This window comes from Kitasatospora sp. NPDC059795 (assembly GCF_042732175.1).
GTDB lineage: Bacteria > Actinomycetota > Actinomycetes > Streptomycetales > Streptomycetaceae > Kitasatospora.
The window spans coordinates 57,528-113,927 of record NZ_JBHWID010000006.1; the positions used below are offsets into that span (position 1 = coordinate 57,528).

Genomic DNA, 56,400 nt, shown 5'->3' on the forward strand with positions numbered 1-56,400 from the left:
TCCCAGTACGCGCGGAAGCGTCGGGCCTCGTCCTCGCTGGAGCCGATGTGGAGTGCCAGGACGGGCTGCTGAAGCGAGGCGGCGTAGGCGAGGGCGCGCATGCCGGCCTGGTCCAGGGTGGCGATCGGCACGATCGACAGCGGGTGGACCTCCTCCGGGGTCTCCTCGCTCTCCGCTTCCGCCCGGGCCTCGGACGGCGCCCCGGGCCCGGTGGCTCGTGGCGGGCCGACCCCCGCGCCCGGCGGTGTGACGGTGCGGCTGGGGACTTCGACGGCGTGGGGGTGCAGGGCGACCGCTGCGCGGACCGTGTCGTAGTGGTGCCGGATCCGGGTCGTCACCAGGATGAACAGTCCCACCGTGAGCACGGCGAACCAGGCGCCCTCGGTGAACTTCGTGACGCCCGCGGTGACGAAGACGATCGCGGCGAGCAGGGCGCCGGTGGCGTTGAAGGCCAGGCTCTTGCGCCAGTGGCGGTCGCGCAGACGCCACCAGTGCACGACCATGCCGGTCTGCGACAGGGTGAAGGCGAGGAAGACACCGACGGCGTAGAGCGGGATCAGGGGGCCGGTCTTCCCGCCGAACGCCGCGTAGATCGCCGCCGCCGCGACGGAGAGCAGGATGATCCCGTTGCTGAAGGCCAGGCGGTCGCCCAGCCTCAGGAAGATCCGCGGCGCCTGGTGGTCGCGGGCCAGCAGGTACAGGACGCGGGGGAAGTCGTTGTACGCGGTGTTGGCGGCGAGGAGCAGGATCGCGGCGGTGGCTGCCTGGGTGAAGACGTAGAGGAAACCCGAGCCGAAGGTGCGGTGGGCGAGCTGCGACAGGACCGTCTCGTTCGCGCTGGGCACGATGCCGTCGAGCCGGACCAGAGCGACCGTGCCCGCGAACAGCACGACGAGCAGGCCGACCATCCAGGTCAACGTGGTGCGGGCGTTGCGCCACTCGGTCGGCTTGAAGGCCGGCACCGCATTGGAGATCGCCTCGATGCCGGTCATCGCCGTCGAGCCGGAGGCGAAGGCCCGCAGGACCAGCAGCAGGCCGGCGCTCTCGGTAGCACTCAACTGCGGTGTCGCCGTCGGGTGGAAGTCGCGGCCGGCCGCGTCGGACAGGCCCACGGCGACGAGGACCAGGACCGCGAGGACGAAGGCGTAGGTCGGCGCGGCGAACAGCGCACCCGCCTGGCGCACCCCGCGCAGGTTCCCGGCGAGCAGCACGGCGATCACGGCGACGCCGATCGGCACGACGTCGGGTCGGAGCGAGGGGATCGCCGAGGTCACCGCCGCCATCCCGGAGGCGATCGAGACGGCGACCGTGAGGATGTAGTCGGTCATCAGACCGGCAGCGGCCGCCAGCCCGGGAACGCGGCCCAGATTGGCGGTGGCGACGATGTACGAGCCGCCACCGTGCGGATAGGCGCGGATCGTCTGACGGTACGACACTCCGACCGCGAGCATCAGGAACACGATCGTCACGGCGATCGGCACCGAGAACCGCAACCCGGCGCCACCGGCGAGAACGAGGACGGCCAGCATCGCCTCCGGCCCGTACGCCACCGAGGAGAGCGCGTCGGCGGAGAGCACCGGCAACGCCACCAGCTTGCGCATCCGCTCGTGCGCGATCGCGGTGCTCCGCAGCGGAGCCCCGAGCACCGCGTGCCGCACCCTGGAACCGACCCGGCCGGGCCGCGAAGTCCACGCGTCCTCGCCGGCCGTATCGGCCGCCGGCGGTCGTCCGTCGACGGTGGCGACCCGCACGAAACGACCGAAGCGGTCCGGCAGGATCTCCGAAGGAGCTGGATAGCGGCCGAGATCCGGATCCACCGGCAGCGCACGCCGCCACGCCTGCGAATCCCCGGCCGCCCGACCCCACTCGAGCCCCACCCGGCGCAACACCCCGAGCTGCTCCGCGTCGAGCGCCGGCAGCAGCGCGTCCGGGCTCGGCGCACCGCCCTCCTGCCCGCCGCCGCCGTTCCGACCTGTACTCGACACGGCACACAGTGTGACGCACGGCGCCCCGCCGCCGACGGAACAGGCCGATGTCGAACGTGTCGTCATCGGCCGTGCGGGGCGCGGCACGCCACGGCCGCGACCACGTGGGGGCGTGGGCGCGGCCGTGGGGTGGGTGTGCGGGTCAGTGGGTGCGGCGGCTCCGGCGCAGGAGGAGGACGCCTGCGGCGAGGGCGGCGAGGGCGGCGAGGGCGGCGACGGGCAGGACCCGGGCGGCGTTGCTACCGGTCTCGGGGAGGTGGCCGTTGTGGTCGTGGTCCTCGCCGGGCGGGGGCGCCTGGGTCGGGCTCGGGGAGGAGGTCGGGCTCGGGCTCGGCGAGGGGCTGGGGACGGTGACCGGGACCTCGGTGCGGCAGCGCGCGTCGGGCGAGCCCTGCGCGCAGTTGTTCGCGTAGGTGGTGGAGGTGACGGCGTTGCGAAGGACCGTGGAGGCGGTCAGCGAGGAGTGCACGGTGACGGAGTACCCGATGGTCGCGGTCGCGCCGACGGGCAGGTCCCCGCTCCAGACCAGGGCGGTGCCGGAGACCTGGACCTGGCCGCGGTCGGCGGTGGCGTCGTTGTTATAGTCGGCGGAGTCCAGGACGCCGGCCAGCTCGTCGGTGAGGGTGACGCCGGGAGCGTCGACCTCGCTGGTGTTGGTGACCTGGATCCGGTAGCGGACGGTGTCGCCGGGATCGGCGCTGGTGGGCTCGGCGGTCTTGGTGATGGTGTAGCCGGGCACCATGGCGACGGTGTTGCGCACGGTGTTGCTGGTGCGCTCCTGGGCGCGGTCGGTCTGGCTGCCCTGGAAGTGGACGGTGGCGGTGTCGTCGAGGTGGGTGCCGACGGCGGTGCCGGCGTCGACGGTGACCTGGAAGGCGACGTTGGCCTCGGCGCCGGGGGGCAGGTCGTCGACGGTGCAGGTGACGGTCTGTCCGGAGGCCCGGCAGTCGGGGTTGGAGGCGGGGACGAAGGTGGTGCCGGCCGGGATCGTGTCGGTCACGGTGACGTCGGTGGCGGTGTCGAGGTCGCTGGAGCTGCCGTCCTGGTGGCGGTTGGCGACGGCGAAGGTGTAGGTGATGGTCTCGCCGGGGCCGACCAGGCCGGGCGGGTTGTCGTCGGGGTTGCCGGGCGGGGTGTTGGCCTTGGTGATCCGCAGGTCGGGTTCGAGGGCGTCCAGCGCCAGCCAGACGGCCTGCGGTTCCAGGGCGTCGCCGGCGCCGCTGATGCGGACCAGGGCCTGCTCGGCGCCGGCCGGGATCTTTCCGGTGACGTCGATCATCCGGGCGTCGTAGCCGTAGTTGTTGATCGGGTCGGGGTCGCGGGTGGTGATGTTGGTGCCGGTGCCGTCCGCCGCGACGTGGTCGATCCGGCTGGTGAACGCGTTGTCGGTGCCCACGCCGGTGGGGCCGGGCATCGGCAGCAGGATCAGGTTCTCCGGGGTGGAGCCGACGGCCAGGGTGTCTCCGGCGATCGGTGCGTCGCCGTCGCCGACGGTGATGCCCAGGGTGGCCCGGGGCGCCGTGGTGGCGGGGGTGCGGATGCCGCCCAGGGTGAGGGTGGTCTGGTTGTCGGGGTCGCGCAGCAGCTGGTAGCCGTCCCAGACCTGGAGGTAGCGCAGCGGCTCGGCCGGGTCCTCGTACGCGACGACCAGCGACCAGCCGCCCCAGCAGCCCACGTTGTTGCCGCCGAAGTTCTGGGCCGAGGAGCGGCCGGCGCACGCCTGGATGTCGGCGACGGTGTAGCTGCCCGCGCCGGCGGCCTTGACCTCGGCCGTCACGTCCTTGACCGCCCCGCCGGCCAGCAGCGGCTCGGGCGGGTTCCCGCCGACCTTCTGGTCGAACCAGTCGAAGGTGTCCGCGGTCACCAGCTGGTAGTCGCTCGCGCCCGGGACCTTCCAGTAGACCTGGTTGCCCTTGTTGATGTCGCCGGAAGTGCCGCCCGCGGTACTGGTGTTGGTCGGGTTGAACTGCCAGTACAGGCGGGCCGACAGGACGTTCGCGCCGGCCGGGAGCAGCAGCTGCGCGGAGGCCGCGTTCGGGCCCGGCGCGTTCGGGTCGACCTTGATGAACTTGGTCCGCCCGTTGTTCGAGCCCTCGGTGTCCGAACAGACCGTGCCGTCGCTGTCGTCGCAGGTCAGCACGGAGTTGGAGGCCATCGTCAGGTTGCCGTGCGCCAGCAGGTCGACCACCGGGTTCGGGCCGATCGGACGCTGCGTCCCGGCCCCGCGGGTCGCCTCGACGGCCCTGGCCGCGGGCTTCGTCGGCAGCAGGGCGGCCCGGGCGGCGGCCCGGGCGTGCCCGGATCCGGTGGGGGCGGCGGTGGCGGCGGGGGCCGCGCCGGTCAGGGCGGCGGCGCCCGCACCGAGCACCACCGCCAGCAACGTGGACAGGGCGCGCGGCGGACGCCGGCGCGGTCGTCGGACAGAAGACACGGGGACCTCGCTGTCGGGAGGGACACGAACAGCGAACCTCGTACCTGTCCGGACGGCCGCCGAAGCCCGACGGCCCGGCTCTTCACTCCGCCGGAGCATTCCCGCTGGCCGAACAGCCCAAGGTGTGACCGTCTCTCCCGTGGCCGAAGGCGGGTGCGCGGTGTCACTGCCACGTACCCGCCGGCGTCAGGAGGGCGGTCGTCGCCGTCCTGACGGGCTGTCGGAGCGGAGTGGGCGTCAGGCCCGGTAGGCCGCCCAGGAGGAGGACATCCGGGCGACCTGGCCTGCGGTGAACTGCGTCATGCAGGAGTCGTAGGTGTAGTCCATGAAGTTGTGGATCGGGTCCACGCCGGTGGCGGTGCAGGTGTCGCGGCCGGTCGGGCACTGGTAGGCGGCGGTCTTCTCGGCCGGGGTGTCGGAGACGTAGTCGCCCTGGCCGCCGCAGCCGCCCTGGAAGGTGTGGTAGAGGCCGAGCCAGTGGCCGATCTCGTGGGTGGCGGTGTCGCCCTCGTTGTAGTTGGTGGCCGAGCCGCCGGGGAACGAGGTGTCGAGGATGACCACGCCGTCGTCGGTCGGGTTGGACTTGTAGCTGCTCGGGAACGTCGCCCAGCCGAGCAGCGACTGCCCGAGGCTGGCGCTGTAGATGTTGAGGGCGCCAGCGCCGCCCTTGCGCAGCGCGCTCTTCATCGAGCTCTCGGCGGAGGAGCCCGGCGCGACGCCGTTGTACCAGCTCGCGTTGTCCGTGTAGTCGGTGGAGACCAGCTGGAACTGGAACTGGCTGGGCGTGTTGCCCGCGCCCTGGCCGCTGTAGGCCGCGTTGAGGACGTCGATCTGCTTGGCGACGGTGGTGGCCGACAGCTTGCCGGTGGTCCCGGAGTGGACGACGTGCATGTACACCGGGACGGTGGTGGACGCCGTCGCGCCGGGGGCGAGCAGGGTGCTGCCCTGGGCGGAGGCCGCCAGTTGGGTGACGCGGGCCTTGAGATCCGCCTCCATCGCCTGGGCCTGCGCGTCGGTGACGGCGTTGGGGTCGCGGCCGACGACGGAGCTGCCGGCGGGCTTGCGGGCCGCGGCGTCGTCGTGGGCCGCCTCCCCGGCGCACGCGGTGGAGGCCGCGGCCTGCGCGGTGGTGGCCGTGGAAGGGGCGGCGAACTGGGCGAGCCCGACGCCTGCGACCAGGGCCGCGGCGCCGAGGAGCCTGCCGGCGGCACGCGAGGGGACGCGAACGGAACGACGCATCTGCGCTCCTGAGGAGTGGGGGGACGGCGGTCGAGGGGGGCCGCCGGGTCAAGGCTACGCAAAGCAACATGTCCGCGTCAGATGTGTTCCGGCCTGGCGGTGCTGACGACCAATCGGACAAATGTCGAACGTTTGAGCGGCTCGGCCCGGTCGCACGTGGCGGGTTTCCCGCCGCGCGCACGGACACAACACCGCCCCCAGGCTGTCCGAAAGCCGACGGTCCGCCGGTCCGCCGCCGGGGGAGCGGTCAGCCCCCGGTGCGGGGGAGCCAGTGCGCGGCGGCGGCGAGGAGGGCGGTGACGCCGCAGCGGATGGCGGGGTCGGGGAGAGGGGCGTAGTGGGGCGAGTGGTTGGTGGGGACGGAGTCGGGCAGGCCGTTGGCCACCAGGTCCTCGGGGCCGATGCCCCGGAAGAGGGCGTGGTCGGTGCCGCCGAAGTGCCACAGCACGGACGGGACGCCGAGGGCGGTGCCGAAGGCGCCGAAGTCCTCGCTGCCGGTGATGGGTTGGGGCAGAACGACGACACTGTCCCGGCCCAGGACGCCGCCGAGGGCGGTGACCACGCCGGCGGTGGCACGCGCGTCGTTGAGGGTCACGGGGAAGGAGGGCAGGGCGGTGATCTCCGGGTCCTTCGGGGCGTTGGACGCCGCCGCCTCGGCGCGGACGATGCGCTCGACGGCCGTGACGACCCGCTCGCGCACCGCGGGGGTGGTGCTGCGGACGTTGATCAGCAGTTCCGCGGTGTCGGGGATGATGTTCTCCTTCGCGCCGGCGTGGATCGCGCCGACCGTCACCACCGCGGTCTCGGTGCCCGCGACCTCGCGTGCGACGACCGTCTGAAGGCGCATCACGATCGCGGCGGCCATGACGACCGGGTCCACGGTCAGCTGCGGGGCGGCGCCGTGGCCGCCCCGTCCGTGGAGGAGGACCCGGAAGCTGTCGGAGGCGGACATGATCGGCCCCGGGCGGGTGGCGACCATGCCGACGGGGGCCGGCAGGACGTGCTGGGCGAGGCAGACGTCGGCTCGGGGGAAGCGGTCGAGGAAGCCGTCCGCGATCATGGCCGCGGCACCGCCGCCGACCTCCTCGGCGGGCTGGAAGACCGCGACGACGGTGCCGCTCCACTGCTCCGGGCGGGCCGCGAGCTGTGCGGTGGCGCCGAGCAGGCAGGTGACGTGCATGTCGTGGCCGCAGGCGTGCATGACCGGGACCTCGTTGCCGTCGCGGTCGACGCCCTTCGCGGTCGAGGCGTACGGCAGGCCGGTCTTCTCCTCGACGGGAAGGGCGTCCATGTCGGCGCGCAGCAGGACGACCGGGCCCTCGCCGTTGGCGAGGACGCCGACGACGCCGGTGCCGCCGACCTGCTCGGTCACCTGCCAGCCCTGGGCGCGCAGCCACTTGGCGACGATGCCCGCGGTGCGGACCTCCTGGAAGGACAGTTCGGGGTGGGCGTGCAGGTCCTCGTACAGGGCCCGCAGGCCGGGGACGAGGTCGGCGACGCCGGTGAACAGGTCGGTGGCGGTGGTCATGACTGCTCCGGGTCGGTGGTCGGGCGGATACGGGCGGACGCGCCGAACGCGGCGCGGAAGGCGGCGGGGTCCTGCGGGGTGAGGACGGCCATCAGCGCGGCGATGACCGCGCCGACGACGAGGGAGGCGAAGGCGACCTCGAACGAGAAGGCGTCGGCGATCACGCCCATGACCGGCGGGACGACCATGCTGGCCAGCTGCCCGCCGAGGACGATGACGGCGCTTCCCACCCCGACGTACGCGGGCGGCAGGCCGCTCAGCGGCGCCGCGAGGATCGGCATGTAGGTCAGGGAGGCGGCGATGACGACGACGGTGGCGAAGACCACGAAGCCGACGGGCGAGGAGGAGAAGGCCATCGCGGGCAGCGCGAGCGCGGCGACGGCCATGCTCGGCACGATCAGCTTGCGGTGGTGGCCGCCCAGCCGGTCGGAGATCCGCCCGCCGAGGATCGTCGCGGCGGCGCTCGCGAGGGCCGGCAGGATCATGAGCGCGCCGACCGTGGTGAGCGGGACGCCGAGTTCCGTCCGGAGGTACGACGGGGCCCAGGTGAGGAGTCCGCCCAGGACGAGGTTGAGGCCGAACAGCATGGCCGCGAACCGCCAGAGCACGCCGACCCGCAGGACGTTCCGCATGCGGTGCCGTTCCTCCGGCGCTCCGGGGCCGCCGCGGTGCAGGGGAGCCGGCAGCCAGGCCCGGATCGCCAGGACGACGAACACGCCGAGCGCGGCGGCCGAGAAGAACGCCGAGCGCCAGCCGAACACGGCGGCGAGCGGAGCGACGGCGAGGGGCGCGGCGATGGCGGCGACGGCGTTGGAGCTCATGATCAGACCGTTGGCGCTCATCCGCTGCTCGGGAGCGGTCCGTTCGACCAGCACCTTCATCGACGCCGGCGGGAAGATGCCCTCGGCCGCGCCGAACGCGAAACGTACGGCCAGCAGGGCGGCGAAGGACCAGGCGAAGCCGGTCAGTGCGGTGAACAGCGACCAGGCGAGCAGGGCCCAGGTGATGACCCGGCGGGCGCCGAAGCGGTCGGTGAGCACGCCGCCCGGGATCTGCGCCAGGGCGTAGGCGAGGAAGAACGCCGAGACGATCAGTCCCTGCTGACCGTGCGTCAGGCGGAACTCCTCGCCGATGGAGGGCAGGACGAAGTTGATGACCAGTCGGTCCGCGTAGTCGATCAGCCAGGCGGCGAAGAGCAGGACGACCGTGGTTCTGACGGCGCGTTCGGCCGGGGCGGACCGGCCGGCCGGGGCGGTCCGGTCGACGGCGGCGGGATCCGTGTGCGGGGGCGGCACAGCGGGAGCGGACATGGCACTCCTCTCAGCAGTGGCCGCAGCGGGGTTTCGGCCGGGAAGTGCCCCTAAGATCCGGCTCGCGGGGGCAGATCCCGCCGAATTGCAGGAAAACTACGGGGGAGAGTCATTGATGCAGGATTCCGGCGCTCCGGCCCACGGCCTCGGGGCCGACGTGCAGTTCACCGAGCAGGACCTCGCGCTCGTCGATGCCCTGCAGTCGGCGCCGCGTGCCCCGTGGTCGGCCGTCGGACGGGCCCTGGGCGTCGACGCGACGACGGCCGCCCGCCGCTGGGAGCGGCTGACGGCCGGCGGGCTGGCCTGGGTGACCGCCTACGACTCGGCCAGGAACGGCGCCGTGGGCTTCGTCGAGGTGAGCAGCGAACCCGGCGCCCACCGGGCGGTGAGCGCGCAGGCGTGCGCGCTGCCCTGGGTGTTCAGCGTCGACGAGACGTCGGGCGAGTTCGATCTCCTGCTGTCGGTGGGAGCCTTGTGCCCGTCCGAGCTCGGCCGGGCCGTGCACCGCGCCGTCGGCGGCCTGCGGGGCGTGCGTGCGCTGCGGATGCAGATGGGTGTCGCCCTGTTCGGCGAGGGCGGCGACTGGCGCATCCGGGCCATGGAACCGGCCCGGCGCGCCGGACTCGGCACCTCCGGCGTGCCGAGCCGCACGCCGTACGCCGTCCGCACCGGCGGCCGGGGGCCGGCGCAGGACAAGGCGCTGCTGACGGCCCTGAGCGGCGACGGCCGCCTCGGCTACGCGGCGCTCGCCGCCGCGACCGGGCTGAGCGAGCACGTGGCCCGCCGCGGGGTGCAGCGGATGCTCCGCGACGGCGACCTGCGGCTGCGCTGCGACTTCGCCCACCCGCTCGCCGGTCTGCGGACGACGGCCGTGTACCGCATGGCGTCCCCGCACCGCCTCCTCGCGCAGGCCGGGCAGGGACTGGCCCGGCTGAGTCAGGTCCGGCTGTGCGCCTCGGTCACCGGCCCGCACAACCTGCTCGTCCAGGTGCTGCTGCACAGCCTGTCGGACATCGACCGGTTCGAGGCGCAACTCGCCGCCTCGTTCCCGGAGTTGGAGATCAAGGACCGCACGCTCGTGATGCACACGCCGAAGCGGATGGGCTGGCTCCTCGACGACCGCGGCCGCGCCGTCGGCCGGGTTCCGCTGACTCCGCCCGAGGGCTGAGCCGCGTTCGGGGGCCGAGCCGCGTCCGCCTCACCGGGGTGCGGGCGGGAGCACCGTGTACGGCAGCGGGTCGAAGCCGTTGAAGCCCCGGGTGAGGTAACTGACCGCGTACGCGCCGCTGGAGAGGATCCACACCGGGTCGCCGGAGGCCACCGCGCGGGGGACGGGGACGCGGCCGGTCGCGTACCCGTGCGGGAACGCGTCGTCGCTGTCGCAGGTCGGGCCGGCGACCACGGCGGGGACGTACTCCGGGTCCGGGTGGGTCGGGAAGACCAGCCGGTACTGCACCTGGTCCATCTCGTACAGGCCGTTGTACTTGCCGCAGCTCAGGTACAGCCAGTGCTCCCGTTCGCCGTCCGGCTGCTGACGGGACGTCAGCCGGTAGACGTGGGCCCGGATCGCGCCCTGGTCGGCGACCAGGTGGCGGCCGGGTTCCAGGACGAAGTCCAGCTCGCCGCCGTGCAGCCGGCGCAGCTGGTCGAGGCCCTGCCGGACGACCTGGAAGATCTCGTCGAGCGGCGGGTCGAGGACGGTGCCGTGCCGGTCGACGTACCCGAGGGCGGGCAGGCCGCCGCCGAGGTTGATGTGGTCGAGCCCGATCCCGTGCCGTTCGAGCTCGACCAGCACGTCGCCGAGCAGTTCGAAGGCCGCCGTCCAGGCCTTGGACGTCAGCTGCTGGGAGCCGACGTGCACCGAGAGTCCGGCGGGGGTCAGTCCGGCGTCCCGGGCGGCCGTCAGCACCTGGACGGCGTCCGCCGGCGAGCAGCCGAACTTGCGGCTGAGCCCCCAGAGCGCGCCCTCGCCGGTGGTGGCGAGTCGGCAGAACACCCGGGATCCCGGGGCGTGTTGGGCGATCGCGGCGACGTCCGGGAGGCTGTCGGTGGCGAAGTCCCGGATGCCCAGGCGGTACGCCTCGGCGATGCCCCGGTCCGATTTGACGGTGTTGCCGTAGTGCACCCGGTCGACGGGCACGCCGGTGCGCAGGGCCTGGGCGATCTCGTGCGGGCCGGCCGCGTCGAAACCGGCTCCGAGCGCGGTCAGTTCGGCGAGCACCTCGTCCACCGGGCAGGCCTTGAGGGCGAACCGGACGGCGATGCCCGGCAGTTCGTCCAGCAGGGTGGCGTAGCGGCGGGCGATGCCGGCCAGGTCGTAGAAGATCCGGTCGTCGGTGGACGCGGTCAGGGCGGAGCGCAGCGCGGGGGTGAGGGAGCGGAGTCCGGCGTTCTGGTTCAACGGGCCGGGTCCTCGTCGTGCCGGGACCGGGGCTTCATGACGGCGCGCACGGCGTCGCGCAGGTGGTCGCGGTGGGGTTGCAGGGCGCGGTCGAGCGGGAGGGCGAACGGCAGCACGGCGCCGTCCGGGCGGGTGATCCGCCGGGGCGGGGCGATCAGGCGCATCTCCTCGGCGGCGGTGGCGAGGATCTCGGCGCCGATGCCGCAGCTGCGGTTGGAGTCGTCGACGACGACGAGGCGCCCGGTGCGTTCCAGCGAGCCGGCCAGGGCCGTCCAGTCGAACGGGTGGAGGGTGCGCGGGTCGAACACCTCGACGGAGATCTCCGGGGCGAGCTCCTCCGCGACGGCCAGGGCGTCGTGCACCAGGTGGCCGACGGCGACCACGGTGACGTCGGCGCCCTCGCGGTGGATCCTGGCCGTGCCCAGCGGGATCGGCGCCAGCTCCCAGGTGACGGTCTCGCGCACCGGCAGGGCGGCGGCCGGGGCGAACACGACGACCGGGTCGGGGTCGGCGATCGCCGACCGGAGCAGTCCGTAGGCGTCGGTGGGGGTGGCCGGCACGACGGTCTTCATCCCGGCGTGGGCGAAGAGGCTGTAGGGGTGGTCGGAGTGCTGTCCGGCCCAGCCGTCCCGGGAGCCGGAGCCCGGCACCAGGCAGGTCAGCGGGACACCGGCCTGGCCGCCGGTCATCAGGGAGAACTTGTGGGCCTGGTTGACGAGTTGCTCGAAGACGAGGAAGAGCAGCGACGGGATCTGGAACTCGATCACCGGCCGTCGTCCGGTCAGCGCGGCGCCGACGGCCATCGAGGTGAAGGCCTGCTCGGAGAGCGGGGTGTCGACGATCCGGCCGGGGCCGAAGCGGTCGAGCAGGTTGAGGGTGGGGCCGGCCAGGCCGGCGCCGATGTCCTCGCCGAAGACGCAGACCGCCGGGTCCTCGGCGAGGGCGTCGGTGAGCGCCCGGTTGAGCGCCTTGGTGTAGGAGAGCCTCATGTCCTCGCCCCCGCCCTCGGGCGCAGCCCGTCGGCGTAGAGGTGGTCCAACGCCCCTGCCGGGTCCGGATGTTCGGAGGCGAGGGCGAACTCCTGGGCGGCGGCCAGCTGTTCGGCGACCGAGGCGTCCACCTGCGCGGCGAGGCCGGGCGGCAGGAGGGCGGCGGCGCGCGGCAGCGGGTCGAGGGCGCGCCAGTCGGCGATCTCCTCCGGGGTGCGGTAGCGCAGTTTCATCAGCCGTTCCATGGTGTGGTGCCCCTCGAAGCGGTAGGTGCGGCATTCGAGGAAGCCGGGACCGCCGCCGGCGGAGGCCCGTTCGACGGCCTCGGCGGTCGCCGCGCGGACGGCCTCGGTGTCCATCCCGTCCACCTCGGCGGCGGGGATTCCGAAGGCGGCGGCCCGGCCGGTGGCGCTGCCGGCCACCGAGGTGGCGGCCGGCAGCGTGGTGGCGTAGCCGTTGTTCTCGCAGACGAACAGCACCGGCAGCCGCCACATCGCGGCCAGGTTGAGGGACTCCAGCAGGACGCCCTGGTTGAGTGCGCCGTCGCCGAAGAAGGCGACCGCGACCCGGTCCTCGCCGGCCTGCCGGGCGGACCAGGCGGCGCCGACCGCGATCGCGCCGCCCGCGCCGACCATGCCGTTGGCGCCCAGGATGCCGAGCGAGAAGTCCGCGGCGTGCATCGAGCCGCCCCGGCCCCGGTTCAACCCGCCGGTGCGGCCGAGGAGTTCGGCCAGCAGCCGGTCCGGGGCCGCGCCCTTGGCGAGGACGTGGCCGTGGCCCCGGTGGGTGGAGGTGATCCGGTCCTGCGGGCGCAGCGCGGCGCACACGCCGACCGCCACCGCCTCCTGCCCGATGTACGGGTGGATGCCGCCGGTGATCGCCCCGGACTTCACCAGGCCGAGCGCGAGTTCCTCGAAGCCGCGGATCAGCCGCAGCATCCGGTAGCGTCCGGCGGGGGAGCCGAGGTCGCGGGGGTCGAGGTCGCGGGGGTCGAGGTCGCGGGGGTCGAGGTCGCGGGGGCCGGGCAGGCCCGTCACCGGGCGCCCCGCCAGACGACCGGGCAGATCTCGGGGTCGGCGTAGTCGGGGCGGCCGTCGGCGGTGCGGCGGACCAGCACGTCGTGGTTGTAGGAGGCGGGGGCGCCGTCCGGGCGGGTGGCGTGGCGATACTCGTTGGCACCGTCCTGGAGGTGCAGCGAGATCGCCCGGCGCGGGAAGTCGGCCAGGTTGGCGCCGCTGCCGTGGTAGGTGCGGCAGTGGTGGAAGCTGATGTGCCCGCGCGGGATGACGACCGGGACCTTGCGCACCTCGGCGCCGTTGTGGGCGGCGTTGGCGGCGAGGATCGACTCCAGCTCGGCGCGGTCGCGCTGGGCGAAGTGCCGGGTGGCGTCCTCCCCGGAGGGCAGCTCCTCCCAGCGGTTGCTGCCGTCGACCATGGTGATGGTGCCGTTCTCCACCCCGCAGTCGTGGAACGGGATGAAGGCGGTGAGCATCTCCTCCGAGGTCGAGGTGTGCCAGTAGTGCTTGTCGAAGTGCCACGGCACCTGGTTGGAGGGCTCCTCGGGCACCGGCGGCTTGAAGATCAGGGTCGACTGGAAGATCCGGATCTCCTCGGCCCCGGCGAGCACCGCGGCGACGGCGCCGACCAGCGGCTTGCGCAGGATCGCGGCGATCGCGTCGCTCTCGTAGTGCACGTAGTCGTTGTGCCGCTGGACCGGCCCGTGCGCGGGCTCCCAGGCGGCCAGCCGCGGCGGCCGGACGGGGAGGGCGCGGTCGCGCCGGCCCTCGTAGTAGTCGTCGGTGGCGGCCCGGAGGGCGTCGATCTCCTGGTCGGTGAACAGCTTCCCGGAGAGGTACCAGCCGTGCTCGCGGTAGCCGGCCACCTCCTCGGGCGTGGGCAGCAGGGCGGCCTCGGCCGGGGCCAGGGCGAACTCGGGTGCGGCGGTCACGGGGTGTGCCTCCTTCGGAGGGGCGGGTCGGGGCGGTCAGACGGAGGCGGCGGCGCGCTGGCGCTCGACGGCCTCGTAGAGCGCCTTGATGTTGGCGGTGCCGAAGGTGCCCGCGCCCTGGCGCTCGATCAGCTCCAGGAAGAAGGTCCGCCGGGGGTGGGTCGAGCGGGCGAAGATCTGGAACAGCTGGCCGCCGTGGTCCTGGTCGACCAGGACGTCCAGTTCGCGCAGCGTCCCCACCGGGATCGCGGTGTCGCCGAGCCGCTCGGCCAGGCCGTCGTAGTAGGCGCCCGGGGTGGACAGGAACTCGACGCCGTGCGACCTGGCGGTGCGGACGGCGGTGGCGATGTCGTCGGTGCGGAAGGCGAGGTGCTGGACGCCCGCGCCGTCGTGGTCGGCGAGGAAGGTGTCGATCTGGCCGGCCCGGCGGCCGGTGTCCGGCTCGATCAGGGTGAAGGTGACGTCCCCGGAGGGGCTCTGCACCACGCCGGAGTCCATCGCCTGCTCGCCGACCGCGATGTACTCGCCGAAGATCCGGTGCATGCCGAGCGCGGCCTCGCAGAACAGCACGGCCTGCGCCAACTGTCCGGCGGGCACACAGATCGCGACGTGGTCGAGGGCGTCCAGCAGGTCGCCGCCGGCGGGCTCCGGGGCGTCCGGCAGCGGGACGAAGCGCAGCGCGGTGTCGCCGAAGCCGGCGATCAGCGCGCCGGCCCGGTCCAGGACCTCGGCGCCGTGCCGCTCGGCCCGCTCCAGCGCGGCCTGCGGGTCGGTGCAGCCGAGCGCCAGCACGGCGACGCCCTCGCCGTGCCGCTCGACCCAGCGGGCCACCGGGTGGTCGGTGATCCCGCTGGAGTGCAGCCGCAGCCGGATGGCGCCCTGCTGGAGGTGGACGGTCCGTACCCCGGGCTTCCACACCGGCTGCTCGGCGTCGCGGCGGAAGCCGAAGCCGGTCTGCAGCTCTGCGGCGGTCTGCGCGCTGTCCGCGCAGTGGTACTCGACATGGGTGATCGTCTGGATCGACAACTGGACTCCCTGGAAGCGGAGTTGAGAGCGGATTGGGCTTACCGGACAGGCCCTAGGGGTGGGCTGCGGCGGCCGGTTCGGCGGTGCCGGTGGGCGTCGGCCCGAAGACCAGGCTGGTGTTGTGGCCGCCGAACGCGAAGGCGTTGCTCAACGCGGCCCGCAGCCGGACCGGGCGGGCCGCGCCGCGGACGTGGTCCAGGGCGCAGGCCGGGTCCGGCTCGTCCAGGTTGAGGGTCGGCGGGAGCAGGCCCCGGGCCACGGCCAGCACGGTCACGGCGGCCTCCACCGCCCCGGCCGCGCCCAGCAGGTGGCCGGTGGCGCCCTTGGTGGAGCTGACGGCGGGCCGGTGCGCGCCGAACACCGCGTTCAGCGCGGCCGATTCGGCGAGGTCGCCGAGCTTGGTGCCGGTGCCGTGCGCGTTGACGTAGCCGATGTCGGACGGGTCCAGGCCGGCATTGGCGAGAGCGGCGCGCATGGCGTCGGCGGCGCCCGCGCCGTCGGGGCGGGGCATGGTCGGGTGGTGGGCGTCGGTGGTGGAGCCCCAGCCGATCACCTCGGCGTACCCGGCCACGCCCCGGGCGGCGGCGTGGGCGGCGCTCTCCAGGACCAGGACGGCGCTGCCGTCGCCCAGCACGAAGCCGTTGCGGCGGATGTCGAACGGCCGGGACGCCTGCGCCGGGTCGTCCCAACCCTGGGCCAGCGCACGGGCGTTGGCGAAGGCGGAGACGATCGTCGGGTGCAGCGAGGCGTCCGTCCCGCCGCACACCACCACGTCCGCGTCGCCGGCCCGGATCAGCCGCAGTCCCTCGGCCACCGCCTGGGCGCCGGCCGCGCAGGCCGTCACGATCGCGGTGCTGAAGCCCCGGATGCCGTGCTTGATCGCGATCCGGGCGGTCGCCATGTTGGAGAGCATCCCGGGCAGCAGGTACGGGCTGACGCCGGGGCGGCCGCGGTCCTGGCGGCGGCGGGCCTGCTGCTCGTAGGTCTCCAGGCCGCCGCCGCCGGTGCCCAGCACCACGGCGGTGCGGCGGGCGTCGACGTCGCGGCCGACCACCAGCCCGGCGTCGGCCAGCGCGTCGTCCGCGGCGGCCATCGCCAGCAGCGCGAAGCGGTCGACGCAGCGGGTCTCGGTCGGCGGCAGCACCTCCTCGCCCTCGATGTGCGGGGCGATCCCGGCGGCGGGCAGCCAGCCGTGCGCGACGTGGCCCTCCGGTACGGCGGTGATGCCGCTGAGCCCGGCGGTCAGCGCCTCGAAGACCTCGTCGGGCCGGCGGCCCAGCGAGGTGACCAATCCCATGCCGGTGACGACGGCGCCCGGCCGTCCGACCCCGGTCATCGGGCGGCGGCCGAGGAGTTCATCGCGCCGAGGTGGCGCTCGCGCAGCAGGACCTTGCGGACCTTGCCGGTCGGGCCGAGCGGGATGTCCGCGTCGTCGACCACCAGGACCGAGCGGACGGTGGCGGCGGTGTGCTCGTCGAGCGCGGCGAGCACCTCCGGGGTGCGGTCGGCGGCCGGGTCGGCGCCGTCCGGGTCGGTGCTGTCCGCGAGGAGGAGCAGCACGTCGGTGACCACCCGGTCGCCGTCCTTCACCGCGACGACCGTGCAGTCCAGCACGCCGGGGACCTCGGCCAGCACCCGTTCCTCGGACATCGCGGTGTACAGCCGCCGGCCGTCGCCGAGGTCGACCGAGTCGACCAGCCGGTCGACGTGGTAGTAGTAGCCCTCCTCGTCCCGGTACATCAGGTCGCCGGTGAGGAAGCGGCCGCGCAGCCGGGTGCGGTAGGTGGTGACCGAGTCGTTCCAGTAGCCGGGTGCCAGGGTCGGGGAGGCGGTGGCGAGTTCGCCGACCTCGCCGGGGCCGAGCGGCTCGCCGTCCGGGCCGACCACCTCGCAGTCGACGAAGGTGTGCGGACGGCCCACGCAGCGGCCGTACTTCTCGGTGCCGGGGGCGTGGGTGATGTGGAAGTGCGAGTGGCCCATCTCGGTCGAGCCCAGGCCGTCGACGAACACCGAGCCCGGCACCCGGCCGCGGCCCTCCCGGGTGACGGTCTCGCGCGAGCCCTGCGCGATCAGGCGACGGATGTGCGCCTCGTGCGCGCAGTCGCCGGTGTTCCACCACAGGCCGACCGAGGACAGGTCGCGGGCGGACAGGTCCTGCCGGGCCAGGTCGGCCCAGCTGGTGGCGAAGCCGAACACGCTCTGCGGCTGCCAGCGTTCGATCGCGTCCAGCACGGCCGGGCCGGTCTGCTGGGAGATCAGGTGCAGCTGGGAGTGGAAGCTGAGCGCCAGGTTGAGCGCGATCAGCGTCGCGGCGTGCGCGGCGGGCAGCGCGCTCAGCACCCGGTCGATGCCCTGCGGCCGGGGCAGGGCCGCGCGGTGCCGGATCGACGCGTACAGGCTCTGGTGCGAGTGCACCACGGCCTTCGGCATCCCGGTGGTGCCGGAGGAGTGGGTGATCGCGACCGGGTCGTCCGCGTGGTGGCGGTAGGGGGCGGGCGCCGCGTCCGGGTCGCCGGAGCCGAGGTCGGCGGCGTCGGCGAGGACCGGGGTCGCCGGGTCGTACCCGGCCAGTTCGGCCCGGTGCGCGGGGTCGGCGAGGATGCCGACCGCGCCGAGGCGGGCGATGTAGTGGGCCGCGCGCTCGCCCTCCACCCCCGGGTTGAGCAGCGCCGGGATCGCGCCGAGCCGGGCCAGCGCCAGGAACGACAGCACCTGGTCGGCGGCGGCGGTCGCGTACACCACCACCACGTCCCGCCGGCCGACGCCGAGGGCGTGCAGCGCGGCGGCCCGGGCCCGGACGGCGCGGTCCGCCTCGCGCAGGGTCAGGGCCGCGCGGGCGGCGTGCCCGTCCACCGGGGTGTCGAAGGTCAGCAGCGGGTCGTCGAGACCGATGCCCAGGGCGATCCTGCTGGTCAGCACGTTCCCGGCGCCGACGTCCGGGTCGTTCGCCAGGAGGCTGCGGATGCTGCGGATGCTCACGGTGATGGATCCCTCCCATGGTGCTGACCATGCGGGTGCGGTGCGGCGTCCGGGGACGCGTACGGACTTGGTGGCGGAGAGCGGGGTGGCGGAGAGCGGGGTGCGCGCGGTCAGACGGAGACCAGGACGGCGGTGGCGTGGCCGGTGCCGGTGCCGGTGCCGGCGCTCTGCTCGGCGGGCCGGTCGGGCCGGTCGGGCTGCTCGGCCTGTTCGGGTTGCTCGGCGGAGATGACCAGGACCTGGTCGGCGTCGCCGTCCGCGAGCAGCAGGGCAGCCAACTCCAGTGCGTCCGGCGGGACTTCACCGGGTGCGGCGGCGTCTGCGGGGCTGATCGCGACGACCGGGCCGGTCAGGCCCCAGCGGGCGGCGATGTGCCCGAGGACGGCGTTCGGGTTGGACTGGAAGAACAGCAGCGGCGGCATCCGGTGCCGCGTCGCGCCGGTGTCGATGGCCAGCGCGGTGGCGCGGTCGCCCCCGGCGCTGGCGAGCAGCAGGGCGGTGCGGCGCGGCGCGCCGGGGCCGTCGGGTCGGGGTTCGCCGAAGTGCTCGGCGAGGCAGAGGTCGGCGACGGCCGCGACCAGCGGGTTGAAGTCCGAGGCGGAGAAGCCGGGCAGCGGGGGCGGCGGCTTGCCGGGGGGCCAGTTCGCGGTGGCGAGGGTGTGCAGGGGGTTCATGCGGCGGCCACCAGGAGTGCGGTGTTGGCGCCGCCGAACGCCGAGTTGAGGCTCAGCGCGTAGCGGGGACGGGCGTCCGTGCGCGGTCCGGCCAGGACGAGGTTCAGTCCGATCTCCGGGTCCGGGCCGAGCCAGCCGGCGTTGACCGGCAGGCGTCCGCTTTCCAACGCGCCGATGGTGACGGCGAGTTCGAGCAGCGCGGAGGCCTCCAGGGCGTGCCCGTGGACGGACTTGCTGGAGCTGACCGGCAGCCCGGCCAGCGTGTCGCCGAACACCTCGCGCAGCGCCCGCGCCTCCGCCAGGTCGGACATCGGCGAACCGGTGCCGTTGGCGTTGACGTAGCCCACCTCGGACGGGGCGACCCCCGCCCGGGCCAGCGCGGACCGGGCCGCCCGGGCCACGCCCGCGCCGTCCGGTCGCGGCCGGCACACGTGGTGCGCGTCGCCGGAGCGGCCCCAGCCGGCCAGCCGGGCCAGCGGGCGGGCGCCGCGCCCGGCGGCGGCGTCCGCCGCCTCGACCACCACGGCCACCGCGGCGTCCCCGAGCAGGGTGCCGCTGCGTCCGGCGCTGAACGGCCGCAGCGCGCCGTCGCGGGCCAGCGCCCGGCCCGCGTCGAACGCCGCGAAGACGCCGGGCTCCACCAGGTGCCCGGCCGCGACCAGCACCCGGGGGTGCCGGCCGGAGCCGACCATGGCGGCGGCGTCGGCCAGCGCGGTGGCGGCGGCCACGCAGGCGCCGGTGTAGACCCGGGTCACCCCGGCCAGGCCGAGGGCGGCGGCGCCCTTCGACACCTCCGCTGCCACCTCGCGGGTGTGCAGGTCACTGTGCAGGGCGAGCAACAGCGGTGCGCCGTCCGGGAGTTCGGCCTGCCGGTGGGCGTCGGCGACGGCGCCGAGCACCGCGGCGGCGAGCGGCGGCGGATCGGCCAGCAGGGCCGCCCGCCGGGTGCCGCGCCGGGCGACGTCGAAGCGGGTCACCTCGGCGAACCCGGTGCCGGCCGTGGCGGTCGCGACGGTCGCGGCGGCCAGCGGGGCGAGCCCGGCGCCGAAGGCGCTGAGCACCCCGAGGCCGGTGAACACCGGCCGTCCGGCCGGCGGTGCGCTGCTGCTCATGACCGGGCGACCCCGCCGGGGGAGGCGGCGGCGGCCTGCACGGCCTCGCGCAGCAGCACGACGGCGTCGTCCACCGTCCGGACGGCGGCGAAGCGCTCGTCCGAGAGCTCCAGCTCGATGCCGTAGCGCTGCTCGAACTCGGCGGTCAGCCAGGTGAGTTCGAGCGAGCCGAGGCTCTCGGGCACGCTCTCCGCGGTACGCCGGCCGAACGCCGCGAGCATCGCCACGACCTCGGCCCGGCCCGGCAGCACGGGCGTGCTCACGCGGCGGTGCCGGTGGTGGCGGTGGCGGCGATCCGGCGGGCCACGTCGGCGGTGAACTGGTCGAGGGTCATCAGCGCGGTGGTCTCCATCTCCTCCGCCTCGAACTTGACCCCGAACTCGTCCTCGACCTGGACCGAGAGCTCGGCCAGCGCCAGCGACTCCAGGTCGAGGCCGGCCGGGCCGAGGTCGGTGTCGCCGGTGATCCCGTCGACGTCGTACTTCATCTCGGCGAGTGCCGCGATGACGAACTCCTGGATGCGCTCCTGCATGGTGTGCTCCTCGTGCTGGGTCGGGGTTCGGTGCGATGCGGTCCGACGGACCGACGGTCGATCAGGGGGCGGCGGCGCGCAGCGCGGCGGTGTCGCGGACGAGCTTGCCGGTGGCGGTGCGGGGCAGCGCCGGGAGGAAGGTGAGCTGTCGGGGCCGCTTGAAGGGGGCCAGCTCGCGGGCCAGCGCCTCCCGGACGGCGTCGGCCCGGTCGGCGGCTCCGGCGGCTCCGGCGGCTCCGGAGGCCTCGGTGGTTTCGGTGGCCAGGTAGGCCTCGATGGCGCCGTCCGCGAAGACCACCACGGCCTCGCGGACCTCCGGCAGGGCGGCGATGGTGTGTTCGACCTCGTTGAGGTCGACCTTGAGGCCGCCGATCGAGACCTGTGAGTCGCGCCGGCCGAGCACGGTGACGCGGCCGGTCGCCGGGTCGACCCGGCCGGCGTCGCGGGTGTGCAGTCGGCCGTCCGACCAGCGGGTGGGGTCGGTGAGGCCGGGGTACGGGGAGGCGGCCATGGCGATGTGCAGTTCGCCGCCGTCCTCGCGCACGTCCATGCCGTGGACGGGTGCGGCCTCGGGGTGCAGGGCGCCGTCGAGGTCGGTGGCGATGACGCCGAGTTCGGTCATCCCGTACATGGTGCCCAGCGGCACGCCGTACCGGTCGGTGAAGGCGGCGGGCAGGCCCGGGCGGACCAGCTCGCCGGCGACGATCATCCGGCGCAGCTGCGGCAGCGGCGGCGGGTCGGCCGCGCCGGCCAGCAGCTCGGCGTGGAACGGGACGCCGATCACGGTGGTCGGCCGGTCGTCCGCGGCGATCGTGGCCAGGATGCCCGCCGTGGTCATCCGCGCGGGGACGGTCAGCGGCACCCGGGCGTGCAGGCTGTTCAGCAGCCCGCCGACCAGGCCGAGGACGTGCACCATCGAGGAGAGCAGGACGACCCGCTCGCCGGCCTTCGGGAACGCCGCCAGCCGTGCGTAGCAGTCGAGTTCGCGCAGCAGGTCGGCCCCTGTCCGGGCGATCACCTTGGCCGGGCCGGTCGAGCCCGAGCTGAGCTGCACCAGGGCGTGGCCGGTCGCGGCCGGGCGGCCGTTCGGCAGCGCCACCGGCACCGGGTCGGTCTCGGCGAAGCCGCGCATGGCCGCTGCCGGGCCGTGCGCCGACTCGACCAGCACCTGGGGCGCCAGCCGTTCGAGGGCGCGGGCGACCTCGTGGTCGGTGAGCCGGTGGTCCAGCAGGACGGCCTGGGCGCCCAGTTGCCAGCAGGCGAGCAGCGCGGCCGCGTAGCCGAGCGAGGGCGCCAGCCGCAGCGCGGCCGTGCCGCCGCGGTGCAGGCCGGCGGCGGTGAGCCGGGCGGCCTGTTCGGCGACCAGGGCGCGCAGCGCGGCCCGGTCCACGGGGGCGCCGAAGCGCAGGCACTCCTGGTCGGCGGGGCCGGCCAGCAGGTGGCGGTCCACCCAGTCGTGCGGGGCCTCGCACGGCTGGGGCGGGAGAACAGGAAATCCGGTCAACACCACTCCACGAAGGGGAGGTTGGAAGGACGCCGGTCACGACCAACGGGGGCGGTTCGGCTTCCTGACGATTACACAGGGGTTCGAACCGAATCAAGGTCTAGACCATTGGGGGAGTGGCCTCCTACGCTGCCGGGCCGGAGCGGGCCCGACCGAGGCCTGCCCGGAAAGGCAGACCCTTGGAAGCGCTGGAACTGGCGGACTTCGAACGCGCGGCCCGCGACCGACTCCCCGCCGAGATCTGGGACTTCGTGCAGGGCGGCAGCGGCGCCGAACGCACCCTCGCCGCCAACCGGGCCCGGTTCGAACAGTGCCGGCTGCGCCCGCGCACCCTGGTCGACGTCTCCGCCACCGACCAGGGCCTCACCCTGCTCGGCAGCCGCCTGGAGACCCCCGTCGGCATCGCCCCGATGGCCTACCACCGGCTGTTCCACCCCGAGGGCGAGGTCGCCACCGCCCGCGCCGCGGGCCGCGCGGGCGCGCTCATGGTCGCCGGGATCTTCGCCAGCCGCACCCTGGAATCCATCGCCGAGGCCGCCACCGGCCCGCTCTGGCTCCAGCTGTACTGGCTGCGCCGCCGCGACGCGCTCGCCGCCCTGGTCGAACGCGCCGAAGCCACCGGATTCCGCGCCCTGGTGCTCACCGTGGACGCCCCCCGGATCGGCCGCCGCCTGCGCGACGCCCGCAACGGCTTCGCGATCCCCGCGCACGTCCGCGCCGTCAATGTCGACCAGGCCGTGATGGCCGCCAGCCACCGCGCCGGCCACGGCAGTTCGGGCATCGCCGACCACGCCAAGGAGCAGTTCGACCCCACCCTGACCTGGGCCGACCTCGCCTGGCTGCGGGCACGCACCTGCCTGCCGATCGTCCTCAAGGGCATCCTCACCGCCGAGGACGCCCGACTCGCCGTCGAACACGGCGTCGACGCCGTCCTGGTCTCCAACCACGGCGGCCGCCAGCTCGACGGTGCCCTCCCGTCCCTCGCCGCGCTGCCCGAAGTGGCCGCCGCCGTGCCGCCGAACCTGCCCGTCCTCCTGGACGGCGGTGTCCGCACGGGCACGGATGTTGCCCTCGCGGTCGCCCTCGGTGCTCAGGCCGTCCTGATCGGCCGGCCGGTGCTGTGGGGGCTGGCGGTCGACGGGGAGAATGGCGCCGCGCAGGTTCTTGACCTGCTGAAGGCCGAACTCGACGACACGCTGGCCCTGTTGGGGCGGCCTCGGCTCACTGATCTCGACCGCACGGCGGTCGTCCCCGAAGCGGCCTGCTAGGGCTGCGCGACAAGCGCGGGCCACGTCCGCAAGGTCGCGAGCACGTGCAGGTCATTGTCCTGCGTCGCGATCTCGCGGTCGGGTCCTTCCGCTTCGCGCAGTTCTCCCCCAGCCCTGGCGGGCCGGGAGGTACCCCCACGCGCCCCCGGTTTGCCACCTGCCCCTACCCAAGGAACGACTCTTGCCACTGCATCCCCAGGCCGAGGCCATGCGTCAGCAGCGTGCTGCCGCCGGTGTGCCTCCGCTGTACACCCTTACCCTGGCCGAGGCCCGTGTCGCGGATCTCGCCGACATCCGGGCCGCCGCCGGGAATCCGGAACCGGTGGGCTCGGTCGAGGAGTTGACCGTCGACGGCCCCGGCGGCCCGCTGCCGCTGCGGGTCTACCGTCCCGAGACCGGTGATGCTCGACTGCCCGTCCTGCTCTACCTGTTCGGCGGCGGCTGGACTCTCGGCTCGCCGGACACCAGCGACGCGATCTGCCGCCGCCTCACCAACGCCGTCGGGTGTCTCACCGTCTCGGTCGGCTACCGGCTCGCCCCCGAGCACCCCTTCCCGGCCGCCGTGCACGACGTGATCGCCGCCGCCGAGTGGATCGCCGCGCACGCCGCCGAACTCGGGGGCGACGCCGCCCGGTTGGCGGTGGCGGGCGACAGCGCGGGCGGCAACCTGGCCGCCGCGCTGACCCTGGCCGCCCGCGAGCGCGGCGGCCCGGCGCTCCGCCACCAGCTGCTGGTCTACCCCAACACCGACCACGCCGCGGACACCCCGTCCGTCCGCGAGCACGACGACCCGCTGCTGTTCAACCGCCGCTCGGTCGCCTGGTACTGGGGCCACTACCTGGCCGACCCGGCCGACGGCGCGAACCCGCTGGCCTCCCCGCTGCGCGCCCCCTCGCTGGCCGGTCTGCCGCCCGCCACCGTGATCACCGCCGAGTACGACCCGCTGCGCGACGAGGGCGAGGCGTACGCACAGGCCCTGCGCGCCGCCGGCGTCCCCGTCGAGCTGCGCCGCTACGACGGCATGCCGCACGGCTTCTTCGCGATGGCCGGCGTCCTGGACGACGGCCGCGACGCCCAGCACTACGCCGCCGACCGACTGCGGGAGGCCCTCCGATGAGCACCGTCACGCTGCCGCTGGGCGACCTGCACGCCAGCCTGGCCGATCCGCTGCTGGACGCGATGACCTTCCTCAACGAGGTCACCGAGCGTTACCCGGACGCGCTCTCCTTCGCCCCCGGCCGCCCGCACGAGGGCTTCTTCGAGCCCGAGGACGTCCACAGCCACCTGGACACCTACCTCGCCCACCTCGCCGAACGCGGCCTCAGCGGCAGCGCCGTGCGTACCGCGCTGTTCCAGTACGGCCCGACCAAGGGCATCATCGCCGACCTGGTCGCCCGCACCCTCGCCAACGACGAGGGCCTGCACGCCGCGCCCGAGTCGCTGGTGCTCACCGTCGGCGCGCAGGAGGGGATGCTGCTGGTGCTGCGCGCGCTGTGCGCCACGCCCGAGGACGTCCTGCTGGTCAGCTCGCCCTGCTACGTCGGCGTCACCGGCGCCGCCCGGCTGCTCGACCTGGCGACCGTGCCCGTCCCGGAGGGCCCGGCCGGCGGCCCCGACCCGGAGGCCGTGCGCGAGGCGGCCCGCGCCGTCCGGGCGGCCGGCCGCCGTCCGCGCGCGCTGTACGTCGTCCCCGACTTCGCCAACCCGTCCGGCGCGAGCATGCCGGTCGAGGCGCGCGCCGGGCTGCTGGACGCGGCGGCCGAGGAAGGGCTGCTGGTGATCGAGGACAACCCGTACGGCTTCTTCGCCCGCGAGCCCGGCGCGCGGCCCACCCTGAAGGCGCTGGACCGGCGCGGCCAGGTGGTCTACCTCGGCTCCTTCGCCAAGACCTGCTTCCCCGGCGCCCGGCTCGGCTACGTCGTCGCCGACCAGCAGGTGCTCGCCCCGGACGGCCGCCGCACGCTGCTCGCCGACGAACTGGCCAAGCTGAAGAGCATGACGACGGTCAACACCCCGGCGCTCAGCCAGGCCGTGATCGGCGGCATGCTGCTCCGGTACGACTGTCGACTGCGCGAGGCCAACGGCCCGGCCCGCGCCCACTACGCGGCCAACCTGGCAGCTCTGCTGCGGGAGTTGGAGCGGCACTTCCCGCCGGCCGAACGGGCCCGGCTCGGCGTGTCCTGGAACGAGCCGGAGGGCGGCTTCTTCGCCGTGCTCCAGGTGCCGTTCACCGCCGACGAGGCGGCGATGGAGCGCTGCGCCCGCGAGCACGGCGTGCTCTGGACGCCGATGGCCCCGTTCTACCCGGCGGGCGGCGGCGAGCGCCGACTGCGACTGTCGATCAGCGCGCTGAGCGAGCATCAGATCGAGACGGGCGTGGCCCGGTTGGCGGACTTCATCAAGGCCGCCGCGAGCTGAACACAGCACGGAGGAGGGGGAGGGGCCGCGGCCCCTCCCCCTCCTCCGTGCGTACGCGGCTACCGGATGCGGGCCGAGAACAGCCGGGCCGACCAGAACACCGCCACGGCCGTCAGCGCCGTGACGATCAGCAGCCCCTGCCAGACCACGCTGTCGCCGGGGTGCCCGGAGAACAGCGCCCGCATGCCCTCCACCGCCCAGTAGAAGGGGTTCCACTCCGCCACCCGCTGCAGCCACATCGGCGCCAGCGCCAGCGGCAGCAGCACGCCGGAGAGCAGGCCGATGGGCTGGGCGATGGTGTTCACCACCGGTGCCATCGCGGCGTCGTTGGGCAGCGCCAGCGCGATGCCGTACGAGAGCGCCGAGGTCATCAGCGCCAGCAGGCCGAGCAGGACGTAGGCCAGCAGCAGGCTCGGCAGGTCGACCCGCAGGCCGAACGGCAGCGCGGCCACCGTGATGATGACCGCCTGGACGAGCAGCCCGACCATCTCGCGCAGCGCCCGCCCCAGCAGCAGGGCGAGCCGGCTGACCGGGGTCACCCGGGAGCGCTCGATGATGCCCGCCTTCAGCTCGCCGAGCAGGCTGAAGCCGGTGTAGAGGCCGCCGAAGATGCAGAGCACCGCCAACAGGCCCGGAACGTAGATCTGGTAGGCCTCGGCATAGGTGCTGGCGCCCATGGGGGCCAGCACCTTCTTGAGCAGCGGGGCGAACAGCAGCAGGTAGAAGACCGGCTGGGTGATGCCGATGACGATCCAGATCGGTGTGCGCCACATCAGCAGCGCTTGCCGCTGGAAGACCAGCCAGGTGTCACGGGCGAGCTTCACGGAAGGAACCCCAGGGATCTCTCGTCAGGACTGTTCGATGGAGCGGCCGGTGCGGGCCAGGAAGACGTCGTCCAGGCTCGGCCGCTGGAGCTGCACCGTCCCGGGGACGATGCCCGCCCCGTTCAGGACGCTCAGCAGCTGCGGGATCGCCGCCGCGCCGTCGTCCAGGTAGAGCCGCAGCCCGTCCTCGCCCGGCTCCAGCCGGTGCAGGTACGGCTGCCCGCGCAGGGCGTCGGCCGCGGGCGCGGTCTCCCCGGCGGCGAGGCCGAGCAGGACGACGTCGCCGGAGATCTCGCGCTTGAGCGCCTCGGGCGTGCCCTCGACGACGACCTGGCCGTGGTCGACGATCGCGACCCGGTCGCAGAGCGCGTCGGCCTCGTCCAGGTAGTGGGTGGTCACCACCACCGTCATGCCCTCGGTGCGCAGCCGCTCGATCTCGGCCCACACCTGGCCGCGGCTGGCCGGGTCGAGGCCGACCGTCGGCTCGTCCAGGAACAGCACCTTCGGGGAGTGGATCACCCCGAGGGCGATGTCCACCCGGCGGCGCTGGCCGCCGGAGTAGGTGCTGCAGTGGCGGTCGGCGAACTCGGTCAGGTCGAACGCCTTGAGGGCGTCCTCGGCCTGCCGCAGGGCGTCGGCCTTGCGGATGCCGTACATCCGGGCCTGCATCACCAGCTCCTCCCGGCCGGTGACGGCGTCGGCGGTGCCGCCGCCCTGGGCGACGTAGCCGATCCGGCGGCGGACCTCGGCCGGGTCGGCCAGCAGGTCGGCGCCGGCGATCAGGGCTTCGCCGCCGTCCGGGCGGATGAGCGTGGCGAGCATGCGCAGGGTGGTGGTCTTCCCGGCGCCGTTCGGGCCGAGGAAGCCGAAGATCTCGCCCGCCCGGACGTCCAGGTCGATGCCGCGGACGGCGTCGACGACGGTGCGGCCGTGCTTACCGGACGGATAGGACTTGCGAAGTCCCTTGGTCTCGATCAACCAGAACTCCCGGGCTGGGGCGGTGTACGGGGGACCGCGCCCGCCGACTCCCGTGCAGGGAAAGGGAGTCGGCGGGCGCGAAGCGGAATCAGGGCGCGACCAGCGCTTCCATCCGGTCGGCGGCGGCCAACGCCCCGCCACCGGAAAGCAGTTGACGACCGATCGACTCGGCGGCCGTCCGGTGGGAGGGATCGTCGAGCACCCGCCGCAGCCGCTCGGCGATCACCGGCGGGCTGACCCGGGCGAACGGGACCCGGAGGCCGGCCCCGGCCTCCACGACCCGCTGCGCCACGAACGGCTGGTCGTTGCGGATCGGCGCCGCCAGCACGGGGACACCGTGCGCCAGCGACTCGACCACGGTGTTCATCCCACCATGGCAGAGCACCGCGTCCAACCGGCCGCCGGACAGCAGTTCCAGGATCGGTGCCCGATCGACCACCACCACGGAGTCCGGAAGGGCAGCCGGCAGTGCCCCGCGGGGCGCGGCGATCACCGCCCGGACGTCCCCGCCGAGCTGCGCCAGCGCCTCGACGGTGCGGTGCAGGAAGTCCGCGCCGACCGCGTCCGACATCGTCCCCATGGTGACCAGCACGGTGCGCCGGCCCGGCTCCAGCCGCTCCCACGGGAACGCCGGATCGGCCGGACGCTGCGTCAGCACCGGCCCCACCAGGGCGTGGTGCGGCGGCGTCGGCAGATCACCGAGCAGCGCCCGCCCAGTGGTGGCCAGCAGCAGGTGCGGCGAGAAACGCGGGTCGGTGAACTCGTCGGCGGGCAGTTGGGCCCGCTCCCACAGCCCGGCCAGCAGGCCCGCCGTCCAGGCCTCGACCTGCGGCAGTGCCCGGTACGGGCGGCCCAGCTCCATCGCCCCCGGCGCCAGGCTCGCCCACGGCAGGCCGTGCCGGTGCGCGACCAGCGCGCCCGCCGGGGTGTGCTGGTCGACCAGCAGCGCGTCCGGCCGGAACTCCCGGACCACCGCGTCCAGTGGCTTCAGGGTGAACCTGGCGTACGGGACGACGAAGCCCTCCCACAGCGAGCGCAGCGAGGCCAGGCCGTGGCCGCCCATCGCGCGGAACATCCGGTTGCCGGTGCCGAAGATCCGGGCGTCGGGGCCGAGCAGCGGCCGCAGCATCGTCTCGGTGCCGGTCCAGGCGACCTGGTGGCCGCGCGCGACCAGCTCGTTCGCGATCCCGGACGCCGGGTTGACGTGCCCGGCCAGCGGCGGCACCACCATCAGGAAGCGGCTCATCGGCGCACCAGCTCCGCCAGGTCGCCGACGGTCAGGGCGGCCAGACCGTCCAGGTCGAGGCCGGCCCGCAGCGCGCCCAGGTCGGCGCCGAAGCGCTCCCGCAGCAGCGCGTCCAGGGCGGCGAACTCGCTCTCGTCCAGGGCGAGATCGCCGTCGAGTCGGTCCTCGGGGGCGAGCGACTCTGCCCAATCGGGCAGCGCGTCGGCGGCCTCGACCAGCGCGGCCAACAACCCCGGGTCGAGCCCGGTGGGGGGCCCGGAGGCCAGGTCGGAAGCGGTTTCTCGGTATACGGAAGAATGCGGGGAATCGGTCATCGGAAGGCTCCACCGGCTCGACGGCAACGGGAGTGAGGGAGGCTGCTCCAAGGCGGTCGTCGCTTGTGCGACCCGCAGAGCGTGGGAATACTAACCGCCGTGACCGCACTGGAGGCAGTGGCCGTCCACCTCCCCCCGCGACTCGAACCGATCGAGGACGTGGGCGCGCGGATCGGCCTTACCCCACGTCAACTCCGACTCTTCCGCCGCTTCCACGGCCTGGACCAGGTACGCCTGGACCCGGACGGGACGCTGCTCGACCTGCTGGACGCCGCCGTCCGGGCGCTGCCCGAACTGCGCGGCAACGAACACCGCATCCGGTACCTGCTGCACGCCCGCAACACGCCGGTCGCCGCGCCCTACCCGATCAACCCCCTGCACCAGCTCCAGGAACGCTTCGGCCTCACCCGCGCCGACGCCTTCACCGTCACCCAACAGGCCTGCGCCGCCTCACTGTTGGCCGTCGACCTGGCCGGGCGACTGCTCGCGGACGACGGCGACCCGTCGGCGCTGGCCCTGGTGGTGGCGGGGGAGAAGACCTTCACCCGGGACGCCCAGGTGCTCCCCGAGACCACGATCTTCGCCGAGGCCTCGACGGCCTGCCTGGTCAGCCCGGACGGCGACCGGAACCGCGTGCTGTCCTACGCGGTCCGCCAACGCCCCGAGTTCTACGGCCGACCGGCCGAGGACCCGGAGCTGATGGTCCGCTACCAGCGGGAGTACCAGCCCACCATGATCGAGACCGTGCAGGCCGCACTCGACCAGGCAGGTCTGGACCTCTCCGACATCGCGCTGCTGCTCCCGCACAACGTCAACCAGGCCTCCTGGCGGATGATCTGCCGTCAACTCGGTTACCCTGTCGAGCAGGTGGTCCTGGAGAACGTGCTCACGGTCGGGCACAGCTTCGCCGCGGACGCCTTCATCAACCTCCGCACCGCCACCACCGGCGGAGCGCTCCGGCCGGGCGACCACTACCTGATCGCCGCCGCCGGCATCGGCGCCACCTTCGCGGCCATGGTCCTGCGCCACTGAGCCCGCTCTTTCACCTCCACCACAGGACGGTCCACCCATGTCCGAATCCGTTGTGCCCACCACCGAGTCGGTCGACCCCGAGGTGCGCGTCCGCATCCGGCGCGGCATCGAGGACGTCCTGCCGCGCGTCCTGGGCGTCGAGCTCGCCGACATCCCCGCGAACGCCTGCTTCTTCGACGACTTCGGCCTCACCTCCTCCGGCATCGTCGAACTGGTCCTGGACATCGAGGAGCAGCTCGCCATCCAGGTCGACGTCGAGCACCTCGCCATCGACGACATCCGCACCGTCGACAGCCTCACCGACTACGTCGTCGGGCACCACGTCGACGAGGACTGACCCGATGCCCGCCGAGACCCGCGGCCTGCGCGTGACCAGGGCGGTCGCCGCCGGATTCGACGGCCACTCCGCCGCCGCGCTCCACCCCGACCTGCGCGTCTTCACCGGCGACCTGGTCCGCCCGTACGGCCTGCCGCTGCGCGAGGACCTGCTGACCGAAGGCGCCGGGCACGACTACGGCGAGATGGCCGCCGGCCTGTTCGCGCAGGCGCTGCCCGGGGGCGAACCCGCCGACCTGCTGATCCTCGCCTTCTCTTCCCCGGACGTCCGGCCCGCCGCGCCCTCCTCGCTCCGCCTGAGCCGGCACTGCCCCGGGCAGCCGACCGCCTTCGCCGTCTGCGACCAGGGCAGCGCCACCGCCTTCGCCGCGCTGCGGATCGCCGCCGCCCACCACCGCACCGGCGGCTGCCGGCGGGCCGTGATCGTGCTCGCCGAGCAGAGCGCCCTGCACCACCGGCCCGCCGAGCCCGTCGAGCTGCCTGCCGAGCACCGCGCCGTCGTCCTGGTCTGCGAGGAGGCTCAGGAGGAGGGGATGCGGGTCCGCGGGCAGGCCGAGCCGGACGGCGCGCAGGCGCTGCGCTCCGTCCTCGACGAACACCGCCGACTCGGGCCGGGCGCACGCCTGTTGCTCGCCGCCGACCTGGCTCGTGGCGACCTCCCCGACGGCGCGGAGGCGGCCCGTCCCGGACAGCCGTTCACCGGCGTCTGGAGCCTGCTCGCCGACCGCCCCGCCGACCGCCCTGCCGGGCACCGGCCGCTGCTGGTCGCCGACCACGACCGGCGCCTGGGCCGACTCAGCACCCTGACCCTGCCGTGAGCACCGACCCCGACGTCATCGACGTCATCGACGTCTGGAGCATCCCCACCGACCGGCCCCCGGCCGTCGTCCGCCGGCTGTACGGCCTGCTCGACGCCGAGGAACGGGAGCGGGCCGACCGGGCCCACGACCCGCGGCAGGGCGCGCGCTTCACCGTGGTCCGGGGCGCCGTCCGGCTGCTGGTCGCCGAACGGCTCGGCGTCGCGCCCGCCGACCTGGGGTGGCGGCGCGGTCCGCACGGCAGGCCCAGCCCCGCGGTCGACAGCGGGATCGACGTCAACTGGTCCGCCTCGGGCGCCCTCGCGCTGCTCGCCGTCGCGGACGGGCGCCGGGTCGGCGCGGACGTCGAGCAGCTCCGCCCGCCCGGCGTGGGCGCCCGGATCGCCCGCCGCCACTTCCCGCCCGCCGACGCGGCGCTCGTCCTCGACGCGCCCAGCCCGGCCGACGGCGCCGAGCGCTTCACCCGGCTCTGGTGCCGCCGCGAGGCCTGCGTCAAGGTGTACGGCGGCCGGCTCGCCCAGGGCCTCGGCCTCCCGCTCGCCGGGCCCTCCCCGCTGCGCCTGCCCGACGCGGGCCCGCTCGGCCCCGGCCCGCTCCGGCTGGCCGACGTCCCCGTCCCGGGCCCGTTCCGCGCGGCGGTCGCCGCCGACGGGGACCGCCCCTTCACCGTCCGCCGGCACCACTGGGCCTGACCGGCCGACAGCACGAAGAGCCCGACCGGCCAGGATGCCGGTCGGGCTCGACGTCGTGGCGCCGTCAGCCCACGGGCCTCGACATGTAGACCGCGCGCCGCCCGTAGGACGCGGGCAGGGGCACCTCCCGGTGCGCGCGGTAGCCGAAGAAGCGCAGCAGGATGTCGGAGCCGCGCACCGCGACCATCGAGATCTGCGTGAAGCCCCCCTCCGCCGCCCGCGCGTGCACGTGGTCCATGAGGTTCGAGGCGAGCTCCCGGCCGCGCAACTCCTCGGCCAGCACCAGGTCGTGCACGTGCAGGTTGTCCGACTCGACCGCCCCGTCCTGCTCCGGCACGGCGAGGTCCGGGCACTCCAGCGGCGGGTACGGCAGGCTCAGCAGGTAGCCGCGGACGGCGCCGTGCTGCTCCAGCACCCAGCAGGTCTCCGGCGAGCGGCGGGCCCGGGACTCCAGCGCCTCGCGGCCCTCGGAGAGGCCGTCGGCCGCGTAGGCGTCGTGCTCCAGCGCGACCACGGCGTCCCAGTCCCCGTCGGCCAGCTGCCGGATCAGGAACTCCCCGGTCACCCGCCGAGCCCCCGCTCGCGGGCGGCGGCCACCATCGGCGCCCAGGCCTCGATCAGCACGGCCCAGCGCTCGGCGTCCTCCCGGGCCTCGTCCAGGAGCTGCTGCCGCTGCCCGGCCACCGCGTCCGCCAGGTCGGCGTACTTGCCGCCCAGCTTGCGGTACAGGCGGTCCACCTCGTCCAGGCACTGCTCGTTCACGTCCCGGTCCAGGTCGATGGTGCTCCGCACCAGGCCGAGGATCGGTTCGACCTTCAACTCGTGCCGCTCGTCGAGCAGTTCGCGTCCGAGGTCGATCATCTGGCCGTACACCGGGTACAGGTACAGCATCGAGAGCAGCATCTTCACGAAGCGCAGCTGGTACGAGACGAACCCGGGTCCGATCCGGCGTTCGGGCGTGTAGTAGTTGACGATGTGCCGCTTGTGGACGACGGCGGGCAGCTCGGCGTGCACCAGGGCGTGCAGCAGGGCGTAGTCGGCGCCGATGGTGCGCAGCGAGGGCACCAGCGGCAGCACCTCGTAACCCCGGTGGTCCAGGGCGACGTTGCACATGTAGACGTCCCAGATGTCCGGCACGCCGAGCACCGAGTCGTCGCGGTCGAAGGTCTCCGGCTCGGCGCCCTTGAAGGAGATGTCCACCATGGCGTCCTGCTGCTCCCGGGTCCACACCCGCGGCGTCCACAGGCGCACCAGGTCCCGGTAGACCTCCGGGTCGAGCTCGTTGATCTCGCCGATGTCCACGTTGAGTTCGCCCATGAAGGAGGCGCTGACCAGCATCACCGGCCGGTCCGCGTCCGCCGGGTCGAGCTCGGAGCGGGCCACGCCGGCCAGCGCCTCCCCGGCCGGCTTGCCGAGGGACAGCAGCTCGTGGTGGATCGGGAACATCTTGTCGCCGTCGACGACCCGGTAGTCGAAGTCGTCGTTGCGCAGGTGCGCCGAGGTGCAGCCGAGGGCGGCGGCGCCCAGGAAGATCCGGTTGACGCAGGAGCCGTACGCGACGTCCGACGGCAGCATCAGGTCGAGCAGCAGCTCGGGGTCGGCGCCGCCGGAGCGCCGCGCCACGTCGAGGAAGAACGCCCGCTGCGCCTCGTTGCCGAGGTGGTGGACGAACACGCCGGAGGCGGGGGTCAGCGCGGCCACGGCGTCCGCGTTCTTCGCGAACTCGGCGGCCACGGTGGTGTCCAGGACGAGGAGGTGGACCTCGACCCCGAAGGTCGCGACGGCGTAGGCCGCCTCCTCGGCGAGATCCACGATGGTGCCGGGACAGGCCCGCATGGTGGGCAGGGCGAGGCAGACTCGTTGCATGGTGTGGGAATCTCCGTCTGATCGTCAGATGCGGTGCGCCGGTGGCCGGTCGAGCTGATCCGACAAGATCGACCGGACAGGCCCTTGCTCGGCGGCGGGTGCGGAAGGCTGCGGCGGCACCGTGGATGACCTGGTTCGCACCACACTGGACCAGCCCGAACCGGGGTGTCAACGCTCTGCCCGCGGGCCGCCCGCACCGCCCGCCGACACTGCCCGATGGGGCAGTCGGCACTGCCCCGGGGCGGGCCCGGAGCGGATCGGTTCGCGTGCGCTTCGGGACCCTCCGGGTGAACGGGGAACGGTCGCGCGGAATCCGGCGGGGAATCGCCCGCGGCCGGCGCGGCCCGACTTCCGTACCCGAAGTCCGTCGGGCCCGGACCCGGCCCGGCCGATTGATCTCCTGAACGCCTATTCGCCGCTTCGGCAGCCGCTCCGAAATCGATTCGTGATGATCGTTGCGCACCCTGCGCCGAATATCTCGGGGAGATCACGGATTTGCGAGGGAGATGTTCCGGATTCGGCGAAGGCCTTCGAATTCGGGCCGCCCCGAAGGGCGTCGGCTAGGCCAGGCAGGCCCGGCCGCGGTCCTGCTCCCCGAGGTCGAGCAGCGCCCGCCCGACGGCGGCCAGCGCGTTCGCCCGGCGGTGCTCCAGGCCGAGCTTCCGGGCGATCGCCAGCGCCTGTTCGGCCGCCTCCAGGGCCTGGGCCGGCCGCCCGGCGGCCCGGCAGGACTCGGCCAGGCCGACCAGTACGCCCGGCATCCGGTCCCGGGCCCCGAGCGCGCGCAGCGCCCCCAGGCACTCCCGGTAGTCCTCGCACGCCGCCTCGAACCGGCCCATCCCGTGCAGCGCCGTCGCCCGGGCGTACAGCATGTGCACCTGGCCGACGAAGTCGCCGAGCTCCGTGAAGGCCGTCAGGCTGCGTTCGGCCCGGCGCCGCGCCGACTCGGGCCGGTCCACGGCGAGGTCGACCAGCGCCGCCATCCCCTCGACGAAGGCCTGCAAGGACGGGTCGCCCAGCTCGGCGCTCAGCGCGACCGCCTCGTCGCACCGGGCCGTCACCTCCTCGTCCGTGCAGTGCGGGAGGCCGGTCAGCGCCAGCACGATCAGCGCGCCGGGCAGCAGCGTCGCCTGCCCCGTCCGCCGGGCCAGCGCCACCACCCGGGCCGCCTCGGACCGGGCCTGGAGGGTGCGTTGGAACTCCCGCTGCGCCCACATCAGCGTGTACCGGGCCCGCGCCTCGCTCTTCGGCAGGCCCGCCGCCGCGGTGGCCTCCGCGACCCGTCCGGCCAGGTCGCACAGCTCCGGCACGGCCATGCCCAGGTCGATCAGCTGGATCAGCACCAGCGTCAGGTCCGCGACCACCGCCAGCGGGCCGTCCGGGTCCCGGGTGGCCTGCTCGGCGACCGCCAGCACGGCGGCGATCTCCTGCCGGGCCCAGCGCAGCCCCTCGGCCGGGCCGCCGAAGGCCGATCCGGTGAGGGCCGGTGCGTCGGCCTCCGCCGCCACCAGGTCCGGGAACGGGTAGCCGGGCCGGACCACCCGGTACAGGCCCGCCACCGTCACCAGGTAGTGCCGCAGCAGCCGTTCGACGGCGGCCCGCCCGGCGGCGTCCCCGTCCACCTCCCGGACCAGCTCGCGGGCGAACAGCCGCAGCAGGTCGTGGTACTGGTAGCGGCCGGGGTACGGGCAGGACAGCAGCCCCAGATCGGTCAGCGACTCGGCCAGCCGCTCGGCCTCCGGCTCCGGCAGCCCCAGCAGCACCGCGGCCGCCGCCGAGGACACCCCCGGGCCGTCCGCCAACGACAGCAGCCGGAACGCGCGGGCGGTCTCCGCGTCGAGCTGGTCGTAGCTGAGCCGGAACGACGCGGCGACGGCCAGCTCCCCGGCCTCCAACTCGGCCAGCCGCCGCCGCTCGGACGCCAGCCGGTCCGCCATGTGCGACAGCTGCCAGGCCGGGCGGGCCGCCAGCCGGGACGCCGCCGTCCGCACCGCCAGCGGCAGGAACCCGCAGGCCGCCGCCACCCGGCGGGCCGCCGCCGGCTCGGCCGTCACCCGCCGCTCCCCGGCGATCGCCGTGAGCAGCCGCACCGACTCGTCCGGGGTCAGCGGCTCCAGGGCGACCTGCCGGGTCATCGCCATGCCCGACAGCCAGGCCCGGCCGGTCACCAGCACCGCGCAGGAGCGGCTGCCGGGCAGCAGCGGCCCGACCTGCCGGCTGTCGCGGGCGTCGTCCAGCACGATCAGCACCCGCAGGCCCGCCACCCGGGACCGGAACATGGCGGCCCGCTCCGCCGTCCCCTGCGGGATCGCCGCGTCGGCCACGCCCAGCGCGCCCAGGAAGCCGGCCAGCACCTCGCCCGGATCGGCGGGGAACGCCCCGGCCCCCTGCAGGTTCACGTACAGCTGGCCGTCCGGGTACTGCCCGCCCACCGCGTGCGCGACGTGCACCGCCAGCGCCGACTTGCCGACCCCGCCCAGGCCCGACACCCCCACCACCGGCATCGCCGGACCGCCGGGCGCCAGGTCCGCGCAGAGCGCCGCGCAGAGCCCGTCCCGGCCGGTCCAGTCGGCGATGTCGGCGGGCAGCTGGGCCGGCGCGAGCGGCGCGGACCCGGTCGGACCGCCGCCCGGCTCGAACGCCGGCGCGGGCGCCGCGGCCGGCGCGGCCAGCTTCGGATCTCCCGACAGGACGCCCAGGTGCAGTTCGCGCAGCCGCGGCCCCGGATCGACCCCCAGCTGCTCCAACAGCGTGCGGCGGGCGTCCGCGTACACGCCCAGCGCCTCGGCCTGCCGCCCGCTGCGGTACAGCGCCAGCATCAGCAGCTCGCGCATCGGCTCCAGCAGCGGGTACTGGCTGACCCATATGGTCAGCTCGCCGATCACCTCCGCGTGCCGCCCGGCCTCCAACTCGGTCTCCAGCCAAGCCTGGACGGCGTTCAGCCGGCGTTCGACCAGCCGGGCCCGGTGCGCCTGGGCGAGCGGCCCGGGCAGCCCGGCCAGCGGCTCGCCGTGCCACAGCCCGCACGCCTCCCGCAGCAGCCCGAGCGCCCCGGCGGTGTCCCCGAGGGCGCGGGCCCGGCCCGCCGCCGCGACCCGGTTCTCGAACACCTCGGCGTCCGTGCCGTCGGCCGGGAGCCGCAGCACGTAGCCGCTGCCCGAGGACACCAGCACCGTCGGGTGCACCCGGTCCGGCTCCAACACCCGCCGCAGCCGCGACACGTACGTGCGCACGATGGCGGCGGCGCGGGCCGGCGGCTCCTCCCACAGCGCGTCGAGCAGTTCGTCGACGGACACGATCCGGCGGGCCCGCAGCGCCAACGCGGTCAGCAGCGCCCGCTGCTGCGGCGGGCCGAGCTCCAACTCCCGCTCCCCGCACCAGGCCTGCACCGGCCCGAGCAGACACAGGCGCAGCCGCTCCCCGCCGTCCGCCGCCGGGGCCGACGTGCCGTGGGGCTCTCCGATTTCCGTCATCGTCAGAAGGTAGCGGTTCGGCCCGCCGGACCGCCGGGCCGGGGCGGGTGCAATTCCACCGCCGCGGGCGGGACTTGTCGCTCACCCGCCCGCGCGCATTCGATTCCGCCGGGCCGCGGGCCGCGGGCCGTCCTGCCGGTGGGCAAAGGAATGGAAATTTCTTCCGGGGAACGGGAACCAACGGCGCAGATGCGCATCCGTCAATCTTTTATTGACCGGCGGCGGATAGCTTGGCCCGTGTCCGTCGAACCTCCGACGGACACGGGGAACTCCCGCGGCGCCGGCCGGGCCGCGGGAGGAGGGACGGCGTCTCGTGCGGACGACGCCGGCCGGCCGGTTCTGACGGTGCGCCACCGCCTGTGGGGGGCGGTGGGCGCACCGCCGAGCGCAACGAAAGGAATCCAGCGCCGTGCTGCAGTACGCCGACGACGTCCGTACGACGACCCGACCCATCCCGACGCAGACCACCCGGACGATCCCGGTGGCCGTCCACGCCCTGGACCCGCTCTCCAGGGCCGGAGTGGTGAGCTTCCTCCGGCAGTGCCCGGAGGTGTCGCTGGTGGACGACAACCACCAGGGCCGGACCGGCGTCACCCTGCTGGTCGCCGACACCTTCGACGAGACGGCCCTGGCCAGCCTGTCCCGGCTCGTCCGGGCCGAGCGCACCCGCGTGGTGCTGGTCCTGGACCGGATTCAGGAACCGGAACTGCTCAACGTCGTCTCGCTCGGGGTGACCGCCATCCTGTGGCGCCGCGAGGTGACCAGGGAACGCCTGCGCCAAGCCGTCCTCACCGCCGACCGGGGCCACGGCGACCTCCCGCCCGACCTGCTGGGCAAACTGATCGGCTGCATGGGCCGGCAACGCGGCGGCGACGGCCAGCCGCACGAGAGCGGCTCCACCGACTTCGGCATGCTGCCGCGCGAGGTGGACGTGCTGCGCCTGGTCGCCGACGGCATGGACACCGGGGAGATCGCGGGCAAGCTGCTCTACTCGGAGCGGACGATCAAGAACATCATCCACACCGTCACGACGCGCTTCCACCTGCGCAACCGCGCCCACGCGGTGGCGTACGCGCTGCGCGAGGGCTACATCTAGCCCCGCCGGGCGGACCGGTGGCCGCCCGGTCGAGTGGGGCTCGATCGCCACTCCACCGGGTGGTGGCAGCGTCGAACGCCCGCCCGGTCATGCGTCCTTGGGAGCGGCAATGACGGATCGCATCATGGACACCAGTACGGCCGCAGTGCGTCACGCGGCGGTCGAGGAGGCGTTCGGCGATCCGTGGGACAGAGCCAACCCGACCGGGTTCGCGGCGCTGCTGGACGCCGACGACCGGGCCGAACTGCCCCGGGCGGCCGTGGAGTTGTATCACCGGGTCGGCATGAACGCGGAGTACGTGCCGGCCGCGCTGGGCGGCTGCCTGGAGCAGATCGACACGCTCGGGATGATGCTGCGTCCGCTGTTCCGACGGGACGCCACGCTGGCCGTCGGGGAGGCGCTCACCTCGCTGATGGGATCGATGGCGGTGTGGCTGGTGGGGGACGCCGAACAGCAGCGGCGGACCGCCCGGGTGCTGCTCGGCGGCGGCCGGGCGACCGTCGCCTACCAGGAGTTCAAGCACGGCAACGACTTCGTCGCGGACGAGTTCCGGGTCCGGCGCGCCGCCGACGGGACCCTGCTGCTCGGTGGGCGCAAGGCCGCCGTCAACAACGCGGACCGCGCCGCGCTGATGCTCACCTACGCCCGCACGGTCGGCCCGCAGGACCCGGAGGACGGCTATTCGCTGCTGCTGCTGGAGCCCGGCGCGATGCCCGCCGCGGCCTGCGACCGGCTGCCGCGCTACCGCACCGAGGGCACCCAGGGGCTGCAGATCTCCGGGCTGCGGTTCCGGGACTGCCCGGCGCCGGCCGGGGTGCTGCTGGGGGAGTGGGGCGACGGGATCACGCTCGGGCTGCGGGCCCTCCAGGTGAACTCCGCCGCCGTGCCGTCGATGATCATCGGCATGGCGGACACCGGACTGCGCACCGCGATCCGGTTCGCCGTCGGCGGCTCGGTGCACAACAGCCCTGCGAGGCTGTCCGGTTCGGCCCGCGGGGCGATCGCCGGAGCCCTGGTCGACCTGCTGGCCTGCGACAGCATCGCACTCGCCGCCACCCGCGCGCTGCACGTGCTCCCCGAGGAGTGCAACGTGCTGGCCGCCGCCGCCAAGTACCTGGTCCCCAAGATCGTGGGGGAGACCTTCTACCGGCTCTCGGCGCTGATGGGCGACGCCTTCCACACCCGCAGCGGCGAGCACGCCATCTTCCAGAAGCACGTCCGGGACCTGACCATGGTGAGCTTCGGCCACGTCAGCAGCGCGGTCTGCCAGGCCACCATCGCGCCCTTCCTGCCCAGCCTGCTCGCCCACGACTGGCCGGCCGAACTCGCTGCCCCCGCCGAGCTGTTCCGCACCGACGGCACACTGCCCCCGCTGGCCTCCGAGCGGCTCGCCGCGTTCGGCGGCCGGGACGGGCTGATCGGCTGGATCGCCCGCTGCCGCGAGGAGCCGCACCCGGCCCCGCCCGGCGACCCCGACGCCCCGCTGCTGCGCCTGCTCTCCGATCAACTGGCTTTACTGGACGTCGAGTTGGCGGCGATCCGGGAGGGCTGCCCGGCGCTGGACGGCCCCGACGGGCGGTTCGTCACCGACACCTCGGCGTTCCCGCTCACCGACCGCTACGCCCTGCTGCTGGTCGCCTGCGCCTGCCTGGGCGTCTGGCGGTGCGCCGACCCCGGCTCCTTCCAGGCCCGCCCCACCTGGCTGGTGGCCGCACTGAACCGGCTGCTGCGGCGGCTCGGCCACGCCGGGCCCCGGGTGCCGGACGCCGCCACGGCCGAGCTCGCGGCCGAGGCGCTGCGGCGCGCCCGCGGGGCGATCGGCTACGACCTGTACGGACTGGAGCTGGCCGGATGAGCAGCGGCGCCGGTCTGGTGCCACCACCGCGGCCGGTCCTCGGAGCCGCGGGCCCCTGGGAACCCGTCCGGGCCGACCTCGACCGCTACGGCGTCGCCCTGGTCCACAGCCGCCTCTCCGACTGGCCCGCCCCGCCGGGCGGCGAGGGCGAACTGCGGCGGCTGCTCGGCCGCGACTGGGCCCGCTACCGGGAACTGGCCGGCCGCCCGCACGCCGACCGGTTCCGGGCCACCCGGCTGCTGCTCAAGCACGTCGCCGCCACCGCGGTGGGCGCCCGCCCGCACGAACTGGAGCTCGCCTACGGCCTCACCGGGCGGCTCTACGTGCGCGGCTGCGACCAGGTCGACCTCAACCTCAGCCACACCAAGGACATCGCGCTGGTCGGCATCACCTCGCTCGGCCTGATCGGCGTCGACCTGGAGCACGAGGAGCGCCGCGTCTACGGCAGCGGCATCGAACGGGTCATGTGCACCCCCGACGAGCTGCGCCGCCTCGCCGCCTCCCCCGAGCCGGAGCGCAACCTCGCGCTGCTGCGCCGCTGGACGCTCAAGGAGGCCTACACCAAGGCGCTCGGCCAGGGCCTGGCCTTCTCGTTCACGCACTTCGGCTTCGACCTGCCCGACTCCTGCGGCCGGGCCCGGCTGCTGCGCCCGCACGGCGACCCGGTGAACGAGCACTGGTGGACCTTCCACACCCGGCGGTTCGCCGGCGGCTACCTCGCCGCGGCCGCCGTCCGGGACGACGGCCGCGGCCGCAACCTCGACACCGGACTCACCACCGCCCTCGACCACCGCACCGTCCAGGTGCTCTGGGAACGGCAGGCGGCGGCGGCCCACCAGCCGCGCGGCGGCGGCTGACGCACACTCGCGCACCACCACGCAACGGGGAGAAGAACCGTCATGACCAGCGCAGTACCCAGCCGCATCCGCATCGAGGTCCTCGGCCCGTTCGCGCTCACCGTCAACGGCCGCTCGGTGGCGCCCACCGCCGGCAAACCGCGCACCGTGCTGGCGCTGCTGAGCACCCGGCACGGCCGGGCGGTGCCCGCGGCGACGCTGATCCGCGAACTCTGGTCCGGCCGCCCGCCGGCCAGCGCCGCCGCCACCCTGCAGACCTACATCTTCCAGCTGCGCCGGACCCTGCGCGGGGCCGGCCTGTCCAGCCGCCTGATCAGCACCGTGCGCGGCGGCTACCGCCTGGAGCTGCCGCCGGAGGCCGTCGACGTCCACGAGTACCAGTCGCTGGCCGCCCTCGGCGACCGCGCCGCCGCCCTGGGCGCCCACGAGGACGCGGCCCGGCTGCTCCGCGAGGCGCTGCGGCTGTGGCGCGGACCCGGCGCGCTGCTCGACGTCGAACGCGGCCCGGCCCTCGAACCGGAGGCCCAGCGACTGGAGTTGAGCCGCTCGGCGCTGACCGAGCGCCGCATCGACGCCGAACTCGCGATCGGCCGGCACGCCGAACTCCTCGGCGAACTGGCCGCCCTGACGGTCCAGGACCCCATGAACGAACGCCACTGCGCCCAGCAGATGGTCGCCCTCTACCGCTGCGGCCGCCGGCTCGACGCCCTGACCACCTTCCAACGCCTGCGCAACGGCATGGCCGCCGAACTCTCCGTCGAACCCGGCCCGGCGCTCCGGGAACTCCACCGCGCCGTCATCGACTCCGTCCCGGCCCTGGACCGCTTCACGGTGCCGCTGCAACTGCTGCCGCGCTGAGCGACCGCCCGCTCACGGGCGGCGGCTCCCGGGCGGCGGCTCACGGGCGTCGGCGTTGTCCGGCGTCGCGCGGACCGGGGGAGGGAAGGTGCTCGGGGCGCGGCGCCCGGGGCACCCGCGGCATCGTCGCCAGCATGTCCAGCAGCGAGCGGGCGGTGTCGGCGTCCTCCAGCAGGTCGAGGGGCACCGTCAGCCCGAACTCCCGTCCGACCCTGGTCAGCAACTGGGCCACCGTCAGCGAGTCGTGGCCCAGTTCGTACAGCGGCACGTCCAGGTCGCCCGGCCCGATCGGGCCGCCCGGCTCCTCACCGCCGCACTCGCGCAGCAGGCGGGACAGCGCCGCCACGTCGATCGGCCCGTCGGCCATCGGTGTTCCCCTCTCTCGCCGGTGGCTCCGCGCCGGCTCCCCGCCCACGGCGCGGAGCGGATGTCCGGCGGCCCCGGTCAGCCGGCGCCCCGGATCGCCTCGAAGTCGATGTGGTGGCCGCTCAGCCAGAGGCCGGCGGCGGCGGACAGCACGGCCCGCTGGTCGTCCGCACCGCTGCCGGGCCGGGCCCGCAGCGCGCCGAAGGTCTGCGCCGCCGCGCGCGCGGCCGCCGGATGGCGGCGGACCAGGGTGCCGAGCCCCTGCCCGGGACCGGACTCCACGCACGCCCAGTCGCCGTCCGCGAAGAGCGCGTCCAGGGCGTCGCGCAGCCGCACCGGGGCGGCCGCGAGGTGGGTCCAGTGGCGCAGGTCCTGGGCCGCGTCGGCGGACAGCCGGGCGCCCGCCGACGGTGAGTAGAGCGGCAGCCGGGGCGGTCGCAGGACGGTGGCGGGCAGCCGCGCGGCCACCCCGGCGCAGGCCTGCGCCAGGTGCGGGGTGTGGAAGGCCGCCTCGGTGCGCACCGGCAGGCACTCGTACCCGGCGTCGGTCAGCCGGTCGGCGGTGTCGGCCAGGGCGCGCCCGGGGCCGGCCGCCAGCACCGTCTGGGCCGGGCCGTTCAGGGCGGCCACCGCCACCCCGTCGGCCAGCTGCCCGCGCACCTCCTCGACACCGGCGGCCACCGCCAGCATCCCGCCGGGGGCCAGCGCGGCGGTCTCCTCGGCCAGCAGCGCCAGCAGCCGCACCGCGTCCTCCAGCGCCATCACGCCGGCCAGCACGGCGGCGACCAGTTCGCCGATCCCCTGGCCGAGCAGCGCGGCCGGGCGCACCCCCCAGCCGACCAGCATCCGGGCCAACGCGTGGTCCACCGTGAACAGTTGGAGCAAGGAGTGGTGAATCCGGGCGGCGCGCCCCGGGCCGAACGCGTCCCGGCGGGTGCGGGCGGCGGGTTCGGCCAGCCAGTCCTCGCGGACGCCGCGGCCGGCCAGGTCGAACACCTCGTCGGCGGCCCGGGTGAAGACCGGGTCCCACCCGTAGCAGCCGCGGGCCATCCGGGGACGCTGGGCGCCCTGACCGGGCAGCAGCAGCACCACCGGCAGCGGCGCGGCGCCGACCTGCCGGACCTGCGCGGCCCCCGAAGACGGCGCGGACGACGGCGCGGACGACGACGCCGACGGGACCGGCCCGTCCAGCAGGGCGAGCGCCTCGGCGCAGTCGGCGGCCACCACGGCCCCGCGCACCGGGCCCGGTTCGGCCCGCCCCCAGACCTGGGCCGCCCGGGCGAACCCGCTCTCGCCGCGGGCCCGCAGCCAGCGGCGCAGCGAGCGCCGGACGTTCCGCTCGTCCCGCAGGTCGGCCGCCGACCAGACCATCAGCCGGGGGCACCGGGCGGTGTCCCGGTCCGGCGCCGCGGGTGCGGGGCCGCCGAGGCCGCCGCCGCGGACGATCTGCATGACCCTGCCCCCCGCCATCGGTCAACCGGTCAGTTCGTGGGCCGATCGGGTCGGCGCCCAGCGCCCGACGCCGTCCAACTCGGGCGAGGACTCCAGGATCGCCCGCTGGAGGTGCTGCAACCGGGCCGACGGCTCCAGCCCGAACTCCTCGACCAGGGTGGCGCGCAGCCGCTGGTAGATGTCCAGGGCGCGCCACTGCCGGCCGCACCGGTACAGCGCGACCATGTGCAGCGCGTGCAGGTTCTCGTGCCAGGGGTGTTCGGCGGCCAGCACGGCCAGCTCGCCGAGGAGCGTGTGGTGACGGCCGAGGCGCAGGTCCGCCTCGATGCGGCGTTCCAGGATGCCCAACCGGGTCTCCTCCAGCCGCATCACCTCGATCGCCAGCCGCGGGCCGGTCTGCACGTCGGCCAGCATCGGGCCGCGCCACAGCGCCAGCGCGGAGCCGAGCAGCCGGGAGGCCGCCTCCGGGTCGTTGGCCTCCTGGGCCCGGCTGCCGGCCGTCGCCAGCCGCTCGAACTGCTGGACGTCGGTCTCCTCGCCGCGCAGGTCCAGCAGGTACCCGTTGTAGCGGGTGGCCAGCACGGACTTGGCGCCGGCCGCCGGGTCGGCGTGGCCCTGGTCGGCGAGCGCCCGCTGCACCTGGCGGCGCAGCTGGAGGATGTAGGTCTGCAGGGTGGTGGCCGCGCTCCGGGGCATCGCGTGGTCCCAGAGCTCCTCCATCAGCGAGGCCACCGGGACGACCTGGCCCGCCGAGAGTGCCAGCAGCGCCAGGATCTGACGGGGCTTGGCCGCGCTCGGTGCGACGGATCTGCCGTCCTCGGTGGCCTCGAACTCGCCCAAGACGCGGACCTTCATGGCGGTACCCCCTGTGTTCCCACGATCTTGGGGTCCCATTCTCGACAGCAGGGGGGCTGACAGGACAGTGTCAGGATCATGGGAAATCCGTGATTCCGTCACGGGTGCACCCGGTCACCGGTCACGGTCCCGCCGCCGGGCCGGCGGTCTTGAGCAGGTCTCTAGCACCGGCCCCGATCCTTCCCCCAGGACTACCCACGAAGGAGGCGGCACCGTGCCGTTCCGCGTCTTCCTCCACCTGGCCGCCGTGTCGGCCGGGCTCTTCGCCGGCTTCTGCTTCTGCTACGCCGTCGTCGTCACGCCCGCCCTGGAGCGGCTGGACGACGAGGCGTACGTGACGACGATGCGCCGGCTCAACGAGGCGGTGCCGGGTGTGCTGTTCTTCCTGGTGATCGTGGGTTCGGTGGTCTGGCCGCTGGTCGCGTTCCTGACCCGCACGCCGTGGCGCGGCGCCGACACCCGGGTCTGGCTGATCGGTGCGGCCGCCCTGCTCTCGCTCGCCGCCTTCGTGGTCTCGATGGCGGTGGAGGTGCCGATGAACACCCGGCTGGCCGAGGCGGTCACCACCACCCCGGAGCAGTTCCACCAGGCCCGGGCGGCCATCGAGCACGCCTGGAACAACTGGCACGTGGTGCGCACCGTCTGCGCGGTGCTCTCGGCGCTGCTCCTGGTCGGCGCCTGCCTGCGGCCGGACAAGGCCGCCGGCGTCTGACCGGCGGGCCCGCGCACCCCCTGCACCCGAACAAGCCAACGACGCCCCGTCAATGCGAAAGGGCCGAGCGCCCATGCGACTGATCGACCTCTCCTCACCTGTGGACGCCTCCGGCTGGGAACCCGAGCCGGTCACCCACGCGGTGATGTCGGCCGCCGAGGGCGCCCGGCACATGACCGACGGCATGCGCAAGAACTTCGGCATCGACCTGCGCCCGGAGGAACTGCCGGGCGGCGAGTTCCTCACCAACGACATGCTCTACCTCTCCTCGCACACCGGCACCCACGTCGACGCCCCCGCGCACTACGGCACCCGCGCCGACGGGCAGGCGGCCCGCACCATCGACGAGATGCCGCTGGACTGGTTCGACCGGCCCGCCTTCGTGCTGGACGTCCGGAACACCGCGGGCCGCACCGTGGACGCGGCCGCCGTGGAGCTGGCCCTGAAGGCCATCGACCACCGGCCGCAGCCGATGGACATCGCACTGTTCCGCACCGGCGCCGCCGAATGGGCCGGCACCCAGCGCTACTTCACCGACTTCATCGGCCTGGACGGCTCGGCCGTCCGGTACCTGATGGACCTGGGGGTGCGGGTGATCGGCACCGACGCGTTCAGCCTGGACGCCCCGTTCGGCGCCATCATCGAGAAGTACCGGGCCACCGGCGACCCCGGAGTGCTCTGGCCGGCGCACTTCGCCGGCCGGGAGCGCGAGTACTGCCAGATCGAGCGGCTCTCCAACCTGGAGGCGCTGCCCGCGCCGCACGGCTTCTCGGTGACCTGCTTCCCCGTCAAGATCCAGGGCGGCGGCGCAGGGTGGACCAGGGCGGTGGCCCGGGTGACCGACCCCGAGTGACGCTCCCCGCGCATGCGCAGGTGCCCGGTACGGCGACGAGCCGTACCGGGCACACCCGTGTGCGCGGGCCGTCAGTCGCGCGGCGGCAGGTCGTCGCGCAGCACGTGCCGGCTGCGGATCCGCCAGCCGCCGTCCGGCTGGCGCACCAGCACGTCCTGGCAGGACGTCATGCAGTAGATGCCGGTGGGCTGTCCGGGCAGCGTGGTGAAGACCGCGACGTAGGAGCGGGTGCGCACGACCGCGGCCGTCTCGTCCTCGGGCTCGACGGCGAGCATGGTCATCACGTGCCGGCGGGTGACGCCGGTGGGCCTGCGGGCCTCCTCGGCGGCCACGGTGGCCGTCTCGATGGTCTCCCGCCCGCGGACCGGCGCCGGGAGGGCGTTGCTGTCGAAGACGCCGTCCTCGGTGAAGCCGAGCGCCCAGGTGAGGGCGTCGCCGTCGTCGATGGCCTGCATGTGGCGGGCGTAGAACTGCTGGATCGCGGTGTACAGCTGGGCGTCGGTGCTGCTGCCCGACGGCGCCAACGGGCTGAACAGGTCGGTCATGAGGGCTCCTTGCCGGAGTGGGCGTGCGGTGCGGGGCGACGATGCCAGCCGGCTCTGGAGCCCTGGCGGAGCCGGGCGGCTCCGGCGTCGGTCGAGCGGCTGTCGAGTGGACCGCCCGACGATGGCGCGGAGGTCCGTCCCGTGTGCCGCAGGAGGCGAACATGGTCGAAGTCACCGCCCTGTCCGAGACCGCCGAGGCGGTCAGCAGCGGTGGTCCGCTGCCCGACGTACCGACCGGCACCGCCGACCGGTTGCTCTCCCGGGCGGCCGCCGCCCGCCCGGACGCGCCCGCCGTGATCGTGCCCGGCGGCGCGGAGCTGACGTTCGCGCAGCTGGACGAGCGCGCCGACGCCTACGCCCGGGGCCTGCGGCGGCTGCTGGGCGACTCCGGCGCGGTGGTGCTGCTGTCCGCCGCGATGACGCCCGACTTCGGCGCGCTGTACCACGGCATCATCCGCAGCGGTAACACCGTCGCCCCGGTCAACCCGTTCTATCCGCCGCACCTGCTGAAGCACGTCGCGGCGCTGTCCGGCGCCCGGGCCGCCGTCCTGACCCCCGAGGCGCACGCCCGGCTGGCCGCGCTCCGCGGCGAACTGCCGCAGCTGGAGCACCTGTTCACCCTCGACGAGGCCGCCGGGGAGCTGCCGCGCCAGGGCGGCCCGGCGGCGGCAGGCGGCGCCGGGACCGCCTGCCTGCTGTTCACCAGCGGCTCCACCGGCAGCCCCAAGGCCGTCCGGCTCAGCCACCGCAACCTGCTGACCGGCGCCACCCAGCTGGCCGCCGCGCACGGCCAGGGCCCCGACTCGCTGGTGCTCAACGGCCTGCCGATCTACCACCCGATGCACCTCAACGCCTCGCTGCACGCGGGCGCGACCCACGTGCTCTCCGGCCACGACATCGGCGAGGCGCTGCGGCACGCCGACGACCACCGGGCCACGCACTTCTACACCCTGCCGTTCCGGCTGGTCGCCGCCGCCAACGCGCCCGAGCCGCCCGGCCCGGCGCCGCGCGCGCTGCGGATGCTCTCCACCGGCGGCGCCCCGCTGCGCCCCGCCGTGCTGCGCAGGCTGGAGGAGCGGTTCGGGGCGCCGGTGCTCCAGGGCTACGGCCTCTCCGAGACCTCCTCGCTGGCCACCTCGGACCGGCCGGACACCCGCTGCCCCGGCTCGGTGGGCCGCCCGCTGCCCGGCAGCCGGCTGCGGGTGGTCGACCCGCGCAGCGGAGTCCCGCTGCCGGTGGGCGAGTTGGGCGAGGTCCAGATCCAGGGCCCGAACGTGATGCAGGGCTACCTGGCCGTCCCGTCGGCGGTGGACGCCGAGGGCTGGCTCTCCACCAGTGACATCGGCCGGCTGGACGCGGCGGGCAACCTGTTCTTCCTGGACCGGGTGCGCGACGTCTTCGAGGCCGCCGACGGCACCCTGGTCTCCCCCGGGCAGATCGAGGCGCTGCTGGACGAGCTGCCCGAGGTCGCCGAGAGCGCCGTGGTCGACGCCCCCGTCGGCATGCAGGTGCAGCCCGTCGCCTACCTGGTGACCCGCGGCCCGGCCGACGCCGCCGACCTGCTCGGGCGCGCCAACTCCGACCTGACGAAGCACCAGCAGCTGTCCCGCGTCCGGCTGGTGGACGCGCTGCCCCGGCTGCCCAACGGCAAGCTCGACCGCTCCACGCTGCGCGGGATGGCCCGCGACTCGGGAACGACGGAAAGGACCGCAACCTCATGAGCATGAGCAGTACCGCGCGCACCTCGCTGGTCACAGGTGTCGTGGTCTTCATGATCTCGCTCGACAACCTGGTGGTGACCACCGCGCTGCCGCAGATCCGCGAGCATCTGCACATCGGCATCGACGGCCTGGAATGGACCGTCAACGCCTACACCCTGACCTACGCCGTGCTGCTGCTGACCGCCTCGGCGGTCGCCGAACGGTTCGGCCGGCGGCGCTTCTTCATGATCGGCATCGGACTGTTCACCCTGGGCTCGCTGCTGGCGGCGCTCTCCTCCGACGTCGTGCTGCTGGTGGCCGGCCGGGCCGTCCAGGGGCTGGGCGCGGCGGTCCTGCTGCCGCTCACCCTGACGCTGGTGGCGGCGGCCTACCCGCCCGAGAAGCGGGCCGCCGCGCTGGGCATCTGGGGCGCCGTCGGCGGGCTCGCGGTGGCGCTCGGCCCGCTGGTCGGCGGAATGATCGTCAAGTGGGCCTCCTGGCAGTGGATCTTCTGGATCAACGTGCCGATCGGTGTGGCCATGCTGGTGCTCACCCCGCTCTGGCTCAGCGAGCAGCGGGGCGAGCCGCGCCCGCTGGACCTGCCCGGCACGGTGCTCGCCAGCGCCGGCCTGCTGGGCCTGGTGTACGGGCTGATCCGCGGCCCGCAGGCGGGCTGGACGTCCGCCGGGGTGCTGCTGCCGCTGGTCGGCGGCCTGCTGCTGCTCGCCGCCTTCCTGTGGTGGCAGCAGCGCACCGCCCACCCGATGCTGCCGCTGCGGCACTTCCGCAACCGCACCTTCGCCGCCGTCAACGTGGTGTCGCTGCTGATGTACTTCGGGATGTTCGGCTCGATCTTCCTGATCACCCAGTACCTCCAGGACGTGCAGCACGCCGGGCCGCTCGGCGCGGGCGTGCGGCTGCTCTCCTGGACCGGCCTGACCATGATCGGCGCGCCGCTCGGCGCGGTGCTGGCCGGCCGGTACGGCGGGCGGGCGCTGCTCACCGCCGGTCTGGCGCTGCAGGCGGCCGGGCTCGTCTACCTGGCGCTGGTGACCGGCACCGACACCGGCTACCCGGCCCTGGTGCCCGGCTTCGCGCTCAACGGCTTCGGCATGGGCCTGTTCTTCGGGCCCAGCGCGGACGTCGCGCTCGGCGCGGTGGAGCGCTCCGAGGAGGGCATCGCCTCGGGCGCCAACAACACGATCCGCGAGCTCGGCGGCGTCTTCGGCGTCGCGGTGCTCTCCTCGGTGTTCATCGCGCACGGCGGCTACCAGAGCGCCGCCGCGTACGTGGACGGCATGCGCCCGGCGGTCTGGATCGGCGCGGCGGTGGTGGCCGCGGGCGCCGTGGCGGCCCTGTTCATCGACCGGAACGCCGCCCGGACACCGGCGGCGGCCGAGCCGGAGGCCGCGGCCTCGACGGCCCCGGCGGCTTCAGGGCCTTCGACAGCTTCGACGGCGCCGGCGGCCTCGGCGGCTTCGGAGGCCGAGCCGGAGGGCCACCCGGTCGGCTACCTGGACCTGGTCGACGAGCTGCCCGCCGTGTGACGGACGACCTGCCCGCCGTACGACGGAGGGGGCGCGGACCTCAGGTCCGCGCCCCCTCCCGTATGTCCGGCGGGTCAGTGCCCCATGCCGCCGTCCACCTCGATCACCGCGCCGTTCACGTAGGAGCTCTCCTCGCCGGCCAGGAACGCGGCCACCGCGCCGACCTCCTCGCCGCGGCCCGGGCGGCCGGAGGCGAGCTTCGGCAGGAACTGCCCCCACAGCCGCTCGTTCGCCACCAGCGCGCTGCCCATGCCCCGGTCGACGACGCCCGGGGAGAGGCAGTTGACGGTGATGCCGTCGGCGGCCACCTCCAGGGCGGTCACCCGGGTGAGCGCCTCCACGGCCGCCTTGGTCGCGCAGTACGCGGCGGCGCCGGGCATCGGCCGGGTGGAGAGCGCCGAGGAGAGCGTGATGATCCGGCCCCAGCCGCGTTCCCGCAGCAGCGGCACGGCGGCCCGCAGGCAGTGGAAGGTGCCGCTCAGGTTGATCGACACGGCCTCCGCCCAGGCCTCGGGCGAGATCGCGGCCACCGGCCCCGGCGCGTTGACGGCGGCGTTGGCGACCACGATGTCCAGCCCGCCGAACCGGTCGACGGCGGACGCCATCGCCCGCTCCACCGAGTCCGGGTCCCGCACGTCCGTCCTGTGGAAGTGCACCCGGTCGCCGCCGCGGGCCAGCAGCGGCCCGGCGGCGGCCTCGTCCCGGGCGGCGCAGACCACCCGGGCGCCGCGGGCCAGCAGCGCCTCGGCCACCGATTCGCCGAGGCCCCGGTTGGCGCCGGTGACGACGGCGGTGCGGCCGCTCAGACTCATCGCGTCCACGCCGCCCCCTGCCGCTCGGCGTGCTGCTGGGCGTGCTGCTCGGCGAACTCCTTGGCGAGCAGCAGCGTGGCGGTGCTGTTGGCGCCCAGGTTGTGCCGGACGCGGGCGCGGGCGTCGGCCAGGGCGGTGTCCGCGCCGAGCAGCCGGGCCACCCCGTCCACGTCCAGGGTGACGCCGTGCCAGGAGGTGATCCGCACCCCGGCGCCGTGCGGCTCGACCGTCCAGCGCCCGGTGTGCGAGGCCAGCGCGCCGGGCAGCACGGTCTGCTTGTAGACCAGGGTGTGCTGCTCGGGGCGGAGCACCCGCAGCGAGACCGTGGTGTGCTCGGAGCCGTCGGGGGCCAGGGTGACCATCTCCATCCGCTGGACGTCGCCCTGCTCGGTCAGGTCGAGCCGGCCGACGTGCGGCAGTCGCTCGGGCCACAGTTCGGCCCGGGCCAGGAACTCGAAGACCGCCTCGGCCGGCCCCTCGGCGTCCACCGAGTCGGAGAAGGCGAACCGCAGCGGCTCGCCGTCCGGGCCGGCGGTCACCGCGCGGCTCAGCGCCTCCAGTTCGGCGGTGCTGTTGCGCTCCACCGCCTGCTCGATCCAGTCCGCCGCCTCCTGGTCGTCGTCCACGGCGGCGAAGTCGTGCAGCAGGGTGACCGAGGAGCCGCCGTCCGGCGCCGCCTCGATCAGCCACTCGCCGCCCATCGAGGCGACCGGCGGCGAGGAGACCACCTGCCGGAAGGTGATCCGGCGGGCCGCCGGATCCAGCGTGCGGCGCGAGGTCCAGTCCCGGACCTCGCCGTTGGCCAGCGCCCACAGGTGGATCAACTGCTGGTCGGCGTCCGGTACTTCGGTGACCTCGGCGTGCACGGTCGGGGTGAAGATCTGCGGCCACTGGCCGGCGTCGGCGAGCAGTGCGTACACCTGGTCGGGATCGGCCGGCACCGTGGTGCGGTGCAGGGTGGTGCGGATGCGTGGTTCAGCCACGGCGAACCTCCTTGGAGTTCGGGTCGGTCAGTAATTGCCGAGGCCGCCGCAGACGTTGAGGGCCTGCGCGGTGATCGAGGCGGCGGTGTCGCTCGTCAGGTAGCCGACCAGGCCGGCCACCTCCTCGGGGGTGGAGTAGCGGCCGAGCGGGATCTTCGCGTGGAACTTCTCCAGCACCTGCGCCTCGGTGATCCCCCAGTGCGCGGCGTAGCCCTGCCGGACCCGCTCCGCCATCGGGGTCTCCACGTAGCCGGGGCAGACCGCGTTCACGGTGATCCCGCTGCCGGCCAGTTCCAGGCCGAGCGCCTTGGTGAAGCCGACCACGCCGTGCTTGGAGGCGGAGTACGGCGCGGCCAGCATCACGCCCTGCTTGCCGCCGGTGGAGGCGATGCTGATGACGCGTCCGTGCCCGGACTCCCGCATGCCGCCGGTGGTCAGCACCTCGCGGGTGACCCGGAAGACCGCGGTGAGGTTGGTGGCGATCACGTCGTCCCAGAGCTCGTCCGGGAGTTCGGCGGTGATGCCGCCGCCGCCCCGGCCGGCGTTGTTGACCAGGATGTCCAGCGGGCCGTACGCGGCGACCGCGTCCTGCACCAGGGCGCGCACCGCGGCGGCGTCGCGCACGTCGGCGGCGCCGCCCCGGACGTCCAGGCCGCGACCGCGGAGCTGCTCCGCGACCGTCGCCACCAGGTCGGCGTCACGGGCGCAGAAGTACACCGGGTGCCCGGCCTCGGCGAGTTGCTCGACGACGGCCAGGCCGATGCCGCTGGTGCCGCCGGTGACCAGGGCGGGCCGGTGTCGGGGGGTGGTCTTCTCGACCATGGTGGGGCTCCCTGAGGTTGGGGTCGGGCTGTCGTCAAAAGCCGTCTACGGGACGGGGGTTCAGCCCCGGGCGGCGGCCGGGGCGAGCTCGTCGAGGCCGAGCGGCCGCACCGGGTGGCCCTCCTCGACCAGGGCGCGGACCGCCCGCAGCACGTCGAGCCGGTCCGCCTCGGGCTGCCGGGCCCGGGTGCCGAGCAGCGGCACCGCCGCGCTGCGCCCGCACGCCACCTCGCGGTGCCGGCGGGCCAGCGCGGTCAGGCCCTGCCCGGGTCCGGCCTCGACCAGCAGGTGCGGGCCACGGCTCAGCAGCGCGTCCAGGGCGGGGGCGAAGAGCACCGGCTCGGCGGGCTGCATCGCCCAGAACAGCGGGTCGCAGGCCGAGCCCGGGTCGAGCTCCCCGCCGACCCGGCCGGAGTAGAGCGGAACGGCCGGCGGGGACAGCCGCACCCCGGTGAAGCCGGGCAGCGCACGGCGGCAGCAGTCGGCCAGCGACGGGCTGTGGAACCCGCTCGTCGCCCTGGCCCGCATGCAGACCAGGTCGGCGGCCCGCAGCCGCTGCGCCACCTGCTCCAGCTGTGGGTCCGGGCCGGCCAGCAGCACCTGCTGCGGCCCGTTGACCGCGCCGACCACCACCTCGGCGGTGAGGTACGGCGCCAGCTGCGCGGGGGTCGCGGCGACCGCGAGCATCCCGCCGGGCGGCGCGTCGGCGATCAGCTCGACCCGCTCGGCGAGCAGCCGGACGGCGTCCGGCAGCGACAGCACGCCGGCCAGCACCGCGGCCACCGCCTCGCCGGCGCTGTGCCCGACGAACGCGGCGGGCCGCAGCCCCCAGGCGGTCAGCATCCGGGCCAGCGCGTAGTCCACCGCGAAGATCAGCGGCTGGGCCCGGGACACGTGGTCGATGTCCACCGCGGGCCGCTCGGCCAGCCAGTCGGCGAGCACCTCCTCGCCGGGCGGGCCGAGCAGCCCCAGCACCTCCTCGAAGGGCTCGGTGAACGCGGGCACCTGCCCGTAGAGGCCGCGCGCCATGTGCGGGTACTGCGAGCCCTGGCCGGGCAGCAGCAGCGCGACCGGGCGCGGCGGCCGCCGCGCGGTGTCGGCGTCCACCGGGTCAGGCGTTCTCGGCCGAGGGCAGCTCCCCGCCGTTGACCACGGTGAGGAACTCCCGGGGCGTCTCCGCCGAGGCGGCGTCGTCGTCCAGCGCGACACCCAGGTCGCGCTGGATCACGCCGATGGCCTGGAGCAGCGCCAGCGAGTCGTAGCCGAGCTCCGGGAACGGGATGTCGAGGATGTCGCCGGACAGGTCGACGGACTCGTCGACGCCGGCGTTCTCGCGCAGGATCCGGGTCAGGGTGGGCAGGTCGAGAACGCTCATCGGGTGGTCTCCTCGGACTCGGTGGTGTCGGTGCAACCGCGCAGGACCAGCGCGGAGTTGAAGCCCCCGTAGCCGCGGGCCAGCACCAGTGCGGTGCGCAGCCGGGCCGGGCGGGGCGCCCCGGTGACCAGGTCGATGCGGTGTTCGGCGGCCGGCCCGTCGACCGGCGCGGTCGGCGGGATCAGCCCGTCGCGGATCGCCAGCAGCGCGGTCGCGGTGTCCAGCGCGGCGCCGGCGAAGAGCCGGCCGGTCATGCTCTTGGGCACCGTCACCGGCACCCCGTACGGGCCGAACAGCTCGGTCAGGGCGTCGGATTCGATGCGGTCCAGCTCGGGCACGGCGGCGCCGTCGGCGAACACCACGTCCACCTCGTCCGGGCCGATCCCGGCGTCGTCGAGGGCGAGCCGGGCGGCCCGCAGCAGCCCGGGCGGGCGGCCGCTCCCCGGGGCCGGGTCCAGGGTGGCCGCGTATCCGGCCACCTCGCCGTACCGGCGGGCGCCGCGGGCGCGGGCCTGCTCGTCGTCCTCCAGGACCAGGATGGCCCCGCCCTCGCCGGGCACGTAGCCGCCCGCGTCGGAGGCGAACGGCAGGTAGGCGCGCTCCGGGTCGGTCGCGGTGGAGAGCAGCCCGGTGGCGATCTGCGGCACCCAGCCCCACGGGCAGAGCGCCCCGTCGACGCCGCCGGAGACCACCACGGGCGTGCCGCGGCGGATGTGCCGCCGGGCGTGGCCCAGCGCGTCGATGCCGCCGGCCTGCTCGGTCACCAGCACCCCGCTCGGCCCGCGCAGGCCGTGCCGGATGGAGATCTGGCCGGAGTTGACCGCGTAGAACCAGGCGAAGGACTGGTAGGCGCTGACGTGCTCCTTGCCCTGCGACCACAGCGCCTGCAGCTCGCGCTGCCCGAACTCGACGCCGCCGCCGGAGGCCGCGGTCACCACGCCGACGCCGTAGCGCGGCAGTTCCTCGGGGCGCAGGCCGGCGTCGCCGAGGGCGCCCTCGGCGGCGAACAGCGCCAGTCGGGTCATCCGGTCGGTCTGCGGCAGCAGCCGGCTGGGCAGGTGCTCCGCGGCCTCGAAGTCCGGTATCTCGCCCGCCACCCGGGACGGGTAGGAGGACGCGTCGAAGCGGGTGGGCGGGCGCAGTCCGCCGCGGCCGGCCAGCGTGGCCTGCCAGTAGGCGTCGGTGCCGAGGCCGTTCGGGGCGGCCACCCCGATGCCGGTGACGACGGCGGTCATGGCATTCTCCGATCCGGACGGGCCAGCACCATGGCGCTCTGGAAGCCGCCGAACCCGCTGCCGACGCTGAGCACCGCGTCGGTGCGCTGCACCCTGGCGTGCAGCGGGACGTAGTCCAGGTCGCAGTCCGGGTCCGGCTCGTGCAGGTTGGCGGTGGGCGGTACCACGCTGTGCTCCATCGCCAGCGCGCAGGCGGCGATCTCCAACGCGCCGATGGCGCCCAGCGAGTGACCGATCATCGACTTGATCGAGCTGACCGGGGTGCGGTACGCGTGCTCTCCCAGGCTGACCTTGAAGGCCGCGGTCTCGTGGCGGTCGTTCATCCTGGTGCTGGAGCCGTGCGCGTTGATGTAGTCCAGGCCGTCGGGGCCGAGCCGGGCCTCGTCCATGGCGGCGGTGATCGCCGCGGCCATCTCCACGCCGTCCGCCTTCAGACCGGTCATGTGGTAGGCGTTGCAGCGCGAGGCGAAGCCGGCGATCTCGGCGTAGATCCGGGCGCCGCGGCGCCGGGCGTGCTCCAGTTCTTCCAGCATCAGCACGGCCGAACCCTCGCCCAGCACCAGGCCGTTGCGGGTCCGGTCGAACGGCCGTGAGGCGTGCTCCGGGTCGTCGTTGCGGGGCGTGGTGGCGTGGATCGCGTCGAAGCAGGCCGAGGTGATCGGCGAGATCGGCGCCTCGGTGGCGCCGGCCACCATCACGTCGACGGAGCCCTCCCGGATCAGCTCGACCGCGTGGCCGAGCGCGTCCAGGCCGGAGGTGCAGCCGGTGGAGACCACCGCGGCCGGGCCCTCGGCCCCGGCCAGGTGGGCCACCTCCACCGCCATCGAACCGGGCACGAAGTGGCGGTACAGGTCGCGGACCGCGTAGTCGTGGTCGACCTCCCAGCGCCGGCCGCCGTCGCTGACCACCACGTACTCCCGCTCCAGGCTGGTGGTGCAGCCGACCGCGGAGCCCAGCGCGGTGCCGATCCGGCCGGGGTCGAGGGCCGCCACGGCCAGCCCGCTGTCGGCCAGCGCCTCGCGGGCCGCGACCACCGCGAACTGCGCGGCCCGGTCCATGCGGCGGATCTCCTGCGGGGTCAGGCCCTCGCGGACCGGGTCGAAGTCGACCTCGGCGGCGACCCGGGAGCGGAACGGCGAGGGGTCGTAGTGGGTGATGGTGCGGGTGGCGGAGCGGCCGGACGTGAGCAGCTCCCAGTACGCCTTGATCCCGATCCCGCCGGGGGCCACCGCCCCCAGGCCGGTGATCACCACCCGCCGGTCGGGTGTTCTCTGTCTCGTCACGCTGCTTCCGTGCCCTTTCCGCCCGGGCACGGCGGCCCGAGCACCTCGATGACCGCGCACGACCAGGTGAAGCCGGCGCCGATGCCGGCCAGCAGCACCAGCTGGCCGGGTCGCAGCGCACCGCTGCGCCGCAGGTGGTCCAGGCCCGCGAACTGGTCCCCGGCGCCGAGGTGGCCGACGGTGCGGCTCCACGGCCAGGTGGACCGTTCCGGGTCGATGCCGAACGGTGCGAAGAAGGCCGCCTCCAGCCGTCGTCGGCCCAGGTGCGGCA

General features: G+C 74.6%; 52 protein-coding genes (2 of these 52 running past the window's edge). 16 read left to right on the forward strand and 36 right to left on the reverse strand.

All coding sequences use genetic code 11. The annotated features are described in order from the left end of the window. The 5 genes from ACFV4P_RS14390 to ACFV4P_RS14410 all read right to left on the reverse strand — a co-directional run. Positions 1-1,601, reverse strand: partial view of an APC family permease gene (locus tag ACFV4P_RS14390; RefSeq protein ID WP_380471426.1) — the 5' portion only. It extends 250 nt beyond the left edge of the window; 1,601 of the gene's 1,851 nt are visible here — the first part of the coding sequence; its start codon is at positions 1,599-1,601; the stop codon falls past the left edge of the window. 526 nt (positions 1,602-2,127) lie between these two features. Further along, the gene (locus tag ACFV4P_RS14395) at positions 2,128-4,416 is read right to left on the reverse strand and encodes an LPXTG cell wall anchor domain-containing protein (protein WP_380470873.1); all 2,289 of its coding nucleotides are present in this window, start codon (positions 4,414-4,416) and stop codon (positions 2,128-2,130) included. Between the two features lie 237 nt (positions 4,417-4,653). After that, positions 4,654-5,655, reverse strand: coding sequence for a zinc metalloprotease (locus ACFV4P_RS14400; protein WP_380470875.1), 1,002 nt, complete (start codon positions 5,653-5,655; stop codon positions 4,654-4,656). A 247-nt stretch (positions 5,656-5,902) separates the two neighbouring features. Next, entirely contained in the window at positions 5,903-7,183 is a 1,281-nt protein-coding gene (locus ACFV4P_RS14405) for an amidohydrolase (protein WP_380470877.1), read from the reverse strand. Next, a complete protein-coding gene (locus ACFV4P_RS14410) occupies positions 7,180-8,493 on the reverse strand; it encodes an MFS transporter (protein ID WP_380470879.1) in 1,314 nt (437 codons plus the stop codon). Before ACFV4P_RS14410 ends, ACFV4P_RS14405 begins: the two co-directional genes overlap by 4 nt. A 115-nt stretch (positions 8,494-8,608) precedes the next feature. Between ACFV4P_RS14410 and ACFV4P_RS14415 the strand changes: the two genes are divergently transcribed. Next, positions 8,609-9,661 carry an Lrp/AsnC family transcriptional regulator gene (locus tag ACFV4P_RS14415; protein ID WP_380470881.1) on the forward strand — a complete coding sequence of 351 codons (1,053 nt, stop codon included), beginning with the start codon at positions 8,609-8,611 and terminating at the stop codon, positions 9,659-9,661. Between the two features lie 30 nt (positions 9,662-9,691). Here the strand turns inward: ACFV4P_RS14415 and ACFV4P_RS14420 are convergent, their stop codons facing one another. The 12 genes from ACFV4P_RS14420 to ACFV4P_RS14475 form a co-directional block, all read right to left on the reverse strand. Then, on the reverse strand, positions 9,692-10,894 hold the full coding sequence (locus ACFV4P_RS14420) for a type III PLP-dependent enzyme (protein WP_380470883.1): 1,203 nt from the start codon (positions 10,892-10,894) through the stop codon (positions 9,692-9,694). Next, on the reverse strand, positions 10,891-11,883 hold the full coding sequence (locus ACFV4P_RS14425; protein ID WP_073812950.1) for an alpha-ketoacid dehydrogenase subunit beta: 993 nt from the start codon (positions 11,881-11,883) through the stop codon (positions 10,891-10,893). Before ACFV4P_RS14425 ends, ACFV4P_RS14420 begins: the two co-directional genes overlap by 4 nt. Continuing rightward, positions 11,880-12,920, reverse strand: coding sequence for a thiamine pyrophosphate-dependent dehydrogenase E1 component subunit alpha (locus tag ACFV4P_RS14430; protein ID WP_380470885.1), 1,041 nt, complete (start codon positions 12,918-12,920; stop codon positions 11,880-11,882). The genes ACFV4P_RS14425 and ACFV4P_RS14430 overlap by 4 nt, the downstream gene beginning before the upstream one ends. Continuing rightward, positions 12,917-13,831, reverse strand: coding sequence for a phytanoyl-CoA dioxygenase family protein (locus ACFV4P_RS14435; protein WP_380470887.1), 915 nt, complete (start codon positions 13,829-13,831; stop codon positions 12,917-12,919). Before ACFV4P_RS14435 ends, ACFV4P_RS14430 begins: the two co-directional genes overlap by 4 nt. Positions 13,832-13,867: 36 nt before the next feature. After that, a complete protein-coding gene (gene hppD / locus ACFV4P_RS14440) occupies positions 13,868-14,857 on the reverse strand; it encodes a 4-hydroxyphenylpyruvate dioxygenase (protein ID WP_380470889.1) in 990 nt (329 codons plus the stop codon). A 52-nt stretch (positions 14,858-14,909) separates the two neighbouring features. Beyond that, a complete protein-coding gene (locus tag ACFV4P_RS14445) occupies positions 14,910-16,193 on the reverse strand; it encodes a beta-ketoacyl-[acyl-carrier-protein] synthase family protein (RefSeq protein ID WP_380470890.1) in 1,284 nt (427 codons plus the stop codon). Then, positions 16,190-17,836: an AMP-binding protein gene (locus ACFV4P_RS14450; protein WP_380470892.1), complete on the reverse strand. Its 1,647-nt coding sequence runs from the start codon at positions 17,834-17,836 to the stop codon at positions 16,190-16,192. Before ACFV4P_RS14450 ends, ACFV4P_RS14445 begins: the two co-directional genes overlap by 4 nt. Positions 17,837-17,946: 110 nt before the next feature. Then, entirely contained in the window at positions 17,947-18,510 is a 564-nt protein-coding gene (locus ACFV4P_RS14455) for a beta-ketoacyl synthase N-terminal-like domain-containing protein (protein ID WP_380470894.1), read from the reverse strand. Next, the gene (locus tag ACFV4P_RS14460; protein WP_380470896.1) at positions 18,507-19,622 is read right to left on the reverse strand and encodes a beta-ketoacyl synthase N-terminal-like domain-containing protein; all 1,116 of its coding nucleotides are present in this window, start codon (positions 19,620-19,622) and stop codon (positions 18,507-18,509) included. The genes ACFV4P_RS14455 and ACFV4P_RS14460 overlap by 4 nt, the downstream gene beginning before the upstream one ends. After that, positions 19,619-19,885: an acyl carrier protein gene (locus ACFV4P_RS14465; RefSeq protein WP_380470898.1), complete on the reverse strand. Its 267-nt coding sequence runs from the start codon at positions 19,883-19,885 to the stop codon at positions 19,619-19,621. Before ACFV4P_RS14465 ends, ACFV4P_RS14460 begins: the two co-directional genes overlap by 4 nt. Further along, positions 19,882-20,154 carry an acyl carrier protein gene (locus ACFV4P_RS14470; RefSeq protein WP_380470900.1) on the reverse strand — a complete coding sequence of 91 codons (273 nt, stop codon included), beginning with the start codon at positions 20,152-20,154 and terminating at the stop codon, positions 19,882-19,884. The genes ACFV4P_RS14465 and ACFV4P_RS14470 overlap by 4 nt, the downstream gene beginning before the upstream one ends. A gap of 61 nt (positions 20,155-20,215) precedes the next feature. Next, positions 20,216-21,661 carry a class I adenylate-forming enzyme family protein gene (locus ACFV4P_RS14475; protein WP_380471428.1) on the reverse strand — a complete coding sequence of 482 codons (1,446 nt, stop codon included), beginning with the start codon at positions 21,659-21,661 and terminating at the stop codon, positions 20,216-20,218. Positions 21,662-21,837: 176 nt separating this feature from the next. Here ACFV4P_RS14475 and ACFV4P_RS14480 point away from each other — a divergent pair, with 176 nt between their 5' ends. From ACFV4P_RS14480 to ACFV4P_RS14490, 3 genes are all read left to right on the forward strand, one after another. Then, the gene (locus ACFV4P_RS14480) at positions 21,838-22,926 is read left to right on the forward strand and encodes an alpha-hydroxy acid oxidase (RefSeq protein ID WP_380470902.1); all 1,089 of its coding nucleotides are present in this window, start codon (positions 21,838-21,840) and stop codon (positions 22,924-22,926) included. A 181-nt stretch (positions 22,927-23,107) separates the two neighbouring features. Continuing rightward, positions 23,108-24,043 carry an alpha/beta hydrolase gene (locus ACFV4P_RS14485; protein WP_380470904.1) on the forward strand — a complete coding sequence of 312 codons (936 nt, stop codon included), beginning with the start codon at positions 23,108-23,110 and terminating at the stop codon, positions 24,041-24,043. Then, entirely contained in the window at positions 24,040-25,344 is a 1,305-nt protein-coding gene (locus tag ACFV4P_RS14490; protein ID WP_380470906.1) for a PLP-dependent aminotransferase family protein, read from the forward strand. Before ACFV4P_RS14485 ends, ACFV4P_RS14490 begins: the two co-directional genes overlap by 4 nt. Before the next feature lie 59 nt (positions 25,345-25,403). Here the strand turns inward: ACFV4P_RS14490 and ACFV4P_RS14495 are convergent, their stop codons facing one another. From ACFV4P_RS14495 to ACFV4P_RS14510, 4 genes are all read right to left on the reverse strand, one after another. Next, complete coding sequence (locus ACFV4P_RS14495) at positions 25,404-26,168, reverse strand: ABC transporter permease (RefSeq protein ID WP_380470907.1); 765 nt, start codon at positions 26,166-26,168, stop codon at positions 25,404-25,406. Between the two features lie 24 nt (positions 26,169-26,192). Beyond that, on the reverse strand, positions 26,193-27,146 hold the full coding sequence (locus ACFV4P_RS14500; RefSeq protein ID WP_380470909.1) for an ATP-binding cassette domain-containing protein: 954 nt from the start codon (positions 27,144-27,146) through the stop codon (positions 26,193-26,195). An 88-nt stretch (positions 27,147-27,234) separates the two neighbouring features. After that, positions 27,235-28,392, reverse strand: coding sequence for a glycosyltransferase (locus ACFV4P_RS14505; RefSeq protein ID WP_380470911.1), 1,158 nt, complete (start codon positions 28,390-28,392; stop codon positions 27,235-27,237). Further along, on the reverse strand, positions 28,389-28,619 hold the full coding sequence (locus tag ACFV4P_RS14510; RefSeq protein ID WP_380470913.1) for a hypothetical protein: 231 nt from the start codon (positions 28,617-28,619) through the stop codon (positions 28,389-28,391). The genes ACFV4P_RS14505 and ACFV4P_RS14510 overlap by 4 nt, the downstream gene beginning before the upstream one ends. Before the next feature lie 186 nt (positions 28,620-28,805). Between ACFV4P_RS14510 and ACFV4P_RS14515 the strand changes: the two genes are divergently transcribed. The 4 genes from ACFV4P_RS14515 to ACFV4P_RS14530 are packed head-to-tail and all read left to right on the forward strand — an operon-like array spanning position 28,806 to position 31,584. Next, positions 28,806-29,738 carry a 3-oxoacyl-[acyl-carrier-protein] synthase III C-terminal domain-containing protein gene (locus ACFV4P_RS14515; protein WP_073812921.1) on the forward strand — a complete coding sequence of 311 codons (933 nt, stop codon included), beginning with the start codon at positions 28,806-28,808 and terminating at the stop codon, positions 29,736-29,738. A 37-nt stretch (positions 29,739-29,775) separates the two neighbouring features. Then, entirely contained in the window at positions 29,776-30,075 is a 300-nt protein-coding gene (locus ACFV4P_RS14520; protein WP_380470915.1) for an acyl carrier protein, read from the forward strand. Between the two features lie 4 nt (positions 30,076-30,079). Then, entirely contained in the window at positions 30,080-30,892 is an 813-nt protein-coding gene (locus ACFV4P_RS14525) for a hypothetical protein (protein WP_380470917.1), read from the forward strand. Further along, positions 30,889-31,584 (forward strand): 4'-phosphopantetheinyl transferase family protein, encoded by a 696-nt coding sequence (locus ACFV4P_RS14530; protein ID WP_380470919.1) that lies wholly within the window; start codon positions 30,889-30,891, stop codon positions 31,582-31,584. The genes ACFV4P_RS14525 and ACFV4P_RS14530 overlap by 4 nt, the downstream gene beginning before the upstream one ends. 64 nt (positions 31,585-31,648) lie before the next feature. Here ACFV4P_RS14530 and ACFV4P_RS14535 read toward each other — a convergent pair whose 3' ends face one another. The 3 genes from ACFV4P_RS14535 to ACFV4P_RS14545 all read right to left on the reverse strand — a co-directional run bounded on the left by ACFV4P_RS14535 (position 31,649) and on the right by ACFV4P_RS14545 (position 36,923). After that, on the reverse strand, positions 31,649-32,149 hold the full coding sequence (locus ACFV4P_RS14535; RefSeq protein WP_380470921.1) for a GNAT family N-acetyltransferase: 501 nt from the start codon (positions 32,147-32,149) through the stop codon (positions 31,649-31,651). Continuing rightward, positions 32,146-33,450: a DUF6271 family protein gene (locus ACFV4P_RS14540; protein WP_380470923.1), complete on the reverse strand. Its 1,305-nt coding sequence runs from the start codon at positions 33,448-33,450 to the stop codon at positions 32,146-32,148. Before ACFV4P_RS14540 ends, ACFV4P_RS14535 begins: the two co-directional genes overlap by 4 nt. Positions 33,451-34,010: 560 nt before the next feature. After that, on the reverse strand, positions 34,011-36,923 hold the full coding sequence (locus ACFV4P_RS14545) for a BTAD domain-containing putative transcriptional regulator (protein WP_380470925.1): 2,913 nt from the start codon (positions 36,921-36,923) through the stop codon (positions 34,011-34,013). 409 nt (positions 36,924-37,332) lie between these two features. On the opposite strand from ACFV4P_RS14545, the gene ACFV4P_RS14550 reads away from it, so the two are divergent. The 4 genes from ACFV4P_RS14550 to ACFV4P_RS14565 all read left to right on the forward strand — a co-directional run bounded on the left by ACFV4P_RS14550 (position 37,333) and on the right by ACFV4P_RS14565 (position 41,589). Continuing rightward, positions 37,333-38,019 carry a response regulator transcription factor gene (locus ACFV4P_RS14550; protein WP_380470927.1) on the forward strand — a complete coding sequence of 229 codons (687 nt, stop codon included), beginning with the start codon at positions 37,333-37,335 and terminating at the stop codon, positions 38,017-38,019. A 124-nt stretch (positions 38,020-38,143) separates the two neighbouring features. Then, positions 38,144-39,874: an acyl-CoA dehydrogenase gene (locus ACFV4P_RS14555; protein ID WP_380470929.1), complete on the forward strand. Its 1,731-nt coding sequence runs from the start codon at positions 38,144-38,146 to the stop codon at positions 39,872-39,874. Next, positions 39,871-40,731, forward strand: a complete 861-nt coding sequence (locus tag ACFV4P_RS14560) for a 4'-phosphopantetheinyl transferase family protein (protein ID WP_380470931.1) — start codon at positions 39,871-39,873, stop codon at positions 40,729-40,731. Before ACFV4P_RS14555 ends, ACFV4P_RS14560 begins: the two co-directional genes overlap by 4 nt. 42 nt (positions 40,732-40,773) lie before the next feature. Beyond that, entirely contained in the window at positions 40,774-41,589 is an 816-nt protein-coding gene (locus ACFV4P_RS14565; RefSeq protein WP_380470932.1) for a BTAD domain-containing putative transcriptional regulator, read from the forward strand. Positions 41,590-41,629: 40 nt separating this feature from the next. Here the strand turns inward: ACFV4P_RS14565 and ACFV4P_RS14570 are convergent, their stop codons facing one another. The 3 genes from ACFV4P_RS14570 to ACFV4P_RS14580 form a co-directional block, all read right to left on the reverse strand. Then, entirely contained in the window at positions 41,630-41,956 is a 327-nt protein-coding gene (locus ACFV4P_RS14570) for an acyl carrier protein (RefSeq protein WP_073812906.1), read from the reverse strand. A 77-nt stretch (positions 41,957-42,033) separates the two neighbouring features. After that, complete coding sequence (locus ACFV4P_RS14575; RefSeq protein ID WP_380470935.1) at positions 42,034-43,407, reverse strand: acyltransferase domain-containing protein; 1,374 nt, start codon at positions 43,405-43,407, stop codon at positions 42,034-42,036. Positions 43,408-43,428: 21 nt separating this feature from the next. Then, positions 43,429-44,262, reverse strand: a complete 834-nt coding sequence (locus ACFV4P_RS14580) for a BTAD domain-containing putative transcriptional regulator (RefSeq protein WP_380470937.1) — start codon at positions 44,260-44,262, stop codon at positions 43,429-43,431. 214 nt (positions 44,263-44,476) lie between these two features. Between ACFV4P_RS14580 and ACFV4P_RS14585 the strand changes: the two genes are divergently transcribed. Both ACFV4P_RS14585 and ACFV4P_RS14590 read left to right on the forward strand, forming a co-directional pair. Continuing rightward, positions 44,477-44,974, forward strand: a complete 498-nt coding sequence (locus ACFV4P_RS14585) for a DUF1772 domain-containing protein (RefSeq protein WP_380470939.1) — start codon at positions 44,477-44,479, stop codon at positions 44,972-44,974. A gap of 73 nt (positions 44,975-45,047) precedes the next feature. Continuing rightward, on the forward strand, positions 45,048-45,827 hold the full coding sequence (locus tag ACFV4P_RS14590) for a cyclase family protein (protein WP_380470941.1): 780 nt from the start codon (positions 45,048-45,050) through the stop codon (positions 45,825-45,827). A gap of 71 nt (positions 45,828-45,898) precedes the next feature. Here ACFV4P_RS14590 and ACFV4P_RS14595 read toward each other — a convergent pair whose 3' ends face one another. Next, entirely contained in the window at positions 45,899-46,372 is a 474-nt protein-coding gene (locus tag ACFV4P_RS14595; RefSeq protein ID WP_380470943.1) for a nuclear transport factor 2 family protein, read from the reverse strand. 161 nt (positions 46,373-46,533) lie between these two features. Here ACFV4P_RS14595 and ACFV4P_RS14600 point away from each other — a divergent pair, with 161 nt between their 5' ends. Next, positions 46,534-48,093, forward strand: a complete 1,560-nt coding sequence (locus ACFV4P_RS14600) for a class I adenylate-forming enzyme family protein (protein ID WP_380470945.1) — start codon at positions 46,534-46,536, stop codon at positions 48,091-48,093. A gap of 2 nt (positions 48,094-48,095) precedes the next feature. Then, positions 48,096-49,619 (forward strand): MFS transporter, encoded by a 1,524-nt coding sequence (locus ACFV4P_RS14605; protein WP_380470947.1) that lies wholly within the window; start codon positions 48,096-48,098, stop codon positions 49,617-49,619. Between the two features lie 74 nt (positions 49,620-49,693). Here the strand turns inward: ACFV4P_RS14605 and ACFV4P_RS14610 are convergent, their stop codons facing one another. The 8 genes in view from ACFV4P_RS14610 to ACFV4P_RS14645 are tightly spaced (at most 60 nt apart) and all read right to left on the reverse strand, a layout consistent with a single transcriptional unit that may run on beyond the window. Next, positions 49,694-50,431 carry an SDR family NAD(P)-dependent oxidoreductase gene (locus ACFV4P_RS14610; protein ID WP_073813074.1) on the reverse strand — a complete coding sequence of 246 codons (738 nt, stop codon included), beginning with the start codon at positions 50,429-50,431 and terminating at the stop codon, positions 49,694-49,696. Next, entirely contained in the window at positions 50,428-51,414 is a 987-nt protein-coding gene (locus ACFV4P_RS14615) for an aromatase/cyclase (RefSeq protein ID WP_380470949.1), read from the reverse strand. Before ACFV4P_RS14615 ends, ACFV4P_RS14610 begins: the two co-directional genes overlap by 4 nt. Positions 51,415-51,441: 27 nt before the next feature. Beyond that, a complete protein-coding gene (locus ACFV4P_RS14620) occupies positions 51,442-52,236 on the reverse strand; it encodes an SDR family NAD(P)-dependent oxidoreductase (protein ID WP_380470951.1) in 795 nt (264 codons plus the stop codon). 60 nt (positions 52,237-52,296) lie between these two features. Next, on the reverse strand, positions 52,297-53,343 hold the full coding sequence (locus ACFV4P_RS14625) for an acyltransferase domain-containing protein (RefSeq protein ID WP_380470953.1): 1,047 nt from the start codon (positions 53,341-53,343) through the stop codon (positions 52,297-52,299). Between the two features lie 4 nt (positions 53,344-53,347). Further along, the gene (locus ACFV4P_RS14630; protein WP_380470955.1) at positions 53,348-53,611 is read right to left on the reverse strand and encodes an acyl carrier protein; all 264 of its coding nucleotides are present in this window, start codon (positions 53,609-53,611) and stop codon (positions 53,348-53,350) included. Then, positions 53,608-54,846 carry a ketosynthase chain-length factor gene (locus ACFV4P_RS14635; protein WP_380470957.1) on the reverse strand — a complete coding sequence of 413 codons (1,239 nt, stop codon included), beginning with the start codon at positions 54,844-54,846 and terminating at the stop codon, positions 53,608-53,610. The genes ACFV4P_RS14630 and ACFV4P_RS14635 overlap by 4 nt, the downstream gene beginning before the upstream one ends. Then, positions 54,843-56,129, reverse strand: coding sequence for a beta-ketoacyl-[acyl-carrier-protein] synthase family protein (locus ACFV4P_RS14640; RefSeq protein ID WP_380470959.1), 1,287 nt, complete (start codon positions 56,127-56,129; stop codon positions 54,843-54,845). Before ACFV4P_RS14640 ends, ACFV4P_RS14635 begins: the two co-directional genes overlap by 4 nt. After that, positions 56,126-56,400: the end of a ketoacyl-ACP synthase III family protein gene (locus ACFV4P_RS14645; protein WP_380470961.1), read on the reverse strand. 784 nt of this gene lie beyond the right edge of the window; only the last 275 of its 1,059 coding nucleotides appear in the window; the start codon falls outside the window, past its right edge — the gene reads right to left on this strand; its stop codon occupies positions 56,126-56,128. Before ACFV4P_RS14645 ends, ACFV4P_RS14640 begins: the two co-directional genes overlap by 4 nt.

Bases quoted from the DNA above. Each gene is read 5' to 3' on its own strand.
- ACFV4P_RS14460 (WP_380470896.1), bottom strand. From the start codon at position 19,622: ATGAGCAGCAGCGCACCGCCGGCCGGACGGCCGGTGTTCACCGGCCTC.
- ACFV4P_RS14590 (WP_380470941.1), top strand. From the start codon at position 45,048: ATGCGACTGATCGACCTCTCCTCACCTGTGGACGCCTCCGGCTGGGAA.
- ACFV4P_RS14455 (WP_380470894.1), bottom strand. From the start codon at position 18,510: ATGAACCCCCTGCACACCCTCGCCACCGCGAACTGGCCCCCCGGCAAG.
- ACFV4P_RS14445 (WP_380470890.1), bottom strand. From the start codon at position 16,193: ATGACCGGGGTCGGACGGCCGGGCGCCGTCGTCACCGGCATGGGATTG.
- ACFV4P_RS14575 (WP_380470935.1), bottom strand. From the start codon at position 43,407: ATGCAGATCGTCCGCGGCGGCGGCCTCGGCGGCCCCGCACCCGCGGCG.
- ACFV4P_RS14405 (WP_380470877.1), bottom strand. From the start codon at position 7,183: ATGACCACCGCCACCGACCTGTTCACCGGCGTCGCCGACCTCGTCCCC.
- ACFV4P_RS14505 (WP_380470911.1), bottom strand. From the start codon at position 28,392: ATGAGCCGCTTCCTGATGGTGGTGCCGCCGCTGGCCGGGCACGTCAAC.
- ACFV4P_RS14540 (WP_380470923.1), bottom strand. From the start codon at position 33,450: ATGCAACGAGTCTGCCTCGCCCTGCCCACCATGCGGGCCTGTCCCGGC.
- ACFV4P_RS14560 (WP_380470931.1), top strand. From the start codon at position 39,871: ATGAGCAGCGGCGCCGGTCTGGTGCCACCACCGCGGCCGGTCCTCGGA.
- ACFV4P_RS14425 (WP_073812950.1), bottom strand. From the start codon at position 11,883: ATGAGGCTCTCCTACACCAAGGCGCTCAACCGGGCGCTCACCGACGCC.
- ACFV4P_RS14400 (WP_380470875.1), bottom strand. From the start codon at position 5,655: ATGCGTCGTTCCGTTCGCGTCCCCTCGCGTGCCGCCGGCAGGCTCCTC.
- ACFV4P_RS14545 (WP_380470925.1), bottom strand. From the start codon at position 36,923: ATGACGGAAATCGGAGAGCCCCACGGCACGTCGGCCCCGGCGGCGGAC.
- ACFV4P_RS14605 (WP_380470947.1), top strand. From the start codon at position 48,096: ATGAGCAGTACCGCGCGCACCTCGCTGGTCACAGGTGTCGTGGTCTTC.
- ACFV4P_RS14490 (WP_380470906.1), top strand. From the start codon at position 24,040: ATGAGCACCGTCACGCTGCCGCTGGGCGACCTGCACGCCAGCCTGGCC.
- ACFV4P_RS14635 (WP_380470957.1), bottom strand. From the start codon at position 54,846: ATGACCGCCGTCGTCACCGGCATCGGGGTGGCCGCCCCGAACGGCCTC.
- ACFV4P_RS14620 (WP_380470951.1), bottom strand. From the start codon at position 52,236: ATGGTCGAGAAGACCACCCCCCGACACCGGCCCGCCCTGGTCACCGGC.
- ACFV4P_RS14555 (WP_380470929.1), top strand. From the start codon at position 38,144: ATGGACACCAGTACGGCCGCAGTGCGTCACGCGGCGGTCGAGGAGGCG.
- ACFV4P_RS14410 (WP_380470879.1), bottom strand. From the start codon at position 8,493: ATGTCCGCTCCCGCTGTGCCGCCCCCGCACACGGATCCCGCCGCCGTC.
- ACFV4P_RS14600 (WP_380470945.1), top strand. From the start codon at position 46,534: ATGGTCGAAGTCACCGCCCTGTCCGAGACCGCCGAGGCGGTCAGCAGC.
- ACFV4P_RS14565 (WP_380470932.1), top strand. From the start codon at position 40,774: ATGACCAGCGCAGTACCCAGCCGCATCCGCATCGAGGTCCTCGGCCCG.
- ACFV4P_RS14415 (WP_380470881.1), top strand. From the start codon at position 8,609: ATGCAGGATTCCGGCGCTCCGGCCCACGGCCTCGGGGCCGACGTGCAG.
- ACFV4P_RS14525 (WP_380470917.1), top strand. From the start codon at position 30,080: ATGCCCGCCGAGACCCGCGGCCTGCGCGTGACCAGGGCGGTCGCCGCC.
- ACFV4P_RS14630 (WP_380470955.1), bottom strand. From the start codon at position 53,611: ATGAGCGTTCTCGACCTGCCCACCCTGACCCGGATCCTGCGCGAGAAC.
- ACFV4P_RS14595 (WP_380470943.1), bottom strand. From the start codon at position 46,372: ATGACCGACCTGTTCAGCCCGTTGGCGCCGTCGGGCAGCAGCACCGAC.
- ACFV4P_RS14570 (WP_073812906.1), bottom strand. From the start codon at position 41,956: ATGGCCGACGGGCCGATCGACGTGGCGGCGCTGTCCCGCCTGCTGCGC.
- ACFV4P_RS14610 (WP_073813074.1), bottom strand. From the start codon at position 50,431: ATGAGTCTGAGCGGCCGCACCGCCGTCGTCACCGGCGCCAACCGGGGC.
- ACFV4P_RS14580 (WP_380470937.1), bottom strand. From the start codon at position 44,262: ATGAAGGTCCGCGTCTTGGGCGAGTTCGAGGCCACCGAGGACGGCAGA.
- ACFV4P_RS14470 (WP_380470900.1), bottom strand. From the start codon at position 20,154: ATGCAGGAGCGCATCCAGGAGTTCGTCATCGCGGCACTCGCCGAGATG.
- ACFV4P_RS14520 (WP_380470915.1), top strand. From the start codon at position 29,776: ATGTCCGAATCCGTTGTGCCCACCACCGAGTCGGTCGACCCCGAGGTG.